Source organism: Agromyces sp. NPDC056965, from assembly GCF_042673425.1.
GTDB lineage: Bacteria > Actinomycetota > Actinomycetes > Actinomycetales > Microbacteriaceae > Agromyces.
Window position 1 is genome coordinate 1 of record NZ_JBHURI010000038.1, and the last position, 41,798, is coordinate 41,798.

The window sequence follows — 41,798 nt, forward strand, 5'->3', positions numbered from 1 at the left end:
GCCCCCTGGTGTCGCAGGGGGCGGCCTCGTCTGTACTGAACCCTCGGCTCAGTCCTCTGCGACCGCGCGCGAGAGCGACTCGCCGCGGAAGAAGCTGGGCCGGCGCTTGGCCTGGATGAACATGATGACCACGCCCGTGAGGATGATCACGACGCCGAGGATGAACACGAGGCCGACGCCGCCGATGTTCGAGCCGCTGCCGTAGTCGGGGTTCATCGAGTCGATGAGCGTCGTGAAGAACAGCACCGCGAGGATCAGCCCGCCGACGAGCGGCGCGATGAGCATGAAGAAGGTGTTGCGTGCGCTCGCGAACCACTTCTTGCGGAAGTACCACACGCACGCGAACGCCGTGAGGCCGTAGTAGAAGCAGATCATCATGCCGAGCGTCGTGATCGTGTCCCACAGCACGTCTTCGCTCACGAAGCGCATGACCGTGTAGAACACGGCCGCGACGATCGCCGAGACCACCGTGGCGTAGCCCGGCGTGAAGAAGCGGGGGCTCACCCGCGCGAACTTCTCGGGCAGGGCGCCGTAGTGGCCCATCGCGAGGAGCGTGCGCGCCGGCGACACGAACGTGGACTGCAGCGAGGCCGCCGAGCTCGAGAGCACCGCGAGCGACATGAGGATCGCGAGCGGGCCGAGGATCGGACCGGAGAGGTAGAAGAACGCGTTCTCCTGGATCTCGGGATTGCCGAGTCCGACACCGGTCTCGCCGATGCCGGCGAACGCGAGCGCCCCCATCGCGACGAAGAGGTAGATCGCCACGACGATCGTGACGGTGAGGGTCGCAGCGCGGCCGGGCGTCGTGCGCGAGCCCTTCGTCTCCTCGTTCATGGTGAGGGTGACGTCCCAGCCCCAGAACACGAACAGCGAGACCGAGAGGCCCGCGACGACGGCGCTGAACGAGCCCACCTCGAACGGGTTGAACCAGCTGAGCTCGACCTGCGTCGGGTCGAACGCCGTGCCGTTGGCGACGTGCCAGAACGCGGCGACGCCGAAGCCGATCATGACGAGCAGCTGGAAGCCGACGAGCCAGTACTGCACCTTCTGCGTCGTCTGCATGTCGCGGTACGAGATGAGCGTGGCGCCGAGGATGAACACGAGGCAGGTCGCGACGTTCACGAACGGGTTGCCGACGAGCGAGGCGATGTCGGGGTTGTTGAACGCTTGCGCGAGCGCGAGGTAGAAGAACTCCACCGCGATGCCCGCGAGGTTCGAGAGCACCACGATCGTCGCCGCGATCAGGCCCCACCCGGCCATCCAGCCGATCCACGGCCCGAAGGCCCGAGTCGCCCACGTGAACGAGGTGCCGGAGTCGGGCATCGCGTTGTTGAGCTCGCGGTACCCGAACGCGACGAGCAGCATCGGGATGAAGCCGAGCAGGAAGATCGCGGGAAGCTGCGTGCCGACCTCGGCGACGGTCGGCCCGAGGGCGCCGGTCAGGGTGTAGGCGGGCGCGATGCACGAGATGCCGATGACGATCGCGCCGATGAGGCCGACCGAACCCGCCGACAGCCCCTTCTTCGACAGCCCGGCGTCGGAGCCGTCGACCGCGGCGCTCGCCGTGGTCAGCGGCGCATGCGGTTCGGTGTGGTGCTGGTGGGGTTCTTGGTGCGTCATTGCATGGTCCTTCAGGAGGTGGAGCGCGGCACGACGATCATCGGCACCGGCAGCTCGCGCAGCATCTTCGATGCCGTCGAGCCCAGGAAGAGTCGGCTGTGGGTCGCGAGGCGGCTCGATCCGACGATGACGATCTCGCCGGCGTGCCACTCGAGTGCGGCGACCGCCTGTTCGATCGTGTCGCCGGAGGCGACGACCGCGGTGGCCGAGGTGCCGACGGGCAGCGCACGTCGCGCCGCCTCGAGCACGTCGTCGGCGTGGGCGGTGCTCGCGAGCGAGGCGAGCTCCTCGTCCATGCCGGCCGGCAGGTCGATCGAGACGAGCGAGACGAGCCGCAGCGGCGCGTGCGTCACGCGGGCGAGTCGCACCGAGATGTCGAGCACCGATCCCGCACCCGAACGCGTGCCGACCGCACCCGTGATGCGGGTGACGCCGACCGAGACCGGCATCTCGCGGGAGCCCGCCGGCGCGAGCGCCACGGGCACGTCGGACGCGTGCAGCAGGTCGTTGGCGACCGAGCCGATGCGCGAACGACCGAGCAACCCGCCGCGGGCCGCGCCGACGACGATGAGCGAGGCGCCGAACTCGTGCGCGGCGGCCACGAGGCCCTCGGCGAACGACTCGGCGTAGCGGATGTGCAGCGCCTGCTCGACGCCGTCGCCCAGGCGAGCGGATGCCTCGGCCAGCCAGCCCCGCGAGCGCTCCTTGAGGTGGCGCTCGTATCCCGTGTCGGGCGGCACGACGGCGCCGCGCGCCTCGATCGGAAGCACCATCACGACTTCGAGGAGCGCCTCACTGGCCGCCGCGAGTCGCCCGCCGAGGGCGAGCGCGTCGGCACCGGATTCGTTCGCCGTGTAGCCGACGACGATGCGGGAGACCATCAGCTCGCGCCGAGGATCTCGTCGGCGACCTCGCGACCGACGCGGATCGCGCCGTCGACGTGCTGGTAGCCCTTGCCCGCCATGTCGGAGCACGAGAAGTGGATCGGCCCGACGGGCGTGCGGAGGTCGGCGCCGTACCGCGCGAGTCCGCCCATGTCGAAGCTCGCCGCGTACGCGCCGCGGGTCCACTCCTCGGAGCCCCAGTCGCTCTCGTAGTAGACGACCGGGTTCAGCGCCTCGGGGCCGTAGTAGTGCGACATCGACTCGAGGATCCGGGCCTTCCGCTCCTCGGCCGAGAGCGTGAACACGCCGTCGGCCTCCTCGTCGGAGACGAAGCCGACGAGCGTGCCGCGGGGGTCGCCGTGGTTCGTGTTGTCGTACGCCTCGTGGCAGAGCTCATAGGGGCTGAACGCGGTGCCCGAGAGGCCCTGCTCGCGCCAGAACGGCGTCTCGTAGACGGCGTGCACCTTGATGACGAAGCCCATCGAGAGGTGCTGGTGCATCTGGTGCTGGCGACGGGGCAGCGGCGGCTCGTACGAGATGCGGCTGATGAGGATCGGCGGCAGTGCGAGCACGACGTGCTTCGCGTGCACCTCGATGGAGTCGGTGACCGCGACGACCCCGGCATCGGGGGCATCCGGCGTCCAGCGGATGGTGCGCACGGCCTGGCCGGTGCGCACGGCGTCGCCGAGGCGCTCGGCGAGCCGCAGCGGCACCTGCTGGAGGCCGCCCACGACGCGCTTGTCGAGGATGAAGTCGGCGTCGACGAGGTTCGAGAACGAGCCGGCGGATGCTGCCATCAGCAGCGCCTGCAGCGCCGAGAACGCGTGCGCGGGCTTGGTGAGCATGGCACCGGCGATGAACATGCCGATGTTGAGCTTCGCCTCTTCGTCGTCGGTCTGGGTGCCCAGCCACTCGGCGAACGAGACCTCGTCGAGCTCCTTCGCGCGCGGGTGCGCCCACGGCGCGTCGGGGTCGATCTCGGCGACGAGGGCGTCGAGCTTCTCGATGAGGCCGACGATCTCGCCCTCGGTCCTGGCCGGCACCGGGAAGATGTCGCCCTCGAAGAGACGGCGCTCGCCGTTCTCGGCGATGTAGACGTTCTCGCCCTCGCGGTAGCGCTCGTACGTCTCGAGGCCGAGTTCGCCGAGCGTCTCGATGAGCGCGTCCTGGTCGGGCGAGACCCATTGGCCGCCGATCTCGAGCATCGCGCCGTCGATGTCGTCGGTCCAGAGGCGGCCGCCGATGCGGTCGCGCGCCTCGAGCACGACGACGGACTTGCCGGCGTCCTTCAGCTTGGTGGCGGCGGTGAGGCCCGAGGCCCCGGCGCCGACGATGACGACGTCGCAGTCGATGCGTTCCATGTGCAGGTACTTCCTTCGGTTGTCGTGCTGGTCGGGTCGTCCGGTCTGGGCCGTGTCGAGACCCGGGCGAGCGGATGCCGCGGCGCGAGCTGCGGCATCCGCTCAGTCGGTTCAGCTCACGGGGATGAGCGTGTACTTCGTATCGAGGTACTCGTGGATGCCCTCGAGCCCGCCCTCGCGGCCGATGCCCGACTGCTTGATGCCGCCGAACGGCGCGGCCGCGTTCGAGACGAGGCCGGTGTTCAGGCCCATCATTCCCGTGGCGAGCTTCTCGATCATGCGCTGGCCGCGCGCCAGGTCCTGCGTGAAGACGTAGGAGACGAGGCCGTACTCGGTGTCGTTGGCGAGGCGCACGGCCTCGTCCTCGGTCGAGAAGGTGGTGATGCCGAGCACCGGGCCGAAGATCTCCTCCTTGAGGAGTCGGGCGTCGGCCGAGACGTCGCCGAGCACCGTGGGTGCGTAGAACGTGCCCGCGCCGACGATCACGGTGCCGCCGGTGAGGATCTTCGCGCCCTTGCCGACCGCGTCCTGCACGAGCTCGTCGGTCGTGGCGACCGCCTTGTCGTCGATCAGCGGGCCGATGTTGACGCCGTCCTCGGTGCCGCGGCCGACCGAGAAGCCGGCGACGCGCTCGGCGACGCGCTTCGAGAACTCGGCGGCGACCGACTCGTGCACGATGAAGCGGTTCGCCGCGGTGCAGGCCTGGCCGATGTTGCGGAACTTCGCGAGCATCGCGCCGTCGACCGCCTTGTCGAGGTCGGCGTCGCCGAAGACGACGAACGGGGCGTTGCCGCCGAGTTCCATCGAGGTGCGGAGGATGCCCGTGGCCGCCTGCTTCATGAGGGCACGGCCGACGCCGGTCGAACCGGTGAAGCTGAGCTTGCGCAGGCGCGGGTCCTCGATGATCGGGCCGGAGACGGCCGAGGAGGTCGACGTCGCGATGACGTTCACGACGCCCTTGGGCAGGCCCACCTCTTCGAGGAGCTGCACGAACGCGATCGTCGTGAGCGGGGTGAGTGCCGGGGGCTTGATGACGACGGTGCAGCCGGCCGCGAGCGCGGGCGCGATCTTGCGGGTCGCCATCGCGAGCGGGAAGTTCCACGGGGTGATGAAGAACGAGGGGCCGACGGGGCGCTGCGAGACGACCATGTGGCCGGTGCCCTCGGGGTTCAGGCCGTAGCGGCCCGAGATGCGCACGGCCTCCTCGCTGAACCAGCGGAGGAACTCGCCGCCGTAGGCGACCTCGCCGCGCGCCTCGGCGAGCGGCTTGCCCATCTCCATCGTCATGAGGAGCGCGAACTCCTCCTTGCGCTCCTGCAGCAGGTCGAACGCGCGACGCAGCAGTTCGCCGCGGACACGGGGTGCGGTGGCCGCCCACTCGTCCTGCACGGCGACGGCCGCATCGAGGGCCTTGAGGCCGTCCGCGACCGAGGCGTCGGCGATCTCCTTGATGGTCTCGCCGGTGGCGGGGTCGATGACGGCGAGGGTCTTGCCGCCCTCGGCCGGCACCCACTCGCCGGCGATGAAGAGGCCGGTCTCGACCTTGTCGAGCACCGTGGCTTCAAGCGTTGCGTTCGTCATGTGTGACTTCCCGTTCGATGGTTCGTGCATTTCATGCGGAGTGCTGCGGGTCCGGATGTCTCCGAGTCGCCCGGTTCCGTATGGAGACGGGCGACTCGGGAGGACGGTGTCGGATCAGGGGTAGAGCCCGCGCAGCTTGTGCGCTTCGGCGACGCGTTCGACGGCGAGCGCCGTCGCGGCGGTGCGAAGCGAGAGCCCCCGCGCCTCGGCGTAGCCCAGCACGTGCTGCCACGCGCTGAGCATCCGCTCCTCCAGTCTGGACTCCACCTCGTCGGCGCGCCACCAGTAGGCCTGGTTCGCCTGCACCCACTCGAAGTACGAGACGATGACGCCGCCCGCGTTCGCGAGGATGTCGGGCACGACGAGCACGTCGTTCTCGCGGAGGATCCGGTCGGCACCGGGCGTCGTCGGGCCGTTCGCGCCCTCGACGATGACGGTGGCCCGCACGGTCGCCGCGTTGCCCTCGTGCAGCACGCCCTCGACGGCGGCCGGCACGAGCAGGTCGACGTCGAGCGTGATGAGCTGTGCGCCGTCGATCGCCTCGGCGCCGGCGAAGCCGACGACCGAACCGGTGGCGCGCACGTGGTCGGAGAGCGCCTCGATGTCGAGGCCCGCGGCGTTGAACACGGCGCCGTACTGGTCGCTGACCCCGGCGACGGTGACGCCGGACTCTGCGAGGAACCGCGCGGCATCCGCACCGACCTTGCCGAAGCCCTGCACCGCCGCGCTGGCGCGCGACGGTTCGATGCCCCGGTGGCGGAGCGCGGCGAGCGCGATGTGGGTCACCCCACGCGAGGTCGCGCTCGCCCGCCCCTGCGAACCGCCGAGCGCGATGGGCTTGCCGGTCACGATGCCGGGCACCGTGTAGCCGCTGGTCACGGAGTAGGTGTCCATGATCCAGGCCATCGTCTGCTCGTCGGTGCCGATGTCGGGCGCGGGGATGTCGCGCTCCGGGCCGATGATCGGCAGGATCTCGCTCGTGTAGCGACGTGTCACGCGCTCGAGCTCGGCCTTGGAGTGCTCGCGGGGGTCGATCGCGAGTCCGCCCTTCGCGCCGCCGTACGGCACGTCGAGCAGGGCGCACTTCCAGGTCATCCACATCGCGAGCGCCCGGACCTCGTCGAGGTTCACGTTCGGCGCGTAGCGCAGGCCGCCCTTGGCCGGTCCTCGCGAGAAGTTGTGCTGCACGCGGTGGCCGATGTAGAGCCGGCTCTCACCCGAGTCCATGCGCAGCGGCACCGCGACCGTGAGCTCGCGACGCGGGGTCGCGAGCATCTGGTGCAGTCCGTCGGTGTAGCCGAGCAGGCCCACCGCCTCGGCGAGCTGGGCGCGCGCGTCGGTGAGGGGCGTTGCGATGTGCTGCGCGGCGGAGCCTGCTGCGATGAGCGGGCTCGGCGAGGCATCCGTTGCGGTCGACGCCGTCGTCGCCGCGAGGAGGTCGGTCATGCGTTCTTCAGTCCTTCCGCGACGACCGAGAGGCCGTCGACGAGCAGTTCGTCGGAGATGGTGAGGGGCGGCAGGAAGCGGATGACGTTGCCGTAGGTGCCGCAGGTGAGCACGACGACGCCGTTGGCGTGGGCGTACTTGGCGATCGCGCCCGTGAGCGCCGCGTCGGGAGCGCCGGTCTCGGGGTCGACGAGCTCGATCGCGACCATGGCGCCGCGTCCGCGGACGTCGCCGATGCGGGGGTCTGCGGTGCGCAGTGCGTTCAGGCGGCCGATGAGCACGGCGCCGATCTCGCGGGCGCGCTCGATGAGGCCGTCGGCCTCGTAGGTCTCGATGGTGGCGAGCGCAGCGGCGCAGGCGAGCGGGTTGCCGCCGTAGGTGCCGCCGAGGCCGCCGGCCATCGCGGAGTCCATGATGTCGGCGCGGCCGGTGACCGCCGAGAGCGGCAGGCCGCCGGCGATGCCCTTGGCCGCCACGACGAGGTCGGGCACGATGCCGTCGTGCTCGCTCGCGAACCAGGCGCCGGTGCGGGCGAAGCCGGTCTGCACCTCGTCGGCGATGAAGACGACGTCGTTCGCGCGCGCCCACTCGACGAGTGCGGGGAGGAAGCCCTGGGCCGGGACGATGAAGCCGCCCTCGCCCTGGATGGGCTCGATGATGATCGCGGCCAGGTTCTCGGCGCCGACCTGCTTCTCGATCACGGAGATGGCGCGGGCCGCGGCCTCGGCGCCCGAGAGGCCGCCGTCGCGGAAGGGGTAGCTGAGGGGTGCGCGGTACACCTCGGAGGCGAACGGCCCGAAGCCGCTCTTGTACGGGATGTTTTTCGCGGTGAGCCCCATCGTGAGGTTCGTGCGGCCGTGGTAGGCGTGGTCGAACGCGACGACGGCCTGCTTCTTCGTGAAGTGGCGGGCGATCTTGACCGCGTTCTCGACGGCCTCGGCGCCCGAGTTGAAGAGGGCGGTGCGCTTGACGTGGTCGCCGGGGGTGAGCTCGTTGAGCTTCTCGGCGACGGCGACGTAGCCCTCGTACGGCGAGACGGTGAAGCACGTGTGGGTGAAGGAGTTCAGCTGCGCGGTGACGGCCTCGACCACGCGGGGCGCCGAGTTGCCGACTCCGGTGACGGCGATGCCCGAGCCGAGGTCGATGAGCGAGTTGCCGTCGGCGTCGACGATGACGCCTCCGCCGGCTGCGACGACCGAGATGGGCAGGGTGTGGCCGACGCCCGAGGCGACGGCTGCGGCCTTGCGAGCCATGAGCTCCTGCGAGCGGGGACCGGGGATGGCGGTGACGAGGCGGCGCTCCTGTGCGAGCGAGGGTCCCCCGGTCGTGGTGGCCGGGGTGTCGACGAGAGTCATGTGTGCTCCGATGCGGGGTGACGACGGTGGCTGGTGCCGCCAATGCTAGGTCGGGTCGAGCGGATGCTTCAGGGCCCGCCTGTACACTTGGGATGCAGTTCTTCGACATGGCGTACACCGCGCGTCTCGCCGGTCGAGCAGGTCGAAGCCCACCGAAGGAGCCAGCAGTGCAGCCGACCGTGCAGACCCTGCTCGACCGCCCCGACCTCGCGCTCGGCCTGCTCACGCCGGCCGTGCAGCTGCCCGAACGCGCGCTCTCGACGCCCGTGGTCTGGGCGCACAGCTCCGACCTCGCCGATCCCACGCCGTTCCTCGACGCCGGCCACGTGCTGCTGACGACCGGTACGCAGTTCGGCGACGACGCCGAGGCCGGCTTCGCCGACGCGTACGTCTCGCGACTGCGCGCGACGGGCGTCGCCGCGCTCGGCTTCGGCACCGAGGTGATCCGCGAGGGCACCCCCGAGTCGCTCGTCGAGGCCTGCGCCGCACAGGGCCTGCCCCTCTTCGAGGTGCCCTACCGGGTGCCGTTCATCGCGATCGCCCGCACGGTCGCCGACCTCATCGCCGAAGACGCCTTCGCGCGACAGGCCTGGGCGCTGAACGCCCAGCGTGCGATCTCGCTCGCGGCCCTTCGCCCCGACGGCCTCTCGGCGACGCTCGCCGAACTCTCCCATCGCCTCGGCGCCTGGGTCGGGCTCATCGATGCGACGGGGTCCCTCGACCGGGAGGCGCCCGTCGACGGCCTCGGCCAGCCGCTCCTCGGCGAGGTCGTGGGCGAGGCGCGCTCGATGCTCCGCCGCGGCCAGCGCGCGAGCCGCACGCTGCTCGCCGGCGAGTCGACGGAGTCGCCGCAGCGGATGACGCTGCAGACGCTCGGCGGCGGCGGCTCGCTCCGGGGAGTGCTCGCGATCGGCGACTCCCCCGAACTCGACCAGGCCGGCCGCGAGGTCGTGACCTCGGTGATCGCCCTCGCGGGCCTCGCGCTCGAGCAGAACCGCGACCTCGACCGGGCCCGCGGTCACTTGCGATCGGGGCTGCTCCGCGGCATCCTCGCCGGCGATCTGACCCTCGCCGAGCGGGTCGCGACCGAGATGTGGGGACCGCTCCCGTCGTCTCCGATGCGCATCGCCGTGGCGGATGCCCCGCTCACCGCCGCCGACCGCCTGACCGAGCTGCTCGAGCTGCGCGTCGAGGAGCGCGGGGGCCGGCTCTTCTTCGGGCGCGACGACGAGCAGTTCGTGCTGCTGCTCGAGGAGGCGGACACCGGCCTCGCCGACGAGCTCGCAGCCGAGTTCGAGGTGCCCGTCGGGCTCTCCGACCCGATCGGCACCGGCGGCATCGCCCTCGCCCACGAGCAGGCGCTGCGCGCGGTCGAGCGCGCCCGCGAGTCGGGCTCGGGCGTCGTGCTGTTCGACGAGATCAGCCGGCAGGGCGTGCTCGCGTTCCTCGCCCGCACCGATGCCCGCGCCGTCGCGCTCGCGACGCTCGCCCCGCTCACCGAGCACGACGCCGAGAACGGCACGACCCTGCTCACGACCACTCGCACCTGGCTCGAGCACGGCGGCCAGTTCGACGCCACCGCGCAGGCGCTCGGCGTGCACCGGCACACCGTGCGGAGCCGCATCGCGCTCGCCGAGCGGCTGCTCGGCCGCGACCTGTCGGGCTTCCACGCCCGCGCCGACCTGTGGGCGGCGCTCCTCGCCGTCGACTAGGCGCCTCGAGCGCTACCGCGAGCTCGCGATGCGGTCGCGGTACCAGGCGTACGAGTCCTTCGGCGTGCGCTCGCCGGTCTCGAAGTCGATGTGCACGAGCCCGAAGCGCTGCGTGTACCCCTCGGCCCACTCGAAGTTGTCGGTGAGCGACCACAGGTAGTAGCCCTGCACGTCGACGCCCAGGTCGATCGCGCGCCGCACGGCCGCGATGTGCTCGTCGAGGTAGCCGACGCGCTGCTCGTCGTGCACCGCCCCGGTCACCGCGCCGCCGACGACCTCGTCGGGGAACGACGCGCCGTTCTCGGTGATGACGACGGGCGGCAGGCGGTCGCCGTAGTCGCGGGCGAACGAGACGAGCAGCTCGGTGAACGTCTCGGGCATGATCGGCCAGTCGAAGCCCGTGGTCGGCACGCCCTCGAAGTCGACGGGCTCGAACGGCAGGCCCGCCGCGGCGAACTCGGAGCCCTCGGCCGGCGCGGCCACGCGCGTCGGGTTGTAGAAGTTGATGCCGTAGAAGTCGATGGGGGCGCCGATCAGTTCGAGGTCGCCGGGCTCGAGGCCGGGCATCGCCTCGAGGCCGAAGCCCGAGAGGTCGGGGTAGGCGCCCGTGAGCACGGGGTCGGCGAAGATGCGGTTGTAGATGAGGTCGAAGGCGCCGGCGGCGAACTGGTCGGCCGGGGCATCCGTCGCGGGCACCACGAGCGTGTGGTTGTTCGTGATGCCGACCTCTGCGTCGCCGCGCTCGCGGATCGCGGCGACCGTGAGCCCGTGCGCGAGCAACTGGTGGTGCGCGGTCGGCAGCGAGCCCATCATGAGGGCGTGGCCCGGTGCCTGGCTGCCGAGCGCGTAGCCCTGCAGGGTCGTCATCGCCGGTTCGTTGAGGGTGATCCAGCGGCGCACCCGATCGCCGAGGCGGTCGACCACGAGCCCCGCGTAGTCGGCGAGACGGTACGCCGTGTCGCGGTTCAGCCAGCCGCCGGCCGCCTCGAGCTCCTGCGGGAGGTCCCAGTGGTAGAGCGTCGGCACCGGCGCGATGCCGGCGGCGAGCAGTTCGTCGACGAGCCGGTCGTAGTACGCGAGCCCCGCCTCGTTGGCCGGGCCCGAGCCGCCGGGCTGCACGCGCGGCCAGGAGATCGAGAAGCGGTAGTCGTCGGCGCCGAGTCCGGCGAGCAGCGCGACGTCGTCGCGGTAGCGCCGGTAGCTGTCGGCCGCGAGCTCGGCGTTCGAGCCGTCGATCACGAGGCCGGGCGTGCGGGTGAAGACATCCCAGATCGACTCGCCACGGCCGCCCTCGCTCGTCCACCCCTCGATCTGGAAGGCCGCGGTGGCGGCGCCCCAGCGGAATCCCTGCGGGAAGGCCAGCGTCTCGGCCGTGCGGTCGGGGGTGGTGGCTTCGGCCATGGGGAACCTCGCTGTTCGTCGGCAGGGGGCGATGAGCGGATGCCGCGGCATCCGCTCTGCTCGAAGTGGGACGTTTGACCCACTCCCGTCACCCTAGCCGCCGAACGCGCCCAGGGGAAGGGTCGCCCGCGGCCCGTTCCGGGCCCGCGTGCCGCCCTACCGTCCGCCCACGCACCGGCGTACGCTGGAGGGACTCGGAGGAGGACGCGATGCACGCAACCGTCGGAGAACGCCTCATCATCCACGGCAAGCTGGTCGGCCAGGCCACCCGCCGCGGCGAGATCCTCGAGATCCGCGGCGAAGACGGCGGCCCGCCCTACCTCGTGCGGTTCGACGACGGCCACGAGACGCTGCTCTTCCCCGGCGCCGACTGCGAGATCGAGCACGAGCAGCCGGCCGGCTGAGCGCCGAGCGCCGACGGCTGGGCAGCGGCGGCTCGACCGCCCTGCCGGTGGCCCGCGATAGCGTGGAGGCATGTTCCACTCCTACGCGGCCATCGGCGACAGCTTCACCGAGGGCGTCGGCGACGAGTTGCCCGACGGCTCCGTGCGCGGCTGGGCCGACTTCGTGGCGATCGGGCTCGCCGCCGCGGCGCGCGAGCCCATCGGGTACGCCAACCTCGCGATCCGCGGCCGCAAGCTCGGCCCGATCATCGACGAGCAGCTCGCCCCCGCGATCGCGCTGCGGCCCGAGCTCCTGAGCTTCAACGGCGGCGGCAACGACATGCTGCGCCCCCGCATGGACGAGCAGGTCACGGCCTCGCGCTTCCGCGACGCGATCGAGCGCATCCGCGCCGAGGGCATCCACGTGCTCATGCTGAGCGGTGCGAACCCGACCGAACACCTTCCCATGGGCAAGGTGTTCGACGCCCGCGGTGCCCGCCTCACGGCGGCGCTCGTCGACCTCGCCGACCGCCCCGGCGTCACCTTCGTCGACAACTTCAACGACGTGGGCCTCCGCGACATCCGCTACTGGTCGCCCGACAAGCTGCACCTGAACGCCCTCGGACACGCTCGGGTCGCGAGCAACGTGCTGACGGGGCTCGGCGTGGCCGTGCCGGTCGAGTGGGGCGTCGAAGAGGTCGCCGCGGCGCCCGCGGGGCCGAGGAGCCGCAACACGGCCGCGTACTACCGCGAGTTCGTGCTGCCGTGGATCGGTCGGCGACTCACCGGCCGTTCGTCGGGCGACGGGCGCACGGCGAAGCGGCCGACGCTCGCCCCCGTTCCCGATGCCGCGGTCTGACGCCTGACCCGAACGCGCGGCTCGCCGCCTCAGGCGACGCCGAGCACGTCGGCGACGAACGCGCGCGTCCGACGCGCGAGCCCCTCGATGCGCTCGAGCTCGTGCGCACTCGGCAGCACCTCCGACGGGGCGGGCGGGCGGCCGAGTCGCACCGTCTCCTGACACGCGAGATCGGCGCAGATGTAGGTGCCGATGCTGTCGCCGCGCTCACCCGCCGCCCCGGCTCGTCGCGCCGAGAAGAGCTCGACCTGGTCGCCGGGCTGATGCGTGTGGCAGAGGTTGCAGATGGCCGCCCGATGATGCGAGCCGGTGCGGTCGGCTGCCCGGAGCACCACGCCGACCGGCATCCCCTCGAGTTCGGTGACGAGGTAGCCGCGCGACGGAATCCGCGGGTCGCGCCAGCCGAAGGCGTCGAGCGGCGCCCACTCGGTCACGAAGAAGCGCACGGGGAGCGCGAGCTGCTCGAGCTCCGAGGCGTTCGCATTGCCGAAGAGCGTGCGAACGGCCTTCTCGTCGAGCGGTTGCATGCCTCCCCCTCCGTGCGTGATCCGCCCAGTCTACGAATCCGCACGGTTCGCCGGCAGCTGCGCACCGGCATGCCGGGGGTCAGCTCGCCGGCTCCCCCGCCTCGGCGTTCGCGGCGGGCACGGCGTCGGCGGCGGCATCCGCCCGCTCGGGTGCAGGGTCGCGGCGACGGATGAGGAAGCCGAAGCCGAGCGCCACGAAGAACATCAGCACCCCGTAGACGGCAGCGGGCAGGCTCATCTCGACGCTGCCGATGACGGTCTGCGCAATGACGATCGCGAGGGTCGCGTTGTGGATGCCGATCTCGAACGAGCTCGCGATCGACTGGGCCGGGCCGACCCGCAGCAGGCGCGGCACGAGGTAGCCGACGCTGAGGCTCAGCACGCAGAAGAGCACCGTGATGGCGGCGAGGCTGCCGAAGTTCGCGAGCAGCAGCTCGAGGTTCGAGACGATCGCGCCTGCGATCACGATCACGAGGATGACGACCGAGGCGATGCGCACGGGCTTGTCCATGCGGTCGGCGAATGCCGGGCGCCACCAGCGGACGAGCATGCCGAGCACGACGGGCAGCAGCACGATCGCGAACACCTCGACCACCTTCGCGAGCTGCAGGCCGAGCCCGTCGTCGCCGGGCAGGAAGTAGGCGATCGCGAGGTTCGTGATGAGCGGGAGCGTGAAGACCGCGAGCACCGAGTTGATCGCCGTGAGCGAGATGTTCAGGGCGACGTCGCCGCGGAACAGGTGGCTGTAGAGGTTCGCCGTCGTGCCGCCGGGCGACGCGGCGAGCAGCATCATGCCGACCGCGAGCACGGGCGGCAGCTGGAACACGAGCACGAGGCCGAGGCAGAGCGCCGGCAGCACGAGCAGCTGGCAGACGAGGGCGATGATCACCGCCTTCGGATGCTTCGCCACGCGCGCGAAGTCGCCGGGGGTGAGTGAGAGTCCGAGCCCGAACATGATGATGCCGAGGGCGACGGGGAGTCCGATGGTGGTCAACGCTGATCCCATGCGCCAAGTGTGGACTACGACGGGTGGTCGTTGAGTATCGATTCGGTGACGGATGCAACGGCCTCACGGAGCGACGGCGAGCAGCACCCATTCGAGTTCGGCCGCGGTCGGGCTCCACGTCACCTGCACGAGATCGGTGTCGCGTGCGCCGCCCGGCCGGTGCACGCCGAGTTCGGCCATCGAGTACTGCACCGAGATGCCGTGCTCCGCGAACCGAGCGGTCGAAGCGCACTCCCCGCGCTCGACGGTGCCGGTGCCGAGCGGCACCACGGAGAGGCACACCCGGTCGTCCCCGTTCCTGAACGCCCAGAATCCGCGGCCGAAGAGTTCGCCGACGTTGCGTACGCTGTCGGCCTGCACGCCGAGCGCGACCGTCAGGCTCTCGTCGCTCGCACGCTGCGGGCGGTCGAACACCGCGAGGCCGACGGGCGTCTGCGCGAGGCCGATCGCAGCACCCGCACCGAGCCCGGCCGCCACCGCCAGCACGGCGAGGAACGCGGCCACGGTGGCGAGGCGGCCCGTCGGTCGCCGGCCGGGTGCCGGGTTCGCGGCAGCCGACCGCTCCGGCCCGTCGGTGTCAGGCAGGCCGGCGGATGCCTCGCCGCTCGCCTCGCCCGCAGGCGCCGTGCCGAGCGCCGCCCGTCGGCGCGCGAGCTCCTGCTCGACGGCGGCGAGTTCCGCCGAGGCATCCGATGCGTAGCCCTCGGGCGTGCCGTAGACGACCCGGCGCAGCGCGATCGCGCGAGCCTCGAGCTGCTCGTCGTCGTCGGCCATCTGCGCCCTCCGATGCCGACGTTAGCGAGCGCCGCGGGCATGCGGAAGCCCCCGCAGGGGTGGTCCCCGGCGAGGGCGGAGTCGGGTCTCAGACGAGGGCGAAGTCGGGGCGGGGGCGGTCGTCGACGCGCGGACACCAGCCGTCGGGCGAGTGGTCGTAGGCGTGGGCCGGGCCGTCGGCGATGAGCCGGGCGAGCGCGTCGAGGAAGCGGTCGACGTCGTCGGCCGAGCTGCCGGCGCCGAGGCTCGCGCGAAGGCCGTTCGACCGCGTGGCGGTGCGCTCGAAGAAGGGATGCGCGCAGAACCGGCCGGCACGCACCGAGATGCCGTGCTCGGCGCCGAGCGCCGCGGCGAGGAGGCCGACGGAGCCGCGCTCGAGTTCGATCGTCGCGATGCCGAGCCGGTCGCCGAGCCCGTCGAATCCGCTCAGCACGCGCACGCCCTGCTGCGCGGCGAGCCCCTCGTGCAGTCGGCGCGTGAGCGCCTGCTCATGGTCGCGCCGCGCATCGTCTCCGAGCCGCTCGAGCTCGGCGAGCGCGCGGGCGATGGCGACGGCGCCGACGACGTTGGGCGTGCCGGCCTCGTGCCGTTCGACGCCCTGCTTCCAGTCGACGCCGTCGACCCGCACGGCGTCGACGGCTCCGCCGCCGGCGAGGTAGGCGGGTGCGGCGTCGAGCCAGTCGGCCTGGCCGACGAGCGCTCCGGCGCCGAAGGGCGCGTAGGCCTTGTGCCCCGAGAAGGCGAGGTAGTCGATGCCCGAGGCCGTGACGTCGACCCGGCGGTGCGGCAGCAGCTGCGCGGCGTCGACGGCGATGCGCGCGCCACGGGCGTGCGCGATCTCGGCGAGCCGGTCGATCGGCAGCACCTCGCCGGTGACGTTCGACGCACCGGTCACCGACAGCAGCGCGGCGGGCGTGCGGGCGAGCTCGGCGTCGAGGGCGTCGAGGGTCGCGGCGATCGTCGACCGCCCCTCGACGACGCGACGCGAACGCCAGGGCAGCAGGTTGGCGTGGTGCTCGAGGTCGAGCACCACGGTGTCGCCCGGCACGGCACCGGCGAGCAGGTTCAGGGCGTCGGTGGTGTTGCGGGTGAAGACGACGAGGTCGTCGTCGCGCGCGCCGACGTGACGGGCCACCGAGAGTCGGGCGTCTTCGACGAGCGACGTCGACAACTGCGACGGATACCCCGAGCCGCGGTGCACGCTCGCGTAGTAGGGCAGCACGCGCGTCACCTGCTGCGCCACGACCTCGAACGCGGGAGCAGATGCCGCGACGTCGAGGTTGACGTGCCGCACGACGCCGCCGCCGAGTACGGGCACCTCGAGGCCCGCGTCGGCGAGCACCGCGAGGGGGCCGGGGCCGACGGGGCGAAGCGGGGCTGCGGCATCCGTCGCCGGAGTCGCCGGAGTCGCCGGGGCGCGGCGCACGGCCTCGCGCGTCGCGAACTGCTCGGTGACGGTCACGGATGCTCCTCGATTGCGGGTGTGGCGACGAGGCTACGGATCACGGGAATCGCCCTCAACCGGTCCCGCCGCGGAGGGTCACACCGCGACACATTGCGACACACTCGGCCGTGCACCGACGACGCCGACGCGATTCCGTCGAGCCGCCCTACTCGCCGGGCGGGTTCTCGGGCTCGCCGAGCGAGAGCATCAACCGGTTCGCCCAGTTGAAGAACGCCGCCGAGTGGATGACGTCCGAGACGGCCTGCTCGTCGAAGCCCGCCGCTCGCAGGGCCGAGAGGTGCCGCGATTCGAGTCGCGACGGCGTCGCCGCGAGCGCGACGGCCGCATCGATGACGGCGCGCCATGCGGTGTCCTGCGGGGCATCGACGCCGGCGTCGAGCAGTCGCTGCACGTCGTCGTGGCGCTTGGAGTGGTGGGTCGCGAAGCGCGCGTGCACCGAGGCGCAGAAGATGCAGCCGTTGAACCGGCTCGTCGCCGCCGCGGCGAGCTCGCGCTCGGCGCGCGGCAGTCCGTCCTTCGCGTTGTAGAAGATGTCCTTGTCGGCGAGCGTGCGCGCCTTCAGGATGTCGGGGTCGCGCACGAGCAGCCGGAAGTAGTCGCTCTTCGCTCTCGGCCGATCGACGAGTCCCTCGTACTGGCGCTCGGTGAGGCTCGCCTCGTCGGCGGGTTCGAGCCACGGCAGCCAGCCGAGTTCGGCCTGCGTGAAGGCCTGGGGCACGGATGCCTCGGGGTGCGCGATGATGCGCACGGGCGCGCCCGCCGCGGCATCCGTCGACGCTGCCGGTGCTCCGTCGGTGCGGTCGATCGTCTGTTCGGTCATGCTGCGTCCTCCGTGGCGAGCAGGCGGAGCCCGGCCGCGACGCGCAACTGGAACGCGAGGAACGACACGAGCTGGGAGAGGGTGACGATGCCGTCGGTCGACCAGCCGGCATCGCCGAGTGCGGCGAGGGCCGCGACCGACGACTCGCGCGGCCGGAACACGAGGAGATGGGCGTGCTCGAGCGACGCGGCGACCCGGGAGCCGAGGTCGTCGCGGGCGCGGTCGTCGACGGCGAAGCGGAGCCCGGCCGTGCTCTCGGCCGCGAGCGCACCCTCGGCCGGGTAGTCGCCGTAGGGGCCGGTCGTGCGGGCCGCCGCGGCGAGTTCGCCGACGGCGAGCGCGAGCGGTTCGCCGCCCGACTCGCGGGTGAGTGCCGCGTAGTGGTCGGTCGCGATCTCGTCGTCGTGCAGGATCGCGACGAACTGGGCGACGGCCGCGCGTTCGGCGAGCGTCGCGTGCGCCGGGTCGATGTTCGTGAAGAGGGCGTCGTAGCTCGCCTGCGCGTTGTCGCGCGTGACGGGCCGGTGCCTCCGGAGCGCGTCGACGGCGCCGCCGGGCGTCACCCCTGCTAGCCGGTCGATGATGTCGGTCATGTGGCGTTCCCGTTCCTTCGTGTTCGTGTCTGGCGGTGAGTGGGCGATTGGGGTGCGGATGAGACAGGCGGTCCGAGGCGGGGCCGGCGGCGCGGTCAGCGAGCGGATGCCGCGTGCGCGACGCCCGCGCCGGTGGGCGCGGCACTCCCCCACCCGAGCGCCGGGGCGACCTCGCGGGCGATCAGCTCGATCGAGCGCAGCACGAGCTCGTGGGGCGGATCGACGGAGTGCACCTGGAACGCCACCTCGCTCGCCTGCGCGGCGACGGTGTCGGCGGACAGCGACTCGATGACCTCGTCGACGGTGCCCACGTGCGTGTCGTACGAGGCGATGAGCTCGTCGAGCGAGTCGCCGAACGGCGGCTGCCCGGTGCGCGCGAACCCGGCGGCCGCCCGGCGCAGCCCGACTTCGGCGTGGCGACGCGCCTCCTCGCGGGAGTCGGCGACGAAGAGCGTGCGCGACGCGAGGATGCGCGGGGGCACGCCGTGCGGGAGCGACGCGAGGTACGCGTCGACGATCGGCTGCTGCAGCTCGGCGATCGACGCCCTCGGCGCATCCGCCGGCCTCGGTTGCGTGCGCGAGAGCATGAGCCCGTGGCCCGCGCGCCCAGCGCGCGTGCCGCCCGTCGCCGAGAAGGTCGCCTGCCAGACGTGGCCGAGCAGATCCCGGCCGGGCGGCTGCAGGCGGTTCGCATCGTCGCCGAGCGCACCACCGGCGAGTGCGGCCACGAGTTCGTCGACCTTCTCCGAGAACACCCGCGCGCGATCCTCCGACCGCTCGCCGAACGCGAGGAACGACGCGGGCGTCGAGCCCGAACCGAGGCCGAGTTCGGCGCGACCGCCCGACAGCAGGTCGAGCACGACCGCGTCCTCGGCGACCCGCACCGGGTCCTCGAGCGGCAGGGTCACGACGGCCGTGCCGAGCCTGATGCGCGAGGTCGACGCCGCCGCATGCGCGAGGAACACGAACGGCGACGGCAGCCCGCCCTCCGCAGCGTGGAAGTGGTGCTGGGCGACCCACGCCGAATCGAAGCCGTGGCGCTCCGCGGTGACGATCTGCTCGGTCGCGATGCGGTAGCGCTCGGCAGGGCCGGCGTCGTCGAGCAACCTGGTGAAGAATCCGATGCGGGTCATGCGAGGGCCTTTCCGGTGGATGCCGCCGACACTGCGGGGAGTGCGGCCGGCGCTGGTGGTGCTGCTCGTCGGGGAACCGCGTCGAGCAGCTCCCTCGTGTAGTCGTGCTGCGGGGCGCGGAAGACCTGCTCGGTCGCCCCGCTCTCGACGATGCGGCCGCGGCGCATGACCGAGACCGAGTGGCTGAGGCGCGCGACGATCGACAGGTCGTGCGAGATGAAGAGATAGCTGAGGCCGAGTTCGCCCTGGAGCTGCTCGAGCAGCTCGAGGATGCGGGCCTGCACGGTGACGTCGAGCGCGGACACGGCCTCGTCGAGGATGACGAGCTCGGGTTCGAGCGCGAGCGCGCGCGCGATCGCCACCCGCTGGCGCTGCCCGCCCGAGAGTTCGCCGGGTCGGTGCGAGGCGAGCTGCGCGGGCAGCGACACCCGATCGATGAGCTGCCGGGCGGATGCCGATCGCGAGCGCCGATCGCCGACGCCGAAGTTGCGCAGCGGCTCGGCGATGATCTCCTCGACCGACTGACGCGGGTCGAGCGAGGCGAACGGGTTCTGGTAGACGAGCTGCACGCGCCGGCGGAACGCGCGCCTGGCGGGCCCGGCGAGCGCCGTGACCGGTTCGCCGGCGAGCGAGACCTCGCCCGCATCGGGCGTCACGAAGCGGGCGATGATGCGCGCCGTCGTCGTCTTGCCCGAGCCCGACTCCCCCACGATGGCATGCGTGGTGCCGCGCAGCACGCTGAACGACACGTCGTCGACGGCGCGGAACGGCTCACGGCCGCGCCCGAGCGAGAACTCCTTCACGAGCCCGGATGCCTCGAGCACGAACGGGTTCTCGGCGGCGGCGACGCCCGGGTCGCGCAGGTAGAGCGGGGGCGTGGGGTGGCGGAACGCATGATCCGCGAGCCCCGGGGCATCCGCCAGCAATTGCCTCGTGTAGGCCTCGGCCGGCGCATCGAGCACCGCCTCGGTCCCGCCCTGCTCGACGATGCGTCCGTGCTGCATGACGACGACCCGCTCGGCGCGCTCGGCCGCGACACCGAGGTCGTGCGTGACGAGCAGCACCGCGGTGCCGTGCTCACGGCGCAGCTCGTCGATGAGATCGAGGATGCGCCGTTGCACGGTCACGTCGAGTGCGCTCGTGGGCTCGTCGGCGATCACGAGCTCGGGCTCGAGGGCGACGGCGTTCGCGATCAGCACGCGCTGCCGCATGCCGCCCGAGAGCTCGTGCGGGTACTGCTTCGCCCGCAGGGCGGGGTCGTCGAGGCCGACGCGCTCGAGCAGCTCGAGCACGCGGCGGCGCACGTCGCGGCGATCCCCCCGCCCGTGGATGCGGAAGGCGTCGGCCAGTTGCACGCCGATGGGGCGCACCGGGTTCAGCGACGACACCGGGTCCTGGGGGATGTAGCCGATGCGCGCACCGCGCACGCCCTGCAGGCGCGCGTCGTTCCATCGCGAGATGTCCGTGCCCGAGAGCCGGATCGCCCCGGACTCGATGCGCCCGCCGCCCGGCAGCAGGCCGAGCACGGCGCTCGACGTGGTCGTCTTGCCCGAACCCGATTCGCCCACGAGCGCGACGACCTCGCCGGGTTGCACGTCGAACGACACGTCGTGCACGACGCGACGCGGCCCGGCCGAGGTGCGGTAGGCGACGTCGAGGTGCTCGATCGCGAGCAGCGGTTCGGTCATCGGTTCCTCCCGAGGGCATGGCTGATGCGATTGGCCGAGAGCACGACGGCGACGACCACGAGCCCCGGCAGCACCGTGAGCCACCACGAGGTCGCCACGTAGTTGCGCCCCTCGGCGATCAGCAGACCCCACTCGGGCGTCGGCGGCGGAGCCCCGTAGCCGAGGAAGCCGAGGGTCGAGATCGCGAGGATCGCCGTGCCGAACTGGAGGGCGGCGAGCCCGATGACGGACGTCAACGAGTTCGGCAGCACGTGCCGGAACAGCACGGTGTGCAGCCGTGCCCCCGAGCCGAACGCCGCTTCGACGTAGTCGCTCTGCCGCACGCGGACCACTTCGGATCGGGAGAGTCGCGCGAACGCCGCGATCGAGCCGACGCCGACCGCGATCGCCGCGTTCACGGTGCCGAAGCCGAGCAGGATGATGATCGAGAGCGCGAGCAGCAGGCCGGGGATCGAGAGCAGCACGTCGACGATGCGCATGACGATCGCGTCGACCGCGCCGCCGAGCGAACCGGCGAGCACGCCGAGCAGGGTGCCGCCGACGAGCCCGACCGTGACGGCGACGAAGGCGCCCGAGAGCGAATGCACCGCGCCGTAGACGACCCTGGTGAAGAGGTCGCGTCCGAGCGCGTCGGTGCCGAAGACGTGCACGAGGCTCGGGCCCTGCAGCTTCTCGGCGGGCACGCCGCTGATCGGATCCTGCCCCGTGAAGAGCCACGGCACGATCGCCCACGCGATGACGACGGCGATGACGAGCCATGCGAGCACGAGCCCCGGTCGGATGCCGCGGAGCCGACGTGCGACCGCCGGTCGAGCAGCGCCCGATCCACTCGCCGATCCGCTCGCCGAATCCGATCCGCTCGCCGAGCCGCTCGTCGAGGCGAGCCTCGCGGCCACGTTCCCCTCGACCGGCTCGGGGATCGTGATGCTCGTGTCGGTTGCGCTCATGCCGCCACCGCCTTCCGCTTCAGTCTCGGGTCGAGCACCGGGTACACGAGGTCGACGGCGAGGTTCACGACGACGAACACGACCGCCGCGAGGATCACGATCGCCTGCAGCACCGCGACGTCCTGGTTCGCCACCGCCTGCTCGGTCAGCCGTCCGACGCCGGCCCGTCCGAAGACCGTCTCGGTGACGACGGCCCCGCCGATGAGCTCGCCGATCAGCACGCCCGCGATCGTGATCGTCGGCAGCAACGCGTTCCGTGCGACGTCCCGCCAGAGGACGCGCGCCGGGCCGGCGCCCTTCGCTCGCACGACGGCGACGAAGGGCGAGAGCTGCACGTCGTCGATCGCGCGGGCGAGCACCTGGGCGAGCGGTGCCGAGATCGGGATCGCGAGGGTCAGCACCGGCAGGATGAGGGCTTGCAGCGGATCCGCCCCGATCACCGGCACGAGCTTCAACTGGAACGAGAACACCTGGATCAGCACGATGCCGAGCCAGAACACCGGCACCGACACGAACACGCCGGGCATCGAGCGCAGGGCCTGGCGGAGCCATCCGAACGGCGCGAGCGTCGAGAGGAACGCGACCGCGACCGCGATGAGCACGGCGACGAGGAAGCCGAGCCCCGCGAGCGCGATCGTCTCGGGCAACGCGGCCCCGAGCAGCTCGTGCACGGGCGTGCCGTACTGCACCGAGTATCCGAAGTCGCCCACGAGGAATCCCGACACGGTGTGCAGGTACTGCTGCCAGGCCGGCACGTCGGCGCCGTAGCTCGACCGGATGTCGGCGATCTGCGCCGGCGACAGCCCGAGCTCGGGGCTCTCGAACTTGATCAGGATCGCATCGCCGGGCAGGGCCTGCAGCAGCACGAACGTCACCGTGAAGGCGAGTACGAGCACTACGAGCGCCTGCCCGACGCGACGTGCCAGGTAGGGCATGGCCTACTGCTTCTCGACCCAGGTGTCGTAGAACTGCGGGCGGGCGACGGCCTCGGTCGCGAACCCGTGCACGTACGGCGCGGCCCCGTACACCTGCGGCTCCTCGAAGAGCGGGATGACGTAGGCCTGCTCGGTGAGGTAGTCCTGCACGGCGGCCGAGGCCTCGTCGCGCGCGGCAGCGTCGGGCTCGGATGCCACGGCGGTCAGCAGTTCGTCGAGCTTCGCGTCGTTCGAGAGCAGGGTGTTGCGGTTCTTCGTGAAGTACTGGCTCTTGATCACGTCGTTGTCGGCGCGACCGACCATCGAGTGGTAGAGCGGGGTCTTCAGCGGGTCGAGGATGTCGGCTGCGTAGCTGCCGGCATCCGCCGCCTTGACGTTCAGTTCGACGCCGATCTTCGCGAGCTGCTGGCTGACGAGCTCGAGGGTCTGCTTCGAGAGCGGTTGCGGCTTCGCCTCGTACACGGTGAGCGAGAGCCGCTCGCCGTCCTTCTCGCGGATGCCGTCGGCGCCGACCTCCCAGCCGGCCTCGTCGAGCAGTTCCTCGGAGAGGTCGGGGTCGAAGGCGAGTTCCTTCGACTCGTCCGTGTAGCCCGCCGCGGTCGAGGCGAGCTGCGACGTCGCCACGGGATAGTTCTCGGTGAAGATCGTGTCGACGACCTCTTGCGCGTCGACGCCGTGCACGAGCGCCTGGCGCACGCGAACGTCGCTCAGCAGCGGGTTCGTGAACCGCAGGCCGATCGAGTTGTTGACGCCCCGGGTGGGCGCCGCGACGACCTCGAAGCCCGCGCCCGAGACCTGCGCCTCGTCGAACGCCTGCACGTAGCGGATCACGTCGGCCTGGCCGGCGAGGAGCGACCCGATGCGCACGCTGTCCTCGGGCGTCACGACGAGGTCGATCGCGTCGAGGTGGGCCCGACCCTGGTGCTCGAACGACGGCGGCGCCCAGTCGTAGTCCTCGCGGGCCTCGAGGTGCAGCGTCGTGCCGATCTCCTCGTCGGTGATGACGAACGGACCGGACCCGATGATCTCGGTCGACGAACCGGCGCCGAAGTCCTCGAGCTTGCGGTCGAGGGTCTCGGGCGAGAGGAGGCCCGAGTTGATCGTCGAGGTCGCCTGGAGGAAGCCCGGCGCCGGCGCCGAGAAGTGGAACGTCACCGTGTCGTCGTCGACGACCTCGCTCGAGGCGTAGTTGTTGATCGCCTCCGAGACGGTGAGGCCGAGCTCGGCGTCGCCGAGGCCGTAGGTGTCGAAGTTCTTCGCGACGGCCGCGGCGTCGACGACGGTGCCGTCGGAGAAGGTCGCGTCGTCCCGCAGCTCGAAGGTGTACTCCGTGGCATCCGCGTTCACCGTCCACTCGGTCGCGACCCACGGCTGGATCTCGAGCGACTCGGGGTCCTGCCAGGTGAGGCGGGCCGTGATGTTGTTCACGATGCCGCCGTTCGGGTAGAACCCGGCCTGCGGCGGGTAGAGCGTCGTGTGCGCCTGGTGCTCGAGGTAGGTGAGCGTGCCGCCCTCGACGGGGTCGCCGCCGGCGGCGGCCGGTGTCGTGCCGGAGGGGGTGGCGCACGAAGCGAGCAGCGTCGCCGCGGCGAGCGCGGCAGCGCCGGCGACGATGAGGCGACGGGTGCGTGGCGTGGGCATCTGGTGGTCTTCCTTCGATCGGGAACGGATCGTGCGAGCACCCCTGGTGGGGGTGTCCGGTTGAAGCTACGGATGTCTCCTGGCGCTCTCAACCGGGCTGCGACCCGCGCGGTCACGGGGTGAAACGACGCGCAACGCGGTGTCACCGGGCGTCACGTGCACGTTGTCGGGGCGCCCCAGACCGAGGTGGTCGCGCAGCGTCTCGCCCTCGTACTCGGTCGGAAGGACCCCGCGCCGCTGCAGCTCGGGCACGACCTGGAACGCGAACGCCTCGAACTGCTGCGGCTGCACGGCCGAGAGCACGTTGAACCCGTCGACGGCCCCGGAATCGCCCCACGCCTCGAACTCGGCGGCGATGTCGTCGGCCGTGCCGACGATCATCGAGGCGTTGACCGAGGCGGCGACGACGAGGTGCCGCAGGGTCGGCGGCCGCTCACCCGATGGGCTCCGCCCGGTGCGCTCGGCGACGATCTCGACGAGCTCCTGTCCGGCCGCGGTGAACTCGGCGACGAGTGCGGGCGTCACCGAGCGGTCGGGTGAGAGCCCCGCGAGGTCGACCCCCACGAGCTGGGAGAGCTGGGCGAGCGAACGGTTCGACGGGAACGCCGGGGGCGGCCCTCCGGGCCAGTCCTCGGCGATCTGCACGAGCTCGCTGAGCTCGTCGGCGATCGACTGCGCATGCTCGCGCGTCTCCCCCACGATCGGCAGCACGGGCGCGATGACCTTCAGCGTGCGGTCGTCGCGGCCCGACTCGAACGCGAGCGAGCGCAGCTCCTCGCGGATCGCGATCGCCTGCTCGCGGTCGCCGACGGCGACGAGCGCGAGGTCGGCGCTCTGCGCGGCGAACAGCCGGGATCGCGGAGAGGTGCCGGCGTGCACGATCGGCAGGTGACCCTGCACGGGCCGCGCGACGTTCAACGGGCCCGTCACGCTGAGGTGCTCGCCGTGGAAGTCGGTGGCGTGCAGCTTCTGCGGGTCGAGGTACACGCCGCTCGAGGCATCCGCGATGATCGCATCGTCTTCGAAGGAGTCCCAGAGTCGGCGGAGCACGATCTCGAACTCGACGGCGCGGTCGTAGCGCGACTCGTTGGCCGCGTGGAAGTCGAGACCGTGGTTGCCGGCGGCGCGCGGCTCGGCGCCCGTCACGAGGTTGAGTCCGGCCCGGCCACCCGAGAGCAGGTCGATCGACGCGGTCGATCGGGCGAGCGTGTACGGATCGGAGTAGCTCGTGTTCGCCGTCGCGATGAGCCCGATGCGACTCGTCACCCCGGCGAGGTAGGTGATCGCCGAGATCGGGTCGATGCGCGCCACGAGATACGGGTCGCGGAACTCGAGGTCGTGCCCGGTGGCGAGCCAGTCGCCGAAGAAGAGGTAGTCGAGCCGCGCCTCCTCTGCGACCTCGGCCGCGCGTCGCAGCACCGCCGCGTCGCCGCGCGGGTCGCGATGAGCCCCCGGATACCGCCAGCCGGACGGATAGGCGCCGATGGCCCTGACCATCGCGCCGATGATGAGTCGTGTCATGTTTCGACCTCCTGGCCTCGACGCTAGGGAGGCCGGGTGGATGCCGCGAGGGTCGCCGTCACACGTGTCAACGCGGGGTCACGCGGGGTCACGCGGCGTCACCGAGGGGCCGTCGCACGGGTCGATCTGAGCTCGTGCGATTTCGAGGAGATCTGCAATTCCGAGGGCGGGTCGGCGGCCGATCATCCTCGGGATTGCCGATCTCCTCGCACCACCAGCGGGTGAGCACAGCGGCCGCGGGCACCGCGAGCCCATGGCCGCCATACTTCCGGGCTCGGTCTCGCCGCCGCCGACGTCAGGCGGCGGCGCCGCGCACCCGCCGCGAGGCGTCGACGACGCGCAGCAGCGTCGCGAGTGCGGCCTGCAGCTCTGCCGTGCCGACCTCCGCACCGACGGCATCGGCCCAGGCGCGCTGGGCCGCACCGAGGCGTTCGACGGCCGCCCGCCCGTCGGCCGTGGGCCGCAGCAGTTTCGCGCGACGGTGCCGCGGGTTCTCGTCGTACTCCGCCCACCCCCGCTCCACGAGGAGATCAGCGGTGCGCTGCACGCTCTGCCGCGCGAGCCCGAGGCCGACCCGTCGGGCGATCTCGGCCACCGGGAGCCCCTCGCCGAGCGTCGCACCGAGCACCTGCCACTGCGCTGGGGTGAGCCCCTCGGGTCCCGCGATGTCGCGAGCCGCCTCGAGGAACTCGCCGTTCAGCTCGAACACCGGCAGCACGAGCTCGGTGAGGGCATCGCCCGCGACGGTGCGTCGGGTGGTCATTCGGCACCCACGAGCGCATCGAAGTATCGGCGCTCGCCGGTGGTGTAGAGGCCGTACCAGGCGTCGATGACCGACTGCGACATGGCGCCGAGCTCCTCGAAGATCGCCTTGGCGAACTCGAGCGGAGACGTCGCGCCCGCCGTGATCACCCCGCCGTCGACGACGGCGCGCTCATCGGAGTAGAGGCTCGCCCCGCCGTACTCGCCGGCCATGGCCAGGAAGTCGGGGGCGTTGCTGGTGTGCCGCCGCCCGTCGAGGAGGCCGGCCCGGGCGAGGCCGAGGGTGCCGCCGCAGATGCCGGCGATCGGGGTACCCGATGCGGCGAGACGGGAGGCGAGCGCGAGCACCTGCTCGTGCCCCTCGCCCCAGCTGTCGGCGCCCGGGAGGACGAGCATGGCGATGTCGTCGGGGTCGAGGCCGGCGAGCGCGATGTCGGGACGCACGTGGAGCCCGCCCATCGTGTCGACCTCGGCCGCGGTCTCGCCCGCGGTCACGAGCCGGATCGCACCGCCGGCCATGCCCAGCCCTGCGGTGAGGTAGCCGTACTCCCAGTCGGCCATGGTGTCCGTGGCGTAGAGCACGACGAGCTTCTCGTTCGATTCCTTGTTTGTCAGCATGCTGTCATTCTCCTCTCTTGACAGCATGCTGTCAAGAGAGCGAGTGGCGTGGGCCCGCGCGCTCTGCGCTGCGTACAATCAGAGCACTGCGCACCTCGCGCCCACCCACCCCCTGGAGGCCACTGCTTCGTGACGAGACCCGACCGCGATCGAACCCCTGACCGGCAGCAGCACGACGGACACGCGTTCGCGAGGAGGGAAGCGACGCCCGCCCCGCCGATGCGGCTCTCCGATGCGTCCGAACTCGTGCTCGTGGCATCCGCCGGTCGGGCGCTCCGCTTCGATCGCGACGACCTCGTGCTGCGCAAGGGCCAGTACGCCCTGCGGAACGGGCACATGACGCCGCAGGAGTCGATGGTCGAGGACCTGCTCGCACTCGGCGCCGCGCTCGACGACGCCGAGATCCCGTTCCTCCTCGTTCGCGGCAACGACGACCGCCCGATCATCGCCGTCGACCGCGCCGAGCGCAAGGCCGTGACCCGCGCCTTCGCCGAGGCGTTCGCCGACGAGCCGTTCTACGCCGCGACCCTCGCCCCGAAGCGCGCCGCGGAGACGCACCCCGTGCTCCTGGCCGACGGCCGGCTCTCCGCCGGACGGAAGCCGACCCTGCTGCGCGTCTACCGCCCCCGAGTCGAACCGATCGGACGCCTCCGCTACGGCAGCGAGACCGGCGTGCAGCTCGAGTTCTGGCGCTTCGGCGACGAGACGATCGAGGCGCCCGCCGAGAACGTGCTGATGCGCCGCACCCTCCAGCGCTCCGAGACGACCGACGACGTCGTGCACCTGCACGGGCGCGACTGGCCGACCCTCGAGCACATGTGGGAGCCGCTCGCGAGCGACGTCGACTTCGAGATCGACATGGTCTTCTCCTGGGTCGACGGCTCGAGCGAGGAGTTCATCCGCGAGCGGGCCAAGCGCATGCAGAACTACGTCGTCGGCGAGGGCGACGACTCCGAGGCCCGCTACCGGCAGATCGACGAGCTGAAGTACGCCCTGCGCTCGGTGCACCTCTTCGCGCCGTGGGTGCGCCGCATCTTCATCGCGACCGACTCGGGTGCGCCCGCCTGGCTCGCGAAGCACCCCAAGGTCACGATCGTGCCGAGCGAGGCGATGTTCGCCGACACCTCGGTGCTGCCGACGCACAACTCGCACGCCGTCGAGAGCCAGCTGCACCACATCGACGGCCTCGCCGAGCACTTCCTCTACTCCAACGACGACATGTTCTTCGGTCGCCCGCTGAGCCCGTCGCTGTTCTTCTCGCCCGGCGGCATCACGAAGTTCGTCGAGGCCGCGACCCGCATCGGCCTCGGGTCGACCCACCCCGGTCGGAGCGGCTTCGAGAACGCCGCTCGGGTCAACCGTGCGCTCCTGCGCGAACGGTTCGGCAAGGTCACGACCCGGCACCTCGAGCACTGCGCCGCTCCGCTGCGCAAAAGCGTCATGGCCGAGCTCGAAGGGGCGTTCCCCGAGGAGTTCCGGCGCACGGCGGCGAGCCGCTTCCGCTCGGCGACCGACATCTCGGTGACGAACTCGCTGTACCACTACTACTCGCTGCTCGCCGGGCACGCCGTCGCGCAGACCGATGCGCGCGTCAAGTACGTCGAGACGACGCTGCGCCAGGCCCTGCCCGCGATGAAGGAGCTCCTGAAGCACCGCGATCACGACATGTTCTGCCTGAACGACGGCAGCTTCCCCGAGATCTCGGTCGAGGAGCGCACGGCGGCCGTCATCGACTTCCTCGAGCGCTACTTCCCGTTCCCCGCCCCGTGGGAGAAGGCGGCGACGGATGCCTCGGAGCAGGCGGGCGCCGCGGCATCCGCTGCCCACGACCGCATCGCCTGAAGCAGCCGCCGCGGCTACTGCAGCGCGGAGGTGAGGCGCGCCACTCCGTCGAGGAACGTCGCCGACCCGGGCTCGCGATCCCACTCCTCGAGGGTGAGCTGGCGCCCCGCGTCGCGGTAGCCCTGCTCGACGGCGCGCATCTGCTCGACGAACGAACGACCGCGCACGAGCAGCGACACCTCGGAGTTCAGGCTGAACGAGCGGATGTCCATGTTGCTCGACCCGATCACGGCGACGTCGTCGTCGATCGAGAGGTGCTTGGAGTGCAGGATGTACGGCCCCGGATAGAGCCAGATCTTCACACCGGCCTGCAGCAGGTCGCGGTAGTACGACCGCTGCGCGTGCCAGACCGAGCCCTGGTCGCCGATCTCCGAGACGAAGAGCTGCACGTCGAGCCCGCGGTAGCAGGCCGAGGTGATCGCGTAGAGCATCGCCTCATCGGGCACGAAGTAGGGACTCGTGATGATGGCCTGTCGCTGCGCCGAGTTGATGAGGGTGAGGAAGAGCCGCAGGCCGTTCTCGGCGTCGTAGCCGGGGCCGCTCGGCACGACCTGGCAGACGAGCGCGTCGGATGCATCGTCGGCGGGCACGGCCGCGGCCGGCACGTTCTCCTCATCGCCGAGGATCTCGTCGGTCTCGAGGTACCAGTCCGACATGAACACGGTGTTGATCGCGGTCACGACCGGTCCGGTGACCCGGGTGACGAGCTCCTGCCACATGAGCCCGCGCTTGATGTTCTTCGGCGAGTTGTAGCTGCGGGCGATGAGGTTCTGCGACCCCATGAAGCCGACGAGCCCGTCGACGACGACGAGCTTGCGGTGGTTGCGCAGGTCGGGTCGCTGGTACTGGCCCTTGCGGAGGCGCACCGGCAGCATCGAGCTCCACTTCGCCCCGATGCGGTCGAGTTCGGCGTACGTCGCGTCGTGGTCCGCCGTGCGCTTGGTCGCCACCGCGTCGAGCAGCACGCGCACGGTGACCCCGCGCTGCACCGCACGCTCCATCGCCGCGAAGAACCCGCGCGTCGTGTCGTCGAACGAGACGATGTAGAACTCGACGTGCACGAACCGGGCTGCGGTGTCGATTTCGGCGGCCATCGCGTCGATCGAGGCCTGGTAGTCGCCGATGAGCTCGGCGGTGTTGCCGCCGACGGCGGGCAGGGCACCGAGCGTGCGGTTCTGCTCGGTGAGCGTGGCGAACCACTCCGGCCACGTCGCGCGGTCGGGGGTGAGGTCGACGCCCTCGGTCTTCGCGGCGATCATGGCGTTGATCTCGCGCTGCTTCTCCCGACGCCGCTTCGGCAGCTTCACGCTGCCGATCAGGAGGAAGAACAGGATGCCGACGAAGGGGATCAGGAAGATCGCGAGCAGCCACGCCATTGCGGCGGTCGGCTTGCGCCCCCGCGGCACGATGATCAGCGCGGCGATGCGGATGGCGAGGTCTGCCAGGATCAGCAGGCCTCCGATGATCGCGGCGAGCTCCGTGCTCATACGCCACCTCCCCAGGTCGTCTGCTCACCTCGCGCACGTGCAGGGCCGCTGCGTTCGGGAGAAGTCGTCTGAGTATGGCATTCCGCTCCGATCGCGCGGAAGGACGCGCGGAGGAACGGGAGGCCCGGTCGTCGGCGCGCGCGCTCGCGGCCGTCAGCCCGCGAGCACCGGGATCGGCATGGTGAACGGCGGGTCCTTCGGCACCGGAGCGGTCGCGGCATCCGCGATGCCGATGCCCGAGGCCGCGAGGCGCCGCGCGCTCTCCTCGGCGTCGATCCAGTCGAGCGCGGCATACGACCCGAGCGGCACGACCGAGTGCAGCACCGTGGTCGGATACACGTGCACGAGGTTGAAGGCGCGTGCGCCGTCGCGGCCGCGCGTGCCGCCGACGGGCACGTTGAGGTCTTGCGTGTAGCAACTGGCCGAGGCCACGGAGACGGGCACTCCCGCGAACGTCGCCGTCGAGGAGTAGTGCAGGTGACCGGCGATGATCGAGCGGATGTCGCTGCCCTCGACCACCTCGGCGAGCCCGCCCTGATCGCGCAGTTCGACGGCCGCCGCGAGGTCGAGCACGCTCGGCACCGGCGGGTGGTGCATGGCGAGGATCGTGCCGTGCGGCGCGGGAATCGAGAGCTCCTCGGCGAGCCAGTCGAGCTGCTCAGGCGCGACCTCGCCGTGGTGGTGCCCGGGCACGGTGGAGTCGAGCGTGATGATGCGCAGCCCGTTGACGTCGTCGACCCGGTCGACCGGGCGCACGCCGCCCTCGGCGCCGGCACCGCGCTCGCCGAGCAGCCCGCGACGGAACGCCGCCCGCTCGTCGTGGTTGCCCATGACCCAGATCACCTGGGCGCCGAGCCGATCGGCGACGGGGTCGACGATGCGACGGATGCGGTCGTACGCGTCGGGCTCCCCCTTGTCGGCGAGGTCACCGGTGAAGACGATCGCCTCGGGCCTGCCGCCGGATGCCTCGAACTCCTCGAAGAGCGCCTGCAGGTGCCGCTCGCTCGCGACCCGGTCGTAGAGCCTGCCGCCACCGGCGAGCACGTGGGTGTCGCTGATGTGGAGGAGGAAATGGTCCGGCCGGGGGTACTCGGCCGTACGGCTCGTCACGATTCATCCCATCGATCGGTGAAGACGCGCAACCTCGGGCGTCCTGGCATGGACACTAGCCGACCACGCCCGCCTGAACGGCGCATGAACGCGGCCTGTGCCGAAGCCCGGCACCGCCCGTTCGGCCTTCAGGACTCTCGGAGACCTCGTGGCTACGCTCGGAGGCATGTCAGACCCGCGCAGGACAGGGGGTTGCGGATGACACGAATCGCGCTGCCCGACGGCCGGCACTTCGCTGTCACCTGGTCGATCCCCGATGCCTTCGGCGGCATGACCGACGCGATGCTGCGGCGATCGGCGGCGTTCCACCGCGTCGACGGCGTCGACGTCGACGTGCTGACGTTCGACACCCGCCCCGACACCCCCGACGTCGAGCTGGCGCTGCGCGAGCGAGGAGCGCTCGCGCCCGGCGTGCGCATCACGAACCTCTACGACTGGCTCCGGCGGCATCCGCTGCCCGGCGGTTCGCTGCGCCTCGATCGCGACGCGTTCACTCCGCTCGCACCCGACGATGCGGGCGAGGTGCGGCAGCGGGGCGACCGCGTCATGAGCCGGTCACGGCTCGATGCCGACGGCAACGCCCTGCAGACCGACCACTACCGCGACGACGGCACGCTGCTCCTCTCCGACCGGCACGACACCTCCGAGCGCGGCGTGCTCGGCGGGCGATCGGTGGTGCTGTGCGACGGCGAGGGGCGACCCGTGCGTTCGTGGCGTCGCCTCTGGACCCTGTACCGGGCCTGGCTCGACGCGCTGACCGCCGGCGAGGCGAGCTTCATGATCGTCGACAGCAAGACGATGGCGCCGTTCATGCTCGAGTATCGGCGGGCGCACGTGGTGACCGCGCACGTCGTGCACGCCTCGCACCGCGCGACGGCCTCGGCGATGGCGAGCGATGCGCATCCGATCCGGCTGTCGCGTCGCGACGTGCTCGAGCGGCTCGACGACTTCGATGTCGTGGCCGTGCTCTCGCGGCGGCAGCGCGACGACCTCGAGCAGATCATCGGCCGGCACGACCACCTCGCCGTGATCCCGAACCCGAGGCCGCTCGCACCCGACGACGCCCCTGCGCGCGATTCGTCGCCACGAGACCCCGCCCGCGGCGTCGTGCTCGCCGCACTCACCCGGCGCAAGCGCGTCTCGCACGCGATCGCGGCCGTGCAGGCGGCCAACGCTCGAGCCGGCGTCGACGTGCGCCTCGACGTCTACGGCGACGGCGAGAGCCGCCCGGCGCTCCAACGCCGCATCACCGACCCCGCGGCGATCGAGCTCCACGGATTCGACCCCGACGCGCGCCGGCACCTCCCCGACGCGTCGTTCCTCCTGCTCACCTCGCACTCCGAGGGGTTCCCGCTCGTGCTCGTCGAGGCGATGGCCGCCGGCTGCCTGCCGATCGCCTACGACATCCCCTACGGCCCGGCCGACCTCATCCGCGACGGACGCAACGGCTTCCTCGTGCCGCCCGGTGACATCGACGCGCTCGCCGCTGCGATCGAGCGGCTGCAGCGGATGTCGCCGCGACGCGTCGCTCGCATGCGGGCCGCCGCCGTGCGTACCGCGAGCCGGTTCGACGAGGAGCGGGTGACGCGGATCTGGGCCCGAGAACTGCGCCATGCGGAGGTGCGCAAGGAGGTTCGGCGCACGGCGCGGTTCGGCCGGGCACGGGCCGCTGCATCGCGGCTGCCCCTCCCCCGGCCGGTGCGGACGGCCGGGGTGACCGTCGTCTCGGCGATCGACCGCGCCGCGCGACGCCTCGGGCGTGTGGGCTAGACTCTGCCGTCGGGCCTGCGAGCGAGAGGCCCCTGATGCGAGAGGCGGTGAGGGCGATGGCCGATCATAGTACCGACGCTGCCACCGCTGCTGCGTCGTCGCTCCGTTCCCGCCTGCGCTGAGCCCTGCTCGCCCACGCAGGAACCGCGTTCCGATCCGCACCGGCTGGCGGCGTCAACCGCTCACCTGCCGAACCCGGCGCGCTGCCGCGCGCCCTGCGAGAACGGATCGCTCATGTCACCACTGGTCGACAACGGCGTCTACGTCGACGGACGTCGCGTCGAGACGCCCACGAACCTCGACGACACCTACCGCCTCATGGACGACCATGACGGCCTCGCCTGGATCGGGCTCTACCGGCCGAGTCCGCGCGAAGTCGCCTCGGTCGCCCGCGAATTCGACCTGCATCCGCTCGCCGTCGAAGACGCGCTCACGGGCCACCAGCGGTCGAAGCTCGAACGCTACGGCGACACCCTCTTCGCCGTGCTGCGACCCGCGCGGTACCGCGACGAGCTCGAGACGGTCGAGTTCGGCGAACTCCACCTCTTCGTCGGCCCCGACTTCGTCGTCACCATCCGCCACGCCGAGTCGCCCGACCTCGCCGCCGTGCGCCGGCGCATGGAGTCGAGCCCCGAGCTGCTCGCGATGGGTCCGGAGGCCGTGCTCTACGCGATCCTCGACGAGGTCGTCGACGAGTACGAGCCGGTCGTCGCGGGTCTCGAGAACGACATCGACGAGATCGAGGACCAGCTCTTCGGCGACAGCGACGACGACGCACTCTCGCGGCGCATCTACGAGCTCTCGCGCGAGGTGATCAACTTCCAGCGCGCCGTGCAGCCGCTCGCGGCGATGCTCGAGTGGCTGCGCCGGGGCTCCGAGAAGTACCGGGTCGACGTCGAGCTGCAGCGCTCCCTCCGCGACGTGCTCGACCACGCCATCCGCATCAACGAGCGGGTCGGCTCGTTCCGCGCCATCCTCGACAACGCGCTCACGGTGCACTCGGCCCTCGTCGCGCGACGCCAGACCGACACGAGCCTGCGCCAGAACGACGAGATCAAGAAGATCTCGTCGTGGGCGGCGATCATCTTCGCTCCGACCCTCATCGGCACGGTCTACGGAATGAACTTCGACGTCATGCCCGAGACGCACTGGGAACTCGGGTATCCGGCCGCCCTCGCCGCGATGGTGCTGTTCGGCGTGGGGCTCTATGCGGTGTTCAAGTTCAAGAAGTGGTTGTGACGCCGCCGCGGCACCGACCCGTCACTTGGGCTTCTTCGGCCCTCTGCCCTGACCGGGGTGGTCGTCGTGCTCTTCGGGCGCGACCGTCGGCTCGGCCGGCTCGTCGTCGACCACGACCGGCGGCTCGATGACCTCCTCGGGTACCGGGGGCGGCGGCGCAACCGGCGTCGGAGGCGCTGAGGTCGGCAGCACCGGGCCGTACGGGCTGGGTGCTGCCGGCGACGTCGAGGTCGGTCGCGGCTCGTCGATCGACGTCGACGCCTCGTTTCCGGACGCACCGCCGGCGGGAGCCTGCATCATGGCGATGCCCGCTGCGCCCATGCCGACGACGGCGAGACCGGTGAGCGCGACCATCGCGCCGATTCGGTGACGGCTGAGCCAGGCGCTGGATGCCGCCAGGTACGGCAGCACGGGCTCGAGCATCGCGTCGGCGCGGGAGGCGGGTGCCGCTCGTCGTCCGCGAGGGCGTCGCGGAGCCTCATCCGGCCCGTCGTGTTCGGACACCGGCGCCCTCCTCTCCGTCGCGTCGAGGACGCGTCCGTCAACGACAGTACCCAACCCGCTGGTCTCGAATCGAGACGGGTCAGTCGTCGGCGACGGGCGAGACGACGACGCGCTCGGTGCCGACCAGCACGACCTGCACCGCGAACGCGAGCACGGCGCCGCCCGCATAGGCGAGCAGGTCGATCGGGTCGAATGCGCTGCCGAGCAGCAGGCGAGACGGCGGGAAGGCGTCGACGACGAGTTGCGGCAGTGCGGTCAGCTGCAGCAGCTCGACCGCCGTCGCGAACCCGAACGCCGCTGCCGCGCTGCCCGCCGCGCCGAGCCGCGGAAGGATCGCGCGCAGCAGGCAGGCGATGAAGACGATGTAGACCACGCTGCCGAGCACGTCGATGACGGGCGTGCGCTCGAGGAGCTGCAGGCCGAGACCGACAGCGAGGCCGACCGCCGCGGCCGATCCGCTCCGCACCCGGATTCCGCGCGAGTCGGTCGGCGGCGCCATCCGCGGATCAGCCCTTGTGACGCGGCTTCCGGAACGGCTTGCCGCCGTCGCCATCGCCGCCGCGGTCGCGGTCGCGGTCGCGGTCGTTCGACCGTCGCGCGGGGGCGCCGCGGTCGGGGCGCAGCTCGATGAGCCGGCCCGAGATGCGGGTGGCGTCGAGTCGTTCCAACGTCTCCTGCGGCAGGTTCGCCGGGAGCTCCACGAGCGAGAACTCCGGACGGATCTGGATGGAGCCGAAGTCCTCGCGGCTGAGGCCGCCCTCGTTCGCGAGTGCACCGACGATCTGGCGCGGCTCGACCTTGTGGCGCTTGCCGACCGCGATGCGGTACGTCGCCATGGGACCGCTGTTCGGGCGCTGGCGCCGCTCGGGGCGGTCACCCCGGTCCCCGCGATCGAAGCGGTCGCCGCGATCGCGGTCGCGACGGTCACCGCGCTCGGGCCGGTCGACGCGAGCCGGGCGATCCGACCACTCGCGCTCGGCGCGGCGGGGCGGCTCGGGCTCGAGGAGCAGCGGCGACTCGCCCTGCGCCACGACGGCGAGGGCGGCCGCGACATCCGCTTCGGGCACGTCGTGGTTGCGGACGTAGTGGGCGATGATGTCGCGGAACCCGTCGATGCGCTCGCTCTGGTCGAGTGCCGCCGTGATGCGGTCGTCGAAGCGCGCGAGGCGCGTGACGTTGACGTCGTCGACGCTCGGCAGCTGCATCTGCACGATCGGCTGGCGCGTGGCCTTCTCGATGCGGGCGAGGAGGCTGCGCTCGCGCGGCGTGACGAAGCTGATCGCGTCGCCCGTGCGACCGGCGCGACCCGTGCGGCCGATGCGGTGCACGTAGGGCTCGCTGTCGGTCGGGATGTCGAAGTTCACCACGTGGCTGATGCGCTCGACGTCGAGGCCTCGCGCCGCGACATCCGTGGCCACCAGGATGTCGAGCTTGCCCGACTTCAACTGGTTGACGGTGCGCTCGCGCTGCACCTGGGCGATGTCGCCGTTGATCGCGGCGGCCGAGTACCCGCGGGCGCGGAGCTTCTCGGCGAGTTCCTCGGTGACGCTCTTCGTGCGGACGAAGACGATCATGCCCTCGAAGTTCTCGACCTCGAGGATGCGGGTGAGCGCGTCGACCTTCTGCTGGTACGACACGATGAGGTAGCGCTGGCTGATGTTCGCCGAGGTCTGCGTCTTCGTCTTGACGGTGATCTCTTCGGGGTCGTGCAGGTACTGCTTCGACATGCGGCGGATCGCCGCGGGCATGGTCGCCGAGAACAGGGCGACCTGCTTGGTGTCGGGAGTGTCGGCGAGGATCGTCTCGACGTCTTCGGCGAAGCCCATCTTCAGCATCTCGTCGGCCTCGTCGAGCACGAGGTACTTGAGCTCCGAGAGGTCGAGGGTGCCCTTGTCGAGGTGGTCCATGATGCGACCCGGGGTGCCGACGACGATGTGCACGCCGCGGCGCAGCGCCGAGAGCTGCACGCCGTAGCCCTGACCGCCGTAGACGGGCAGGATGTGCACGCCCTTGAGGTGCGAGGCGTACTTCTCGAAGGCCTCGCAGACCTGCAGCGCGAGCTCGCGCGTCGGGGCGAGCACGAGGGCCTGCGGGGTCTTCTGGGAGAGGTCGAGGCGCGAGAGGATCGGCAGCGCGAACGCGGCCGTCTTGCCGGTACCGGTCTGGGCGAGTCCCACGACGTCGCGCCCGGCGAGGAGCGACGGAATCGTCGCGGCCTGGATGGCGGAAGGGGTCTCGTAGCCGACGTCGGCGAGGGCCTTCAGGACCGCGCCATCGAGTCCGAGGTCGGAGAATGTCGTCGCGGCGGGCTCTTCTGGAGCCTCCACCTCGACCGGAGCTTGGTCAGCAGTCACGCTTCAGGGTAGTCCGTGGAGCTGGGAGAACGCAGCTCGGGGGCTTCGGGCATCAATCGAACGACGCATTGGCGCCGGGTTCCGCTGGGCCTACGGTGGGAATCGACGGGGAGACCCGACGGGGGGACTTGAGATGAACAGCACTGCCACCGCGCCGGAAAGCACCGGCGCACGGCGATGGGTCGGACTCGGCGTACTCGCCGCAGCGCTCTCGATGATCGTGCTCGACGGCACGATCGTGGGCATCGCGCTGCCGACGATCATCACCGACCTGAAGCTCGACTTCAGCGAGGCGCAGTGGGTGAACGGCATCTACTCGGTGATCTTCGCCGCGCTGCTGCTCACCGCCGGGCGGCTCGGCGACCGCCTCGGCCGACGCCGCGCGATGGTGGCCGGCATCCTGGTGTTCCTGGCCGGCAGCCTGCTCGCGGCGCTCGCCACGGGCGGCACCTCGCTCATCCTCGCCCGCTTCGTGCAGGGCATCGGCGGCGCGTTCATCCTCCCGACGACGCTGTCGACGGTCAACGCCACGTTCCGCGGTCGCGACCGCGCGGTCGCGTTCGGCGTCTGGGGCGCCGTGATCTCGGGCGTCGCCGCACTCGGACCGCTGCTCGGCGGCTGGCTGACGCAGTCGTTCGGGTGGGAGTGGATCTTCCTCGTCAACCTCCCGTTCGGCGCGATCATCCTCGTCGCGACCTTCCTCACCGTGCCCGAGACGCGCGCCGTCATCACCTCGAAGGGCCTCGACGTCGACGGGCTGCTCCTCTCGGCGATCGGCTTCGGCGCGCTCGTGTTCGGCCTGATCGAGGGCGGCTCGCTCGGCTGGTGGGCGCCGAAGCAGCAGTTCGAGGTCTTCGGCTGGACCTGGCCGACCTCGTGGCCCATCTCCCCCGTGCCGGTGGCGATCGCGATCGGCCTCGTCGCCCTGGTGCTCTTCTTCTTCTGGGAGCGGCATCGCGCCAGAAACGGCCGGTCGGCGATCCTCGACGTGCACCTCTTCTCGGTGCCCACCTTCACGTGGGGCAACCTCGTCGCGATGTGCGTCGCGATCGGCGAGTTCGGCATCCTCTTCGTGCTCCCCCTGTTCATCGTGAACGCGCTCGGCCTGTCGACGCTCGCGGCCGGCTTCGTGCTCGCGGCCATGGGGCTCGGCGCGTTCGTCTCCGGCGCCATGGCCCGCCACGTCGCCGAGCGGTTCGGGGCGCCGACGGTCGTCGTGATCGGGCTCGTGCTCGAGGTCGCCGGCGCCGTCTTCGCCGCAGTGCTGCTGTCGTCGGAGATGAACGCCTGGCTGCTCGCCGCGGTGCTCGCCCTCTACGGCCTCGGCCTCGGCCTCGCCTCCGCCCAGCTCACGGGAACGGTGCTCGCCGACATCCCGCCCGAGGAGTCGGGCCAGGGCTCGGCGACCCAGAGCACCGGTCGGCAGGTCGGCTCCGCCCTCGGAACGGCGATCATCGGCGCCGTGCTCGCGGCAGGGCTCGCGGTCGCGCTTCCGGCTCAGGTCGACACCGTCGAGGGCGTGCCCGCCGCGGCATCCGAGCAGATCGTCTCCGCGACGGAGGAATCGGCCGGCGGCACGATCCCGCAGGTGCGCGCTGAGGGCACCGACGGCCAGCTCGGATCGGCCGGCCCCGCGGTCGCCGATGCACTGGCCGACGGCATGGCGGATGCCTCGCGCTGGGCGCTGCTCGCGGCCGCCGGGTTCCTCGTGCTCGGCGGGGCGTTCGCGCTGCGCCTCCGGGCGGTGGCGAAGCGGTCGAGCACGGCATCCGGAGGCGACTCCCAACCGGTTCGGGTCGATCCCGCGTCATGAATCCGGCCGCCCTGCATCTCTCAGGTGAAGGGGGGCCGAAACATGTGGGGCAGGCGCAAGCAGCAGGGTCCGGTCGAGCACGTCGAGTTCGTGACCTCGATCGACGGCGGCCGGACACCGGTGCGGTGCGGCTGCCCGCGCGATCTCGACCACGACCGGCCGACCTCGACGGCGCTCGCGGCATCCGGTACCGCCGTCGACGCGTACGCGTTCGCCGCCTGAGCTCGGGCTCAGACCTCCGGGCTGCAGCCGCCCGCCTCCGCTATCGTGTGCTCAGCGGCGCGCCGTGAGCGGGCAGCCGGGGGCACGCCACCAGTCAGGGGGTGCAGCGGAATGCTGCAGGCGATAGGGCACATCCTTCCGATCGCGTTGGCGGTCGCGCTCAGCTCGGTGCCGCTCATGGCGACGATCGTGATCCTGCTGTCGCCGAAGCGGGACTCCGCCGCACCCTTCCTGATCGGCTGGGTGCTCGGCATGGCGGTGCTGGTCGTCATCTGCACCGTCTCGGCGCAGGCCGTGCCGACCCCTCGTTCCGCGCGACAGCCCGATGTGGCGGTCGGCGTCGGCGAGATGCTCGTCGGCGGGGGGCTCATCGTCATCGGGATCATCTCGTGGCGGCGAGCCCGCAGGAACCCCGCCGAGAGCATGCCCGCCTGGCTCGGCAAGATGGAGTCGATCAGCCCCTGGAGCGCGTTCGGGCTCGGGGTGGCGCTGAACATCCGTCCCAAGGAGATCCTGCTCGCGCTCGCCGCGGGCCTGGCCATTCGCGGTGCCGGGCTCTCGGGCACCGAGGCGGCGATCGTGATCCTCGTCTACACGCTCATCGGCGCGTCGACCGTGGCGGTGCCCGTCATCGCGACGCTCATCGACGCGAAGGGCATGCAGCCGAGGCTCCTGAAGATGAAGGAGTGGCTCATCCGCAACAGCCGGGTGGTCACGTCGCTCATCCTGCTGATGGTCGGCGTGTTCATCATCGGCAGCGGCCTCGGGCGGCTGTGACACGGCACGACCGGCTCCGGTCGCCCAGCCATTGGCCGTGTCGGCGAGGAGATCGGAACGGACTGGCCATCGTGTCCATTCCCAGACGGTGCCGACCGCCCGTACGCTCGACAGCCCGTAGCAGAACAGGTCCCCATGTCCCACGCGATCACCGACGATCTCCCCGCCATCCTGACCGAGTGGGCCGACGAGTCCTGGGTGACGCCCGAGGGCAACATCGTGCTCGGCTACAACTGAGCGCAGACGAGCCGCGCTCGGGTCAGCCCGCGCCGAGCAGCCGTTCGACGAACCAGAAGAGTCCCACCACGGCGACGGCGAGCTGGATCCACACGGGGCCGGCCGGCAGTCGACGGCGGAGCAGCACGAGGAGCGGGAACGCCACCGCGATGATCAGGAGCTGCGTCAGCTCGATGCCGACGTTGAACACGAGCAGCGCGCCGAGCAGGCCCCACGAGAACGGTTCCTCGATGCCGAGCGCGCCCGCGAACCCGACGCCGTGCACGAGCCCGAATGCGAAGACGACTGCGACCCGGACCACGTCCTCTCGACTGAATCCGCGCGTCGGCACGAGCACGGCGGGCCGCACCGCCACGGGTGTGCGCTGCAGCAGCGCCGTTCCGCCCCGTGCCGAGGCGGGCGCGGCAGCGGATGCCTCGGCAGCACCGCTCCCGCTCGGAATCCGCCCCGTCGAGCCCGTCGGCCGCAACCACAGCATCGCCTGGCCCGGCTCGCGCCGAGACACCCAGACGTTCCAGAGCGCCACCGCGGCGATGGAGAAGGCGATGATCGGTTCGACGATCACTGCGGGAACGCTGACCAGGCCGAGCGCGGCGGCCACGAACGTCATCGAGTGGGCGACGGTGAACGCCGTCGCGACGATGACGATGTCTCGCAGGCGCCGCGCACCGGCGATGAGCGCCAGCAGGAACAGGAGGTGATCGGGGCCGAAGAGCAGGTGCTCCGCCCCGAGCACGAGGAACTCGCCCATCCGGGAGCCCCAGTCCTGGGACGTCGTCATCGTCGGGCTCTCGTCGGTGTCGAGGTTCGCGACGCCCGAGCCGGAACGGAGGTCGTAGCTCACGATGGTCGTCGTCATGCCGCCAGGCGCGGTGCCGGGGAACAGCTCCGTGCTGATCCGGTACACGGCAGGCGCAGCGCCGACCTCGGCCCGGCAGTCGGCGTCGATGACGAGCCGAGCATGCGGCACGCCGTCTCGCATGGTGATCGCGTACGGTTCGACGAGCGCGTTCGGGCATGATGCCGCCTCGGCCGGGGCGTTCGTCTCGCCCGGCTCCTCCGCCTCGCCCGCCTCGCCCGCCTCGACGGCGATCGAGTACCGCGGCAGGACGTAGCCGAGCACGGTGTCGGAGTGCCGATCGAGCACGGCGGTCGTGAGCTTCGACGGATCCCGACCCGAGGCCTGCACATCGGCGTAGGCATCGGCTTCGAACTCGGAGTCGTCCATCTCGCGCGCGCCGTCGGTCGCGAGCAGCACGTACTCCACCTCGAGCACGGTGCGCACGAGGCCGGGCTCGGGCTCGGTGACCGTCGCGAACACCGTCGCGGCGTAGCTGTGCGCGGCGGCGGGTGCGGCCGGCACGAGGAGGGCGAGGGCTGCGACCGCGAGCAGGAGCGCGCGCACGAGGCG

36 protein-coding genes are annotated in these 41,798 nt (G+C 71.5%); 9 read left to right on the plus strand and 27 right to left on the minus strand.

Translation table 11 applies throughout. The annotated features are described in order from the left end of the window. Positions 1–48: 48 nt before the first annotated feature. From ACFTQE_RS11235 to gabT, 6 genes are all read right to left on the minus strand, one after another. Positions 49–1,620 carry an APC family permease gene (locus tag ACFTQE_RS11235; protein WP_376925141.1) on the minus strand — a complete coding sequence of 524 codons (1,572 nt, stop codon included), beginning with the start codon at positions 1,618–1,620 and terminating at the stop codon, positions 49–51. A gap of 11 nt (positions 1,621–1,631) precedes the next feature. After that, entirely contained in the window at positions 1,632–2,501 is an 870-nt protein-coding gene (locus ACFTQE_RS11240) for a universal stress protein (protein ID WP_376925142.1), read from the minus strand. Then, positions 2,501–3,865, minus strand: coding sequence for a flavin monoamine oxidase family protein (locus ACFTQE_RS11245; RefSeq protein ID WP_376925143.1), 1,365 nt, complete (start codon positions 3,863–3,865; stop codon positions 2,501–2,503). Before ACFTQE_RS11245 ends, ACFTQE_RS11240 begins: the two co-directional genes overlap by 1 nt. Positions 3,866–3,976: 111 nt before the next feature. Then, the gene (locus tag ACFTQE_RS11250; protein WP_376925144.1) at positions 3,977–5,446 is read right to left on the minus strand and encodes an NAD-dependent succinate-semialdehyde dehydrogenase; all 1,470 of its coding nucleotides are present in this window, start codon (positions 5,444–5,446) and stop codon (positions 3,977–3,979) included. Between the two features lie 114 nt (positions 5,447–5,560). After that, positions 5,561–6,892, minus strand: coding sequence for a Glu/Leu/Phe/Val dehydrogenase (locus tag ACFTQE_RS11255; RefSeq protein ID WP_376925145.1), 1,332 nt, complete (start codon positions 6,890–6,892; stop codon positions 5,561–5,563). Further along, positions 6,889–8,247, minus strand: coding sequence for a 4-aminobutyrate--2-oxoglutarate transaminase (gabT, locus tag ACFTQE_RS11260; protein WP_376925146.1), 1,359 nt, complete (start codon positions 8,245–8,247; stop codon positions 6,889–6,891). The genes ACFTQE_RS11255 and gabT overlap by 4 nt, the downstream gene beginning before the upstream one ends. Positions 8,248–8,414: 167 nt before the next feature. Between gabT and ACFTQE_RS11265 the strand changes: the two genes are divergently transcribed. Then, positions 8,415–9,959, plus strand: coding sequence for a PucR family transcriptional regulator (locus ACFTQE_RS11265; RefSeq protein WP_376925147.1), 1,545 nt, complete (start codon positions 8,415–8,417; stop codon positions 9,957–9,959). Positions 9,960–9,971: 12 nt separating this feature from the next. On the opposite strand, the gene ACFTQE_RS11270 is transcribed toward ACFTQE_RS11265, so the two are convergent. After that, positions 9,972–11,360, minus strand: a complete 1,389-nt coding sequence (locus ACFTQE_RS11270) for a GH1 family beta-glucosidase (protein WP_376925148.1) — start codon at positions 11,358–11,360, stop codon at positions 9,972–9,974. A gap of 209 nt (positions 11,361–11,569) precedes the next feature. Here ACFTQE_RS11270 and ACFTQE_RS11275 point away from each other — a divergent pair, with 209 nt between their 5' ends. After that, positions 11,570–11,764 (plus strand): DUF1918 domain-containing protein, encoded by a 195-nt coding sequence (locus tag ACFTQE_RS11275; RefSeq protein WP_376925149.1) that lies wholly within the window; start codon positions 11,570–11,572, stop codon positions 11,762–11,764. Positions 11,765–11,834: 70 nt separating this feature from the next. Beyond that, positions 11,835–12,602, plus strand: coding sequence for an SGNH/GDSL hydrolase family protein (locus ACFTQE_RS11280; RefSeq protein WP_376925150.1), 768 nt, complete (start codon positions 11,835–11,837; stop codon positions 12,600–12,602). 29 nt (positions 12,603–12,631) lie between these two features. Here the strand turns inward: ACFTQE_RS11280 and ACFTQE_RS11285 are convergent, their stop codons facing one another. The 14 genes from ACFTQE_RS11285 to ACFTQE_RS11350 form a co-directional block, all read right to left on the minus strand. After that, on the minus strand, positions 12,632–13,129 hold the full coding sequence (locus tag ACFTQE_RS11285; protein ID WP_376925151.1) for an FBP domain-containing protein: 498 nt from the start codon (positions 13,127–13,129) through the stop codon (positions 12,632–12,634). 79 nt (positions 13,130–13,208) lie between these two features. Then, positions 13,209–14,135 carry a bile acid:sodium symporter family protein gene (locus ACFTQE_RS11290; RefSeq protein WP_376925152.1) on the minus strand — a complete coding sequence of 309 codons (927 nt, stop codon included), beginning with the start codon at positions 14,133–14,135 and terminating at the stop codon, positions 13,209–13,211. 63 nt (positions 14,136–14,198) lie between these two features. Continuing rightward, positions 14,199–14,909, minus strand: coding sequence for a hypothetical protein (locus ACFTQE_RS11295; RefSeq protein WP_376925153.1), 711 nt, complete (start codon positions 14,907–14,909; stop codon positions 14,199–14,201). A gap of 88 nt (positions 14,910–14,997) precedes the next feature. Beyond that, positions 14,998–16,371, minus strand: a complete 1,374-nt coding sequence (locus ACFTQE_RS11300; protein ID WP_376925154.1) for an aminotransferase class V-fold PLP-dependent enzyme — start codon at positions 16,369–16,371, stop codon at positions 14,998–15,000. Positions 16,372–16,519: 148 nt separating this feature from the next. Next, a complete protein-coding gene (locus ACFTQE_RS11305; protein ID WP_376925155.1) occupies positions 16,520–17,194 on the minus strand; it encodes an alkylhydroperoxidase domain protein in 675 nt (224 codons plus the stop codon). After that, a complete protein-coding gene (locus tag ACFTQE_RS11310) occupies positions 17,191–17,787 on the minus strand; it encodes a CMD domain protein (RefSeq protein ID WP_376925156.1) in 597 nt (198 codons plus the stop codon). Before ACFTQE_RS11310 ends, ACFTQE_RS11305 begins: the two co-directional genes overlap by 4 nt. A 95-nt stretch (positions 17,788–17,882) precedes the next feature. Further along, a complete protein-coding gene (locus ACFTQE_RS11315; RefSeq protein WP_376925157.1) occupies positions 17,883–18,920 on the minus strand; it encodes a putative FMN-dependent luciferase-like monooxygenase in 1,038 nt (345 codons plus the stop codon). Then, positions 18,917–20,608, minus strand: coding sequence for a dipeptide ABC transporter ATP-binding protein (locus ACFTQE_RS11320; RefSeq protein ID WP_376925158.1), 1,692 nt, complete (start codon positions 20,606–20,608; stop codon positions 18,917–18,919). Before ACFTQE_RS11320 ends, ACFTQE_RS11315 begins: the two co-directional genes overlap by 4 nt. Continuing rightward, positions 20,605–21,555 (minus strand): ABC transporter permease, encoded by a 951-nt coding sequence (locus ACFTQE_RS11325; protein WP_376925159.1) that lies wholly within the window; start codon positions 21,553–21,555, stop codon positions 20,605–20,607. The genes ACFTQE_RS11320 and ACFTQE_RS11325 overlap by 4 nt, the downstream gene beginning before the upstream one ends. Beyond that, positions 21,552–22,490 (minus strand): ABC transporter permease, encoded by a 939-nt coding sequence (locus ACFTQE_RS11330; RefSeq protein ID WP_376925160.1) that lies wholly within the window; start codon positions 22,488–22,490, stop codon positions 21,552–21,554. Before ACFTQE_RS11330 ends, ACFTQE_RS11325 begins: the two co-directional genes overlap by 4 nt. 3 nt (positions 22,491–22,493) lie before the next feature. Then, positions 22,494–24,131: a TIGR04028 family ABC transporter substrate-binding protein gene (locus ACFTQE_RS11335; RefSeq protein WP_376925161.1), complete on the minus strand. Its 1,638-nt coding sequence runs from the start codon at positions 24,129–24,131 to the stop codon at positions 22,494–22,496. Positions 24,132–24,197: 66 nt separating this feature from the next. Further along, positions 24,198–25,652: an NtaA/DmoA family FMN-dependent monooxygenase gene (locus tag ACFTQE_RS11340; protein WP_376925162.1), complete on the minus strand. Its 1,455-nt coding sequence runs from the start codon at positions 25,650–25,652 to the stop codon at positions 24,198–24,200. Positions 25,653–25,947: 295 nt separating this feature from the next. Then, positions 25,948–26,415 carry a MarR family winged helix-turn-helix transcriptional regulator gene (locus tag ACFTQE_RS11345; RefSeq protein WP_376925163.1) on the minus strand — a complete coding sequence of 156 codons (468 nt, stop codon included), beginning with the start codon at positions 26,413–26,415 and terminating at the stop codon, positions 25,948–25,950. Further along, a complete protein-coding gene (locus tag ACFTQE_RS11350; RefSeq protein ID WP_376925164.1) occupies positions 26,412–27,032 on the minus strand; it encodes a DJ-1/PfpI family protein in 621 nt (206 codons plus the stop codon). Before ACFTQE_RS11350 ends, ACFTQE_RS11345 begins: the two co-directional genes overlap by 4 nt. Before the next feature lie 219 nt (positions 27,033–27,251). On the opposite strand from ACFTQE_RS11350, the gene ACFTQE_RS11355 reads away from it, so the two are divergent. Beyond that, positions 27,252–28,874 (plus strand): stealth family protein, encoded by a 1,623-nt coding sequence (locus tag ACFTQE_RS11355; RefSeq protein WP_376925176.1) that lies wholly within the window; start codon positions 27,252–27,254, stop codon positions 28,872–28,874. Positions 28,875–28,888: 14 nt separating this feature from the next. Here the strand turns inward: ACFTQE_RS11355 and cls are convergent, their stop codons facing one another. Beyond that, on the minus strand, positions 28,889–30,361 hold the full coding sequence (gene cls, locus ACFTQE_RS11360) for a cardiolipin synthase (RefSeq protein WP_376925165.1): 1,473 nt from the start codon (positions 30,359–30,361) through the stop codon (positions 28,889–28,891). A gap of 153 nt (positions 30,362–30,514) precedes the next feature. Then, positions 30,515–31,471 (minus strand): phosphodiesterase, encoded by a 957-nt coding sequence (locus ACFTQE_RS11365; protein ID WP_376925166.1) that lies wholly within the window; start codon positions 31,469–31,471, stop codon positions 30,515–30,517. A 198-nt stretch (positions 31,472–31,669) separates the two neighbouring features. Between ACFTQE_RS11365 and ACFTQE_RS11370 the strand changes: the two genes are divergently transcribed. Next, complete coding sequence (locus tag ACFTQE_RS11370; RefSeq protein WP_376925167.1) at positions 31,670–33,241, plus strand: glycosyltransferase; 1,572 nt, start codon at positions 31,670–31,672, stop codon at positions 33,239–33,241. A gap of 234 nt (positions 33,242–33,475) precedes the next feature. Continuing rightward, positions 33,476–34,480 (plus strand): magnesium and cobalt transport protein CorA, encoded by a 1,005-nt coding sequence (locus ACFTQE_RS11375; protein WP_376925168.1) that lies wholly within the window; start codon positions 33,476–33,478, stop codon positions 34,478–34,480. A gap of 21 nt (positions 34,481–34,501) precedes the next feature. On the opposite strand, the gene ACFTQE_RS11380 is transcribed toward ACFTQE_RS11375, so the two are convergent. The 3 genes from ACFTQE_RS11380 to ACFTQE_RS11390 form a co-directional block, all read right to left on the minus strand. After that, the gene (locus tag ACFTQE_RS11380; RefSeq protein ID WP_376925169.1) at positions 34,502–34,984 is read right to left on the minus strand and encodes a hypothetical protein; all 483 of its coding nucleotides are present in this window, start codon (positions 34,982–34,984) and stop codon (positions 34,502–34,504) included. A gap of 79 nt (positions 34,985–35,063) precedes the next feature. After that, positions 35,064–35,483 (minus strand): DUF2809 domain-containing protein, encoded by a 420-nt coding sequence (locus tag ACFTQE_RS11385; RefSeq protein WP_376925170.1) that lies wholly within the window; start codon positions 35,481–35,483, stop codon positions 35,064–35,066. Positions 35,484–35,490: 7 nt separating this feature from the next. Continuing rightward, entirely contained in the window at positions 35,491–37,338 is a 1,848-nt protein-coding gene (locus ACFTQE_RS11390) for a DEAD/DEAH box helicase (protein ID WP_376925171.1), read from the minus strand. 133 nt (positions 37,339–37,471) lie between these two features. Between ACFTQE_RS11390 and ACFTQE_RS11395 the strand changes: the two genes are divergently transcribed. The 3 genes from ACFTQE_RS11395 (at position 37,472) to ACFTQE_RS11405 (ending at position 40,150) form a co-directional block, all read left to right on the plus strand. After that, on the plus strand, positions 37,472–39,151 hold the full coding sequence (locus tag ACFTQE_RS11395) for a DHA2 family efflux MFS transporter permease subunit (protein WP_376925172.1): 1,680 nt from the start codon (positions 37,472–37,474) through the stop codon (positions 39,149–39,151). Between the two features lie 42 nt (positions 39,152–39,193). Then, on the plus strand, positions 39,194–39,373 hold the full coding sequence (locus ACFTQE_RS11400) for a hypothetical protein (RefSeq protein ID WP_376925173.1): 180 nt from the start codon (positions 39,194–39,196) through the stop codon (positions 39,371–39,373). A gap of 111 nt (positions 39,374–39,484) precedes the next feature. Then, entirely contained in the window at positions 39,485–40,150 is a 666-nt protein-coding gene (locus ACFTQE_RS11405; RefSeq protein WP_376925174.1) for a GAP family protein, read from the plus strand. Between the two features lie 259 nt (positions 40,151–40,409). Here ACFTQE_RS11405 and ACFTQE_RS11410 read toward each other — a convergent pair. After that, the coding region (locus ACFTQE_RS11410; RefSeq protein ID WP_376925175.1) for a HupE/UreJ family protein at positions 40,410–41,798 on the minus strand (1,389 nt) is incomplete at its 5' end.

Bases quoted from the DNA above. Each gene is read 5' to 3' on its own strand.
- ACFTQE_RS11395 (WP_376925172.1), top strand. From the start codon at position 37,472: ATGAACAGCACTGCCACCGCGCCGGAAAGCACCGGCGCACGGCGATGG.
- ACFTQE_RS11320 (WP_376925158.1), bottom strand. From the start codon at position 20,608: ATGACCGAACCGCTGCTCGCGATCGAGCACCTCGACGTCGCCTACCGC.
- ACFTQE_RS11235 (WP_376925141.1), bottom strand. From the start codon at position 1,620: ATGACGCACCAAGAACCCCACCAGCACCACACCGAACCGCATGCGCCG.
- ACFTQE_RS11275 (WP_376925149.1), top strand. From the start codon at position 11,570: ATGCACGCAACCGTCGGAGAACGCCTCATCATCCACGGCAAGCTGGTC.
- gabT (WP_376925146.1), bottom strand. From the start codon at position 8,247: ATGACTCTCGTCGACACCCCGGCCACCACGACCGGGGGACCCTCGCTC.
- ACFTQE_RS11370 (WP_376925167.1), top strand. From the start codon at position 31,670: ATGACACGAATCGCGCTGCCCGACGGCCGGCACTTCGCTGTCACCTGG.
- ACFTQE_RS11295 (WP_376925153.1), bottom strand. From the start codon at position 14,909: ATGGCCGACGACGACGAGCAGCTCGAGGCTCGCGCGATCGCGCTGCGC.
- ACFTQE_RS11315 (WP_376925157.1), bottom strand. From the start codon at position 18,920: ATGACCCGCATCGGATTCTTCACCAGGTTGCTCGACGACGCCGGCCCT.
- ACFTQE_RS11290 (WP_376925152.1), bottom strand. From the start codon at position 14,135: ATGGGATCAGCGTTGACCACCATCGGACTCCCCGTCGCCCTCGGCATC.
- ACFTQE_RS11325 (WP_376925159.1), bottom strand. From the start codon at position 21,555: ATGAGCGCAACCGACACGAGCATCACGATCCCCGAGCCGGTCGAGGGG.
- ACFTQE_RS11405 (WP_376925174.1), top strand. From the start codon at position 39,485: ATGCTGCAGGCGATAGGGCACATCCTTCCGATCGCGTTGGCGGTCGCG.
- ACFTQE_RS11340 (WP_376925162.1), bottom strand. From the start codon at position 25,652: ATGACACGACTCATCATCGGCGCGATGGTCAGGGCCATCGGCGCCTAT.
- ACFTQE_RS11310 (WP_376925156.1), bottom strand. From the start codon at position 17,787: ATGACCGACATCATCGACCGGCTAGCAGGGGTGACGCCCGGCGGCGCC.
- ACFTQE_RS11330 (WP_376925160.1), bottom strand. From the start codon at position 22,490: ATGCCCTACCTGGCACGTCGCGTCGGGCAGGCGCTCGTAGTGCTCGTA.
- ACFTQE_RS11270 (WP_376925148.1), bottom strand. From the start codon at position 11,360: ATGGCCGAAGCCACCACCCCCGACCGCACGGCCGAGACGCTGGCCTTC.
- ACFTQE_RS11245 (WP_376925143.1), bottom strand. From the start codon at position 3,865: ATGGAACGCATCGACTGCGACGTCGTCATCGTCGGCGCCGGGGCCTCG.
- ACFTQE_RS11400 (WP_376925173.1), top strand. From the start codon at position 39,194: ATGTGGGGCAGGCGCAAGCAGCAGGGTCCGGTCGAGCACGTCGAGTTC.
- ACFTQE_RS11375 (WP_376925168.1), top strand. From the start codon at position 33,476: ATGTCACCACTGGTCGACAACGGCGTCTACGTCGACGGACGTCGCGTC.
- ACFTQE_RS11285 (WP_376925151.1), bottom strand. From the start codon at position 13,129: ATGCAACCGCTCGACGAGAAGGCCGTTCGCACGCTCTTCGGCAATGCG.
- ACFTQE_RS11280 (WP_376925150.1), top strand. From the start codon at position 11,835: ATGTTCCACTCCTACGCGGCCATCGGCGACAGCTTCACCGAGGGCGTC.
- ACFTQE_RS11355 (WP_376925176.1), top strand. From the start codon at position 27,252: ATGCGGCTCTCCGATGCGTCCGAACTCGTGCTCGTGGCATCCGCCGGT.
- ACFTQE_RS11240 (WP_376925142.1), bottom strand. From the start codon at position 2,501: ATGGTCTCCCGCATCGTCGTCGGCTACACGGCGAACGAATCCGGTGCC.
- ACFTQE_RS11345 (WP_376925163.1), bottom strand. From the start codon at position 26,415: ATGACCACCCGACGCACCGTCGCGGGCGATGCCCTCACCGAGCTCGTG.
- ACFTQE_RS11250 (WP_376925144.1), bottom strand. From the start codon at position 5,446: ATGACGAACGCAACGCTTGAAGCCACGGTGCTCGACAAGGTCGAGACC.
- ACFTQE_RS11350 (WP_376925164.1), bottom strand. From the start codon at position 27,032: ATGCTGACAAACAAGGAATCGAACGAGAAGCTCGTCGTGCTCTACGCC.
- ACFTQE_RS11255 (WP_376925145.1), bottom strand. From the start codon at position 6,892: ATGACCGACCTCCTCGCGGCGACGACGGCGTCGACCGCAACGGATGCC.
- ACFTQE_RS11335 (WP_376925161.1), bottom strand. From the start codon at position 24,131: ATGCCCACGCCACGCACCCGTCGCCTCATCGTCGCCGGCGCTGCCGCG.
- ACFTQE_RS11305 (WP_376925155.1), bottom strand. From the start codon at position 17,194: ATGACCGAACAGACGATCGACCGCACCGACGGAGCACCGGCAGCGTCG.
- ACFTQE_RS11385 (WP_376925170.1), bottom strand. From the start codon at position 35,483: ATGGCGCCGCCGACCGACTCGCGCGGAATCCGGGTGCGGAGCGGATCG.
- cls (WP_376925165.1), bottom strand. From the start codon at position 30,361: ATGAGCACGGAGCTCGCCGCGATCATCGGAGGCCTGCTGATCCTGGCA.